The organism is Pseudidiomarina planktonica, from assembly GCF_900177775.1.
Taxonomy (GTDB): Bacteria; Pseudomonadota; Gammaproteobacteria; order Enterobacterales; family Alteromonadaceae; genus Pseudidiomarina; species Pseudidiomarina planktonica.
In genome coordinates this window covers 57672-115342 of sequence record NZ_FXWH01000003.1, presented here as the reverse complement: position 1 = coordinate 115342, position 57671 = coordinate 57672, and the positions used below count along the sequence as shown (strand labels likewise).

The window sequence follows — 57671 nt, the reverse complement described above, 5'->3', positions numbered from 1 at the left end:
AACAATAAATAAAGCAGCAATTAAGGGGCCAATAACAAAGCCATTAATGCCCATTAGCGCCAGGCCACCAATGGTTGAAAACAACACAATATAGTCAGGCAGCTTGGTATCACGACCAACCAACAAAGGCCGCAATATGTTATCGGCCAGGCCAATAATAATGGCGCCGTAAGCAACTAGCACTGTGCCCTCAACCCAGTCACCCAGCGCGTATAAATAAATGGCGACCGGTAACCACACCAGCGCCGCACCTATGGCAGGAATAAGCGACAAGGCCGACATCACCACACCCCATAATAGCGGTGCGGGAATATCCAGAATCCAGAAAATAATACCGCCCAAAGTACCCTGTACTATGGCCACTACCAGATTACCTTTCACCGTAGCCCGAGTTACCTCGGCAAACTTTGAAAACAGTTTACGTTCCCGCTCATCGCCCAATGGTAGAGCTTTCACCATAAGATCAATCAGTCGGTTACCATCGCGCAACAGGAAAAACGTCAGATACAGCATCAGCGACAAGGATATAAAGAAGCTGGCTGTGCCGGTACCAAAGCTAAGAGTTTCGCTGGCCAGATACTTACTTGCCTGGGTAGCGCCCTCATAAATGCGCGTGCGCAAATCACCCACTTCAATACCCATACGTTCCAGCAACGAAATAACCGTCGGAAAGGCTTCCTGCATGCGGGTAATGATTTGCTTCGGGTCAATGTCACCGGAATCAATAGCTTTGTAGAGCTGCACCCCTTCATTCACAAAGGTGGAGGCAATTAACAATACGGGTATTACCACAATAATCATGCACAGCAACAAGGTGATTAATGCGACCCTGTTCGGCTTATCGCCTATTTTTCGGGTTAACCAGCTTTGTACTGGATAAAAAATCACAGCAATAGCACAAGCCCAGAAAATAGCTCCCCAGTAGGGTTCCAGAATCAGCAAGAACAGTATGCTGACAATAATCAGCAACACCATAAAAGCCCGGCGCTCTAGTTGCTCGCGCATCATTTTTTTCCTCAATTGACTGGTGTACGTGCTTTGGTTTTCATATTGACACCGCCGCCACAGCGTAGCAAGCTTGAATAAAGTAACGGTTTGTAAAGAATCGCCAGAACATAAAATGGAAAGCACTATGGCTCACAAAACAATTACCGATCATCTTGCCCAATATGCCGCATATCATCGTAACTTTAAGAATATTTTAACCCACCTGGTGGGTATTCCAATGATAGTGCTGGCTCTTATTACGCTGTTATCACGGCCTGATTTTGTTATTAGCGGACTGAGTATTTCACCAGCGAACATTCTAGTAATTGTGGCTGTTATTTTTTACGTGCGGCTGGATATTCCGCTGGGCTTATTGATGGCGCTGTTATTGTGGATCTGTCTGAACGTAGGCAGTGCAATTGCCCAGCTCAGCACTGGTGAATGGCTCATGTGGGGCATCGGCCTGTTTGTCGTAGGTTGGGTATTCCAATTCATTGGCCACTATTTTGAAGGCCGTAAGCCTGCCTTTGTGGACGATATTATGGGGCTGGCCATTGGGCCCTTATTTGTGGTTGCGGAAGTAGTCTTTATGCTGGGCTTGCGCAAGCCGCTGAAACAAGAAATTGATCGTCGCTGCAGCTAACCGACTAAATAAAAAGGAAAGTGTTCGGAGCACTTTCCTTTGGTTTATCAACTTACAAACCAGCTATGGTTGATTGTTAACACCTTCTTCAATCAACACTCGTTTGCGCGGCTGGTTCACCCAGTATACATCAACCTTATGCACTGAATGGCGTGCCGCTCGTTCTACCTGTTGCACTTCGTCGTGGTCGATAACGTACTTGTACTTTTGCGTTCCCGCATAGTTCGAGCCGTTAGAACATCCAACTAGTACCAGGGTTGCAATACAGACACCTAACAATCGCATGGTAACCTCCTTACGATCTACTTATGCCTAACATTAAGTATAGTTTGGAAGCCCACCAATTGGTTAATTTTTGTACAAATTATTTCTTTTTAGTTTTTAATCAGTTACAAGAAACTGAAGAAATATTTGTTAATCAGCAATGCCGAACACACACTCCAGAGCCCTAAACTAAACAGTGGCAGCGCAATCATTACCCGCACAGTAACCGACTGTTTTACAGTGTTTTGATCCAGATAATGCGGAATCGACGGCATCATGCCGGCAATAGCATCGTCAAAGCGACGCAGGTTCTTTTTGTGATGATTTAAAAAGTTCAAACCTGACTTCAGTTTCAGGCAAAACATAATATTCACCACAAAGCCAAATACCACCAACACGCTCACAATCCAGTTATTGGTGGTGGTTGCATCACGCTCGAGCAAGAACGCAAAGGCAGTAAGAATAGCGGTCATAAAGCTAACCAGCATGCCCAGTTTGGTCCAGTTTAAATTGTCTTCGTGCATGTACAGGCTGGCAGTACCTTGCTCTTTTTCAATTAAATGCTGCACCAGTTCATGACGATTCACTTGCGCCATACGAGTTTGAGGCCGCGTGTCAGTTTTGGAATAGAACCAGATTGAGCGTGCCCGGGTCACTCCGTCGTAATCCGCCGGTGGGTGCAAATCCCACAAATGGGAAAAACCAACTTTACGATGATACTCAATAGACTTGGTATTTAGCGGTTCATTTACCACTGCCGCCAAAGCTAAATCCGTATCCATTTCTTTAAATAACTTCGCGTAAAGTGCGGAGGCCGCACCGCGCACCTCACCACTACCGCAAATTTGCTTAATCAGGGTGAAAGGCTGAACCACGGAATAACGCAGGCAGGAGTTAATCACTTCCTCAGGCTTAATAGATTCGCTCTTGTAAGCCAATAAGAAGCCTCCCAGTTTGCCGTCTTCTTCGGCCACCCAGAAGTACTCTGCCGTATCCACATAGTTCTTGTACATATCAGGCGAAAAGTTGGAGATTAAAAAACCAGTATTTTCCGGATCTTTTAGGTTTTTCAGTAAGAAACGTTCTGCCAGAGCATGCAGCGCTGGCACATCATCATAGGTTGCGCGCCTAATAGTTATCATTGCTTATTAGTCCTCGGGCTTATCAATTTTTTGTTTTTCTTGCTGCAACTCGTCCAAACGTTTTTCCAGATTCTGGACTTTCACATACGCAATCACGCCAAACACACTGAGCACGAAACTAAACAACAGGAATGCAAACATCGTCTTCTCCAGCGAAGTGATAGTTAGAAATACTTTGGGTAAATGCTACCACAGCTTGTGGGCATGACAGAAAATCATGATATATACAGAAGTTGTATAGATTATTCTTGCGCTTTATTGCAGGATACACAGATTCTATTCTTAGCTATCTTTAAATGCAGTAACTGAGCGCACCCATGAAAAAAAACTCTCTTCTAGCGGCAGCTTGTATAGCTACAACACTTAGCGCTTGCACGGTTAATAACACACCAAAGACTACCACCGGGGCACCAATAGAGTACCAATCGGTGGCGGCCCAGGTGCCCTATCAGGCGCTCACTCAGCTGCCGGTAGCGCAGCCCAACCAGCGCATTAACTATGGCACTGAGCCCTCACAATATGCTGAACTGTGGCTGCCTGCAGCGAAAGATGCGCCGGTAGTAGCCTTTATTCATGGCGGCTGCTGGCTTAGCGCTTACGATATAAAGCACAGTCAGGCCTTTGCCACCGCCCTTCGGGATCAGGGTTTTGCGGTGTGGAATATTGAATATCGGCGCGCCGGCGAACCCGGCGGTGGCTGGCCCGGATCATTAAACGACATTCATGCGGCACTTACCGCATTAGGACAACAACAGCTCAACTTAGATCAAGTGACCTTAATGGGACACTCAGCTGGTGGTCACCTTGCGTTGCTTGCCGCGCAGCAGTCGTCGGTGGATATTGATACGGTTATCGGGTTGGCAGCCATCACTGATCTTGCTAGTTACGCTTCCGGCAACTCCGGCTGTGAGCAAGGTGCACAAGCATTTATGGGCGGTACACCAGCGCAGCTAGAAGCCGCATATCAACTGGCAAATCCTGCCAGTCAGCCCGAACCTGACACCGCGACCTTGCTTATTCATGGTACAGACGACACAGTGGTTCCGCTGCAGCAAGCACAACTTCCGGGAGCTACCACACTCGAAATTCGCGAAGCTGGCCATTTTGATATGATTCATCCGGGCGCCCCTGCATGGCGCCACATCATTACAGCGCTGCGGCAGAGCTTACAAAGCTCAGCGCCCAGTCAGGAGAGTGCCAAGTGATAACCAAACAGAACGTGCTCGAGCTTGATAACAACGACCCCATTGGCTTTGCCCGCGATCGCTTTTATATTCCGCCGGGAAAAGTTTATCTGGATGGCAACTCGCTGGGTTTAATGAGCCACGATACCCACGCTCGGGTAGCCGAAGTAACGAACCGCCAATGGGGAAAAGATGCTATTACCAGTTGGAATAAACATAACTGGATTGGTTTACCGCAGCGTGTTGGTGAAAAAATTGCGCCATTAGTTGGTGCCGCACCGGGTCAGGTTATTTGCTGCGACTCTATTTCGGTAAACTTATTCAAGACGTTAGCCGCATCACTTACGCTGGTGCAAACAGAACAGCCACAGAAAAATCAGGTGCTGTCTACACCAGACAACTTTCCAACCGACTTATATATGGTGCAGGGTCTTCAGCAATTGCTAGGACAGCAGCGTTGCGAACTGGTATTGGAGAAAGAACAGCAACTAGCCGATGCAGTTACGGACACAACTGCTGTAGTTCTAGTTACTGAAGTAAACTTTCGCACCGGTCGGCGACTTGATGTTGAAACACTAATAGCCAAAGCGCACGCAGCTGGCGCTATGGTTATTGTTGATTTAGCGCATAGTGCCGGCGTATTGCCCGTTGATTTAGATGCCTGGCAAGCCGACTTTGCGGTGGGCTGCACTTATAAATATTTAAATGGTGGCCCCGGCGCACCTGCCTTTATTTACGCGGCCGAGCGGCACCATGCCAAGCTACAGCAACCGCTAGTAGGTTGGATGGGTCACGCGAATCCATTTGAATTTACCCCTAACTACAGCCCGGCACCGGGTATTAGCCAGTTTTTGGGTGGCACACCGCCAGTGCTTTCGATGAGTGCAGTGGATGCGGCACTGGATGCCTTTAAAGATGTGAATCTAGGGCAACTGAGATTCAAGTCGATGCAGCTAAGCGAACTTTTTCACGACTTAGTAGTGCAGTTTGAACTCACCAGCGAACTAACACTGATAGCTCCAGAAGATCGAAACCAGCGGGGCAGTCAACTCAGTTATGAAAGTGAGCATGCATACGGGATTTGCCAGGCACTTATTGAACGCGACGTGGTGGCAGATTTCCGCTCACCTAATTACCTGCGGGTAGGCTTTGCGCCCTTATACAACAGCTTCCACGATGTGTATCTGGCAGTGCAGGCACTCGCTGATGTGATTGAATCTAAGGCGCATTTGAGTGAACGCTGGCAGCAGCGCAACGCGGTAACTTAAAGAGATTTAGCCGAGGTGCCGGCGTTCATGATCTAACAGCCATTGCTTGCGCTCTAAGCCACCACCGTAGCCGGTCAGGGTGCCGTTTTTACCAATAACCCGATGACATGGAATAACAATAGCCACACGATTACAGCCGTTCGCTGATGCAACGGCCCGTACCGCTTTCGGGTTACCAATAGCTTCAGCCTGTACCTGATAACTCCTGGTTTCGCCGTAGGGTATGTCACCGAGCACCTGCCAAACTTGCTGTTGGAAATCCGTGCCTGGTGTGTGCAATGCCAGCGTGAACTCTTTGCGGGTTCCGGCAAAATACTCGTCCAGTTGTTGCATAGCTTGCTTGGTGTGGTCGTTCTCGCCGGTAATTATTTTGGCTTTTAAACGCCGCTGCAGATCTTTAAATTCGGTTTCCAGCATACGCCGGTCAACAAATTCAAGTAAGCATACGCCCTGCTCGGTAGCACCCACAAACATAGGCCCCAGTGGGGTAGTAAAGCGGTTAATTACAATTACATTTGTTTCCATACCATTGTTCTCCCTGAAGTTAGCGGGTGAGTGCCCCATCACTTTTTTAAAGGTATACCCGAAGCCACTGAGTGACTCATAGCCACTGTCAAAGGCGGTATTGGTTGCGGTTTGCCCATGCGTTAATTCCCGATACGCAATATTAATACGGTACATACGCTGAAACGCCTGAAAGGTCATCCCGTAATTCTGCTTAAACCAACGGCGAATGGGTTCCGGACTCAACCCCTGTTGTTGCAACTGGTAGTCGGAGATTTTTTGCTTAGGATTCTGTCGCACCAGCTCAATTGCCGCCGCAACCGGCTCAGGCGCTTCGTTGGCGTTCTCGGTAGGCCGACAAATTTTACAAGGTCTGAAACCGGCATTCAGCGCATCTTTAAAAGTGCTGTAAAACTCTACGTTTTCTGGCTTCGGCTTACGCGCCCGGCACGATGAGATACAGAACACACCAGTAGTGACTACTCCTACATAAAAAATACCCACATAGGACTGGTCGCGATTAAGCAAAGCCTGATAGTAACTACTCACTTTTTCGGGGTTCTGAATACGCATAACATGATCCGCTGTTGCCTCATAGAAGCAGAGTACGCGTCAAATACTAACCCAGCCAACCGAAAAATCGACGACTATTTTTTTGTACGCATTAACTGATGAGTTCTGCCATAGCAGCGCCTTCATCGGCCAGGCCTTGTTTAACACCAGCGCGGTTACTCTCAGTTTGGTTCTGACTGGCTTTTAATTTGCCGGTCAGTTTTTCAATGGTTATTTCAACACCCACAATTCCTTTAATTAACCGCTCAGTGTAATCAGCGGGAGCATCATCAACCGACCAAGGCTGCTGCCTGCCCGACTCGTGTCGGTCGGTTAGCTGATGCAAATGCTCCTTTAACCAAGTCGCATCCTCAATAAGGTTCGCGTGCCCCTCGGCATGCACCGCCAGATAGTTCCAGGTGGGCACCACCCGGCCGGTTTCAGCTTTCGACGGATACCACGAAGGCGACACGTAGGCGTCAGGACCCTGAAACACCGCCAAAACATTTGCGCCGTTCTGCAGGCGTTTCCATACCGGGTTGCTACGCGCTAAATGGCACTGCAGAACTCCGGGCGAGCCAGAGCCATTGCTACAAAGACAAAACGGCACATGCGTAGCCTCAATCCCTTGCTCATCTGCAACTATAAACAACCCAAAGCTGTAGTCGTTAATGTACTGCTGCAGCTTTTGCGTGTCGTCTTCCCTGAACTGACTCGGAACGTGCATGTTAAGACTCCTCCGGCTCTGACCATACGGCGAATTCGTTGCCATTCGGGTCAGCGAAGTGAAAGCGTCGCCCACCAGGAAACGAGAAAATATTCTGCACTATAATTCCACCAGCGGACTTAACCCGCTCCAGCGTAATTTCCAGCTCGCTACTATAAAGCACTACCAGTACGCTGCCATTACTGGTGGTAGCTACTTGGTCTGACTTGAAGAAACCACCATCAAGACCAGCTTTTTGAATAGCCGCATAATCGGGGCCGTAGTCAATAAATTCCCAACCAAAAGCATCAGTAAAAAAATGCTTGGTTGCATCCATATCCCTTGCGGGTATTTCAACGTAATTAATACTTCCTGTTGCTGGCATAAAACGCTCCTTAACAATTCGCAGGCACTACTCACAGTGCGACCTATGTATTATTGAATCTACACCCAAGTCACCTTCTTCGCCAGAATATGGTTTTGACGGCAGGCATGATTGTGCGAAAATGCCGCGCAATCACCTTCTGGCCTAAAAGCAAAACTGAAGAATAAGATGCGTTTACTTGCTGATTTAATTCATCCCTCGTTAACTGATTTATCAGGCGAGAAGCTTTACCGGCAAGCGGTGCGCGGCATCGTAATGCGTGACGATGAAATACTCCTCCTGTACACCGAGCGCTATGACGATTTTAGCTTTCCGGGTGGCGGTGTCGATGAAGGTGAAAGCCTGATCCCCGCGCTGAAGCGAGAGCTACAGGAAGAAACAGGCGTGTTGGTTGTGGGCGAGCCAAAGCCCTTTGGTATGGTGAGCGAATACCAACCGTATTGGAAACCGCAGTGGCCCATCATGTACCAGAAGTCTTACTGGTATCAATGCGAGGTAGCTCTGGAAACCACAGCAACCAAAATGGAGCACTACGAAATTGCCAATGGCATGCGCCCGCAATGGGTGAAACTAACTGACGCCATAAACCACAACCAACAAGTACTCCAGGCAGCTCCCGCTACTATGGGCTTGTCGATTCACCGCGAAACCCATGTGCTAAAACAATTAGCCCAGAAACTAGCGTTAAAACATAAGTGTTAATACAATCATAGCTCACGTAGTATCCACCTATTCGTTGAAGTAAAAAAACAATAATTCAACAAGGATAACAAAATGAGCCGGCGCCTATTTCAACCCATGTTCGGTGTAGTAAGGCCTACACGAGTCATTAGCACCATAACGCTGATTGTGCTGATGCTGGTGGTGTTCGTCACTGACAGTTTAACGCAGCTAGGCTTCGCCCACGGGTACTTGTACATTCCCATTATTTTATTAGCCAGTGCCATTGCCAGAATGCGCACCGTAATTATTGTCACCTGCTGCGCCCTGGTACTGAATTCGCTTGGCTATCTAATCTCCCCTGAAGTCGATGTCGACTTAGATACCTGGTATGTATTAGCCAACCGCTCACTCACCTTTGTTATCATCGGTGCCACTTATGTGCTGCTACACATTATTAGTAGGGCCGAGAAATCGGCAGCCAAAAATCTACAGGTAATAGCCCAAAAGGAATACTTCAAGGAACTTTCCGACGCCTTGCCCGTAATGGTATGGACCGCTAATCCGGACGGCACCATTGCCTATGTAGGCTCTCAGTTGATCAACATAACCGGCAAAAGCTCCGATTATATTCTGGAGCACTGGAAGAGTATCTTGCACCCTGATGATCTCAAGCGATCACTCGCAATCTGGGATCACTCAGTAGCTACCGGCGAGCACTATTTAGTTGAGTTCCGTATTCGCGATTATCAAGGCAACTACGTATGGATGCTGACGCAGGCTAAACCAAAATATAATACGGAAGGTGAGGTTGAGGCCTGGTATGGTTCCTGCTCAGATATTACCAAGCAACGAGCTGAACAAGAACAGCTCAGACTGCTGCGCACCGCTGTATCGCGCTTAAACGACATAATCATTATTACCGAAGCAGAACCTGTGCAAGAACCTGGCCCACGCGTGGTATTTGTGAATGAGGCCTTTGAACGAAAAACCGGTTACACCGCCGAAGAAATTATAGGGAAAACACCACGCATTCTGCAGGGGCCTGGTACGCAAAGCTCCGAACTCGATAAAATACGTTCAGCGCTGCTGAAATGGAAGTCAGTACGAGCCAAAGTTTTAAATTACACCAAAGACGGCCGCGAAATTTGGTTAGAGCTGGATATAGTTCCGATTGCCGACAAAAATGGCTGGTATACCCATTGGGTAGCAGTGGAACGCGACGTGACCCGTGAACACAATATGGAACAGCAACTTCAGCAAATCCAGCGGCTTGAGTCTATCAGCCATTTGACCGGCGGCATTGCGCACGACTTTAATAACCTGCTAACGGTGGTTATGGGTAACGCCGATATGCTTTGCGAAACGCTCACCGATGACTCTCAGCGCCAGTTGGCAGAAACTATTGTGCAGGCCTCAGAGCGCGGAGCAGCACTGACTAATAGCTTGCTAGCCTTTGCCCGCAGACAAACCCTGAACCCCACTTCGGTAGACATAGAAACCATACTCGATGATCTATCGCCACTATTAAAGACAGCTATTGGCAGAGAAAATGAACTGATCGTGAAGGTAGAACCGCATCTACCAAGTATTTTTATTGATCACGCCCAACTTGAAAATGCGTTACTGAATTTAGCTACGAATTCTAAGCACGCCATGCCCGCCAATGGGGAGTTCACCATTGAAGCATCCGTTTCCGAGCTTGATGCAGGTTATTTAGAGCTACATCCAGAAGTTGAGCCTGGAAGCTACTTACTGTTAAAAGTATCTGACAATGGTCACGGCATACCCAGCGACGATATTGAACGCATATTTGAACCTTTCTTTTCGCGTCGGGAAGACAATTCCGGCACCGGTCTTGGACTAAGTATGGTGTTTGGCTTTATCAAACAGTCGGGCGGACATATTTCGGTATGCTCAGAAACAGCCGCAGATAAAGGCTCAGGCACTACCTTCTGTTTATACTTGCCACTGATTGATTCGGCTTCCACTGATTCACCCTCCGTGAGCTCCGCAGACACTTCAATGCCAGCCCAACTCACAGTTCTGGTTGTTGAAGATGAAGCGCCAATTCGTCAGTTAGCGGTTAATTATTTTGAGTCCGAAGGCTTTCAGGTGTTAGAAGCCGAGAACGCAGAAAAAGCGCTGCAACATATGGAAGCGCAACAGCGAATTGACTTCTTGTTCACTGATGTTGTGATGCCGGGAGAGCTATCAGGAGTTGATGTGGCGAATGTATTTGCGAAGCGCTACCCGTCGGCAAATATTATGTTAACCAGCGGCTTTTCCGACAAGATCGTGGAACGTGAAACCAAAGATACACCGCGTTATCCAATACTGTCGAAGCCGTATCGGAAAGAGCAACTTATGAGTCAGGTTAGTCAGGCACTGAAAACGAAGAGTAAGTAGCGGGTTTTAACGGATGCGGGCCCAGGGAATGTCTTTCTTGGGCAGCGCTTTACTTAGAATTGGCCCCTGCAGTTCGTCAACGCCCAACTGCTTCAGCATTAACAACGCCTCACGGTTCTGCACCCCTTTGGCAATAGTGGTTAAGCCTTTGGAGCGAACCATTTTTATTAAGCTGTATAGCTCGCGTTTTTTGTCGCTGTGATGCCCGGCCTTGTTTATGAGCCCTTTCGTGAACTTAACCGCGTCTACCGGCATCCGGAATAAGGTTTGAATTGTCGCTTTACCCTCGCCAAAGTCTGACGCAATTATACACAACCCCTGATGTTGAATGTGGGTAAGATAGTCCATGCTTTTTTTATCGGCGTTCACTAGAGCAGCTTCTGACACTTCCAAACTAAATAAACCACTTGCCATAGTGTGCGCCCGAACTTCACGTAAAATATACGCCAACACTTTGGCATCAAGCTTATCTGTCAGGGAAATATTCAAGGATATTCGAAATTTGTAGCCCTTCTTGAACCACGCTTCTGCATCATGCAGTGCGTGCCGCACCAGCCACATGGAAAAGTACTGCACCATAGAAGCCTCTTCCAGAATGGGCATTGCCTCGGCAAACGAAATCATACCCCGACGCGGGTGATTCCAAAGCGGTATTACCTCCAGTGAGGTAAAATAACCATTGGCTGTATTCAGTCGGGGTTGGTAGTGCAGAACAAATTCGTTTTTGGCCAGCGCTTCCTGCAACTGCCGTTTCACTGAGAAGGCCCCAATGTCCTCGGCGTCGTCACTATGGCTATCGATCACAGCTGCCAGAGGCTGATCGTTGTCGATGGCACGCTGAGTGGTAGCCGTCAGTTCTTGCATGAGTTGCTCAACCGACTTATTACGTTGGCCGGCCTTACCGATGCCATATAAACCAGCAGCAGCTTCCAGTTTGCGTTCTTTGCCCTGAATAGCCACAGTTTCCAGTAACATTGAATTAATGTCTTTCTGCATTTGCTCAAAGGCATCAGCAGACTCCGAAGCATGAATACCTGTTAATTCATTGCTGGAGGTTTGGGTTACATAAGAGTCGGCACCCAGACGTTTTTGAAACTTATCGGCCAGCATCACTAAAAATTCGTCAGTGGCTTTTCGACCAAGTTCCTGCCGCAGTTTCTCAATATTCTCCAAACGTAAATTAACTAAATTCAGTTGCTTATCAGGAGTACGATCAGATACCTTTATTAACTTATCGATATGTTCCACTGCAGCAGTTAAGTTCGGCAGATTGGTGCCGGTCATACGCCGTTCAGCGGTATGCAGGGCGTCATGCAAGTGCAACACCAAGCGTTTTAAAATTCCGACGCCAAGACCTAACATAGTCAGTACAATTAGGCGTATTGGCCAAAAGTAGTCTTCGCCTCGTATTGCCGTGTTTACTGAGGTGTCTACCACAGGGCTTAACATCATGCCCACAATCAAGCCAGCCAGACCGCCAATCATAGGTCCGTGAATAAAGGCACTAAGCACAATAAGTAAAACGAAGCCGTACTCGAACACATGCGGCACACCGCCGGCGCCAGCAATAAGCTTAAAAGTAATAGCAATTAACGAAGCCGACAATAGCCCAATCAAAAGGTGTACCTCAGAGCTATACTTTTCAGTCGCTCTAAGAAACTTACTAATGTTCTCCAAACTTTCCTTGGAAGGCCACATACACTGAACACTCGATGAGTTTATTGATCTGAGACAAGACTATGGTAATTTGATTGCGTTGTCACTAGTATCACTTTTACGCAACACAATAACGAAACTAACGTTAAAATTATAACAACAAGCAAGGCGATAAAATGAATGCACACAAGCTGTTAATTATTGATGACGATGAGCTGGTCGGCCAGACCCTCAAGAGCATTGCAGAGCAATGTGGCTTTAATGTCATCTTTACCGACACAGCGTTGGCATTTTATGAGCAGCTAACCTTGTTTGAACCTGACTTGATCATGGTTGACCTGATCATGCCCGACACCGATGGCGTAGAATTAATTAAACGCCTTGCGGATATTAACCACAAGGCCAAGCTAATTATTATCAGCGGTGCCGGCAAACGAGTGGTAAATTCATCAGCGTTATCAGCACAAGAGCATGGTTTGGAAATAGCAGGCTTACTCAACAAGCCGTTTCGCGCTGCGGAAGTTCGCCAAATACTCACTGATTTTGTAAAGCGTGACCGGCGCCATAGTTCGCTACCCAAAGAAGAAACACTCCAGGAAAAAAACCAATGGTTCCCTTCGGCGGAGGACTTGCAGCACGCCTTAGATAACGACCTAATTGATGTGCATTTTCAACCCAAAATTAGTTGCGACAGTCATCTGCTGATTGGCTTCGAAGTGCTTGCTCGTTGGCAGGACGAAACCCATGGTGCCGTATTACCTGACTATTTCATTCAGCTAGCCGAGCGTTCTCATCAAATTGATACGCTAACTCACCAAGTTTACGAGCAGGCAATGACCTGGTTTGCCCGCCTTAGTAAGGTGGTGAACCCAAATCAATCTATGACATTGGTTATGGAACCCGAAAATCTGACCATGGCCATTAATATTTCAGTGGTGAATTTACAAAACCGTAATTTACCCGAAGAGCTCACGGAAAGTTGTGTCCAACACGGCATTAAGCCAGAGCAAGTGATTCTTGAAGTGACTGAAACCACCGCCATGGACAACCCAACTGAAATGCTGGACATTCTGACCCGGCTTCGCATTAAAGGCTTTGGGTTGGCTATCGATGACTTTGGCACCGGCTATTCGTCGTTGGCACAATTAGCGCGGCTGCCCTTTTCCGAATTAAAAATAGACCGTTCGTTTGTCATGACTGGCGACAGCTCGTTGGAATCTAAAGCAGTTATAAAAAGCGTGGTCGACCTTGCCAAGAGTTTGGGTTTAACTTCCATAGCCGAAGGCGTTGAAACCGATTCCATGCGCACTTATTTGCATTCTATTGGGTGCGACATTCTACAAGGATTCGCTATTGCCCAGCCGATGACCGGTGAAGACTCGGAAGTCTGGATTCAAAACTATTACCAAAGTATGGAGCAGCAACGCATACAGGCGCTGCAATCGCTGAGCATATTAGATACGCCGGAAGAATATCGATTTGATCGCATTACCCGCCTAGCGAAGCGGTTATTTAACGTACCAATTTCACTTATTTCTTTTGTTGATGTTGAACGCCAGTGGTTTAAATCGCACCCCGACTTTGATGCCCCGGAAACCTCACGTGAAGTATCGTTTTGCGCCCACGCCTTAGGTTATCAGGATGTGTTTGTAGTCAACGATGCGCAAGCGCACCCCAGATTCAAAGACAACGCACTGGTGCTTGATACCGAGAATCCAGTTAATTTTTATGCTGGTTGCCCGCTGCAACTAAAAAGTGGCGACCGTATAGGCACTCTCTGCTTAATTGATCATAAAGCTCGCAACTTCAGCGATCAGGAAAAAGTAGTCTTAAAACAGTTGGCTTTTCTGGTTGAAGAAGAACTACAAGCAGACGAGTATCAGGATATTGACCACCTGACCAGATTATTTAACCGAGCCGCGTTCGAGCATCGCGCACGTAGCATGCTGAAAATTGCCGAACGTAGCCAGCTCGGCATCTATTTGTTGTTAATTGATATTGATGATTTTCGTGAATTTAATGAAGTTTATGGCCACGGCGCAGGTGATAAAGCTCTGGTAACAATTGCCGACGCGCTACGTAACTGCTTCCGTCAGTCAGATATTATCGGTCGCTTTTCAGGCGACGAATTTAGCGTGCTGATGATTAACCGCCACGATGAGCACCCGATTGAGGTGCAACAAATTGTTGAACGGTTCCTGCACGACATTAACCTTGCGATTAATGAATCAATAGCAACCGGCTCTCTGAAGCTTAGTGTGTCTATCGGTATGGCTTCAGCCACTGACGGCCCAACCTTTGGTTACTCAAAACTGTTGTACGACGCCGAGCACGCGTTACATCACCGCGACTAGCAGAGCCTTACGCCGATTATTCGTAATCCAGCACCGACCTTAGTTTGTCCGCTAACTGGTAACGGCGATACGGCTTACTTAATAGGTGTACACCATAATTTAATCGCCCCTGATGCATCAGGGTTTCTTCGGTATAGCCCGAGGTAAATATAACTTTCAGGTTTGGATACATGTTTTGCGCGGCAACAGCCAGCTCCGAGCCATTCAATTTGCCGGGCATCACTATATCGGTAAACAGCAAGTCGACCGAGCTGAATTCAGCTAAACGCTCGAAAGCTTCGTCACCGGAACTTGCCGAGGTAATGCGATACCCCAGGCTTTCCAGTAATTTCACTACATGGTCACGAACGAGCGGATCGTCTTCAACCACCAGAATATGTTCTTTACCATGCTGTGGCTGGGCTAATTGAACCGGCTCAGATGACGCTTCTTGTATTTCTAGCAATGGCGGCAAGTACAACTTCACGCAGGTTCCGTGATTGGGCTCCGAATAAATGCGCATGTGTCCGCCCGACTGCTTAATAAAGCCATACACCATGCTTAAGCCTAACCCGCTTCCCTTCCCCACTTCTTTGGTGGTAAAGAAAGGTTCGTATGCTTGCGCCAGCGTTTCAGCATTCATGCCAGAACCATTATCGCAAATGGCAATCATCACATAATCGCCGGCCTTCACGTCGGGAAACATCTCAACATATACATCGTCTAGCGTGGTGTTGCAGGTTTCAATAGACAGACGCCCACCGTTAGGCATGGCATCATGCGCGTTAATAACCAGATTCAATAGCGCGGATTCAAGTTGTACCTGATCGGCTTCAATGCTGGAAACACCAGGTTGATGCGTTATTTCAACGCTTACATTTTCGGTTAAGGTGCGCTGCAGCAACACCTTTAAATCACTAAATAGCTCAGGTAAGTCAATTGCCTTTGGACTAAGCGGTTGCTTGCGGGCGAATGCTAGTAAACGGTTGGTTAGCTCAGAGCCGCGCTCTGCGGCAGATATAATCATATTGCCGTAATCACGCAAATGAGACTGCTGGCCAAGCTGCTCAGTAATTAACTCCGCATTGCCTAAAATAACCGTTAGTAAGTTATTAAAATCATGCGCAATACCACCCGTTAAATGCCCTACCGCCTCTAATTTTTGTGCCTGGCGTAACTTCGCATCCATGATTCGCCGTTCAGTTACATCAAGCATACTACCAATCATTCGCAGCGCTTTGCCGTGCTCGTCTCGCAACACATAGCCACGGTCAATAACAGTGGCATAGTCACCCGATTGGTATCTAAACCTATACTCTAGTTCCCAATTAGACTGAGTACTGTCGAGTACGCTATGAATATCTTCTGATACAACCTCAAGATCGTCTGGATGTATGCGGTTAAGCCAGGATTTTGAATCTTTCTCAACGTCTTTAGGGTGGTAGCCGTAAATTTCTTTTAAACTATCGTTCCACCACACCTCATCAGTAACTATGTCCCAGTCCCAAATAACATCATGCGAAGCCTTGGTCACTAAATCGAAACGCTCTTTGTTTAGCTTTAAGGCATCCTGGTTTTTACGCTCATCGGTCACATCACGAAAATAGACAGCTAAGCCATCTGAAACCGGGTACGCACTCACCTGAAGCCACTTGTCCAACGGCTCATAATACTCCACAAAGCGCACCGTTTTCTGAGTGTCCACCGCTTTGTTGTACTGAATATAGAAGTCACTTTCTTTGGCTTCTGGAAACTCGTCCCAAATATACTTACCGACCAGATCAGCAGCTTTACGGTCCAGCAGCTTCTCAGCGCGCTGATTCAGAAACATAGCTTTCCACTCGGTGTCTATCAGGAAGAACGCATCGTTGATGTTCTCTATGGTAGAACGCAAACGAGCATTCAAATCCTCAGAGTTCTTCAGCGCAGTAATGTCATTAACATGATTGTTAATAACCATTAGATTACCGGCAGCATCAAAAACCGGCACATTGGTAATGTCCCACCAGCGCTCTTCAAAGCCCCCACCAGCTGATTCTGGTCGCTGAATCGGATAACGCAGAGCCGGCATGGAGTGCGGTTGCTTGGTCATTTCAACGGTTTCTAACGAGTGCCGTATGGCTTTGGTAACATCAGCGCGGGGGTCGCTGTCGTCGTCGGGGAAAATGTCGAACACTAATTCGCCCATGATTTGCTCGCGGGTGGTCATAGTTGCCTCTAAATAGGCATCACTAACCCCCACAATCCGGTATTCACCAGGTGAAAGTACCAGATTTTTGCCGGATCCTTGCTCAAATATCCGTACATAGTCAAATTGTGACATAGGCTCCAAAGAAGCAGGTTCTTTATGATTACTCATAGTAACGTAAAGCTAGGAGATAAAGGCGGTTATGTAAAAGTTTTATGGTTCTGAAGACGTTGCATACAACAGGATGTTATTTAATTGTCTATATGAAGACTTTGGAATCAACTCTATAGTATCTTGTCATAAACCAGTATTGTTCTATTGGTAACTAATTTTGTAATAACCAGATATGAAGGAGAACACCATGAAGTGTCCTATCTGTACTGAAGAAAACTTAGTGATGACCGACCGTCAGGGAATCGAAATAGACTATTGCCCGAAGTGCCGCGGAGTATGGTTGGACCGTGGCGAGCTGGACAAAATAATTGAACGCAGCGCTACCCCACCGCAGCCGCAAGCTCAAGTGCGCAGTGAATACCGCGAGCCTCAACGGCATTCAAGTGACCACGGCTACCACAAAAAGAAAAAAGGCGGATTACTGGGCGACCTGTTTGATTTTTAATTGCTGGCAAGGTTATTAATCAATTAACAAATAACACCAAGACGCAGGCGGTAAAAATCGGGATAATAGCGGCCTTAAATTCAATTGCAGAATCGGTAGCGTGCCCATGGAAATCAAAGTTAACTTTCTTGAGAATCTCAGACTAGAAGCAAAGTTTGACGACTTCACGGTGGTTACCGATCAGCCAATTCGCTACAAGGGCGACGGCTCTGCGCCCAGCCCGTTCGATTATTTCTTAGCGTCGTCAGCGCTTTGCGCCGCCTACTTTGTGCGTGTTTATTGTTTGTCGCGGGATATTTCCACCGACAATATTCGGCTATCGCAAAACAATATTGTTGATCCTGAAAACCGCTACAACCAGATTTTCAAAATTCAGGTAGAACTTCCCGAAGATATTTCGGAGAAAGACCGCGAAGGCATTTTGCGTTCAATTGAACGCTGCACTGTGAAAAAAGTGGTGCAAACCGGACCGGAATTCCAAATTGAAACCGTCGAGAACATAGACGAAGACGCCCAGGCATTACTTATGGGTAATCCAGATGCGGGCTCGCGTACCTTTATTGAAGGCAAAGATCTGCCTTTAGAAGAAACCATCGCCAATATGTCGGGCATGCTGGCCGCGCTGGGCATGAAAATCGAAATCGCCTCGTGGCGTAACATAGTGCCGCACGTGTGGTCACTACATATTCGCGATGCCGCCTCGCCCATGTGTTTTACCAACGGCAAAGGCGCTACCAAAGAAAGCGCGCTGGCTTCAGCACTGGGCGAATTTATTGAACGCTTAAGCTGTAACTTCTTTTATAACGACCAGTTCTTCGGTGAAGAAATTGCCAACAGCGAATTCGTGCACTATCCGAATGAAAAATGGTTTGCACTTACCGAAGACGACAGCTTGCCGGAAGGCCTGTTGGATGAGCACTGCACCGCCATTTACGACCCTGAAGGTGAACTCTGTGGCTCGCATTTAATAGACACTAATTCCGGGCGGGTTGATCGTGGTATTTGTGCTCTGCCTTTCGCCCGCCAGAGTGACGGCGAGACCGTATACTTCCCGTCGAACCTGATTGAAAATTTGTACTTAAGCAATGGTATGAGTGCAGGTAACACCCTGGCAGAAGCTCAGGTGCAGTGCTTGTCTGAAATTTTCGAGCGCGCAGTAAAGCGCGAAATACTGGAAGGCGAAATTACGTTACCCGACGTACCCGCTGAAGTTCTGGCGAAGTACCCTGGTCTGGTGGAAGGCATTGAGGCACTTGAAGCCCAGGGCTTCCCAGTGCTGGTTAAAGACGCCTCGCTGGGTGGACAGTTTCCGGTTGCCTGCGTAACCTTAATGAACCCGAAAACCGGTGGCGTGTTCGCTTCCTTTGGCGCACACCCAAGTTTTGAAATTGCGCTTGAGCGCAGCTTAACAGAGCTACTGCAAGGTCGCAGCTTTGAAGGCTTAAACGACTTTCAGCCACCAACCTTTAACTCTATGGCCGTAACCGAGCCGAATAACTTCGTTGAGCACTTTATTGATTCTTCGGGCTTGGTGTCGTGGCGCTTTTTCAGTTCGCGCAGCGATTATGAATTCAATGAGTGGGACTTTACCAACAAGGGTAACCATACCAATGCCGAAGAAGCTGCCAGCTTGTTCGCTATTCTTGCCGATATGGGCAAAGAAGTTTATATGGCCGTGCATCAGGATCTTGGCGCGCCTGTGTGCCGCATTCTGGTACCTGGCTATTCCGAGATATATCCGGTGGAAGATCTGGTGTGGGACAACACCAACCAGGCCCTTGATTACCGTGAAGACATATTGAACCTGCACAGCTTAAGTGATGAGCAACTGGCCGATTTAGTTGAGCGCTTAGAAGACAGCCAGCTAGATAATTACACCGACATTATTACCCTGATTGGCATTGAGTTCGACGAGAATACCGCATGGGGACAGCTCACTATTTTAGAGCTGAAGATTTTGATTTATTTAGCCCTGCAACAACATGAAGAAGCCTTTGAGCTGGTAGAAGCTTTCCTGCAGTACAACGACAACACCGTTGAACGCGGCTTGTTCTACCGCGCCGTAAGCGCTGTATTAGAGATTACGTTAGACGACGAGCTGGAACTGGAAGACTACCTACCTAACTTCCAGCGCATGTTTGGTGCTGACACCATGTTGGCTGTGGTTGGCTCCGTGAACGGCACCATGCGCTTTTACGGCCTAACCCCAACCAACATGCAACTGGAAGGCTTAGACAAGCACCTGCGCTTAATTGAGAGCTATAAAAAGCTGCACGCTGCGCGGGCGGGTCTTAAATAAAACAGGCCATTACTCTGCCGGGTGGTCAGGTATTTCAGGTTCCACTAAGTACGCCAGCTGAGCTAACGACTCTTGCCAGCCGGCGTAACAAAACTCAACCGGAATTTCGGCGGGAATTCCGTCCTGCACAATGGTCAATTCCGTACCGCACGCGACCTTTTTGAACTCAGCCGTCACCGTCATAACGTCGTTAGTTGGTCCATGATCAAAAGTATCGGTTTCCCGAATACGCTCATTGGGCTTCAGTTCTACATACTTGACGGTAAACGCGTGGCTGGTGCCAGTAGAAAAGTTAGTAAACGACATGTTGTAACCACCACCCTCGCGTACATCCATATTCGTGATGCTGCCGGTAAAACCGTAAGGTGGTGACCAGTATTCCAGTGCACTTTTATCCACAAATGCTTTATAAACACGCTCAACCGGTGCTTTTATAATTCGGTGCAAGCGTGCAGTACCTTTTCCTTTTGCCATGGTGCTTCTCCATTTTTATAGCTTCAGTTTAGTAATCGAACGGCAAAAGAAGAAATCGACACTCAGCACTGAACAGAACGTGACTCGTTTACTGCCCAACATCCAGGGCTTCGGCCAATTTTTCGCTGTCTACGTGTTTTTGGAGGCCTGAGAGAGCTTGGGCAACATTTGGGTTTGCGAATAGCTCCTGACCGGCAACCTGACCGAAAATCTGGAACCCTTGCTGAATGGCAACAGGCCCTTCATATTTAATCGCTTTTTGGGATTGTTCCAGACATGTCACACTCATAAGTTCAACAAACATGTCGGCAGCAGCTTTGTTTGCTTCTTCGCGTTGTTCATCTGTCACGGCAGACATAGCCGACACATCAGGGTGCAGCGCCATTGAGGTAAACATCCACTTTACCAGGGCAGCTTTGTTAGCCGGGGTTGCGGATTCCACCAGACACCGGGATAAGTCGTCTGAATAAACACCGGCATTGCACACCAGTGGTAAACACAAAGCCGTAGCCGTAGCAATAGACCGAATAAAATTCATTATTTCCATTCTCCGTGGTATGAGGTTTGTAGCTAGTTGGGCTACTTATCTTGTTGAAGTTACAAGAGTTAACTTAACTGGGCAAGAATAAAAGCACATCGACAAAGCATTCAGAAATTTGCCCGCATTCCTTGTCGCAATAAAACACTGGCTTGCAGCAGGACCCATGAAGAACTAACGTCTACTAACCATTACCATAAACGCATTACTCAGTAACGTGTTAAAATAGCTCATAAACTGAACGCTCAATGCTAATAAGCAAGCGAACCTTGGTATCAAAATTATGCGAACCTTTTCATGTCAGTGCGGTAATACTCTGCATTTCTCGAACACGCGTTGCGTCAGTTGTGGGCTCATGCTGGGTTTTATGCCGGATGAAAAAAAGCTGAGTGCTTTTACCAAGCATGAAAAAGGCATTTGGCGATCGGCCGCCAATGGCAAACTTTATCGCCAGTGTAAAAACTACTCGGTGCAGGACGTATGCAACTGGATGATTCCGGCTGAGCAGCAGGGCGAGCTATGTGCTTCCTGTGAGTTAACCCGAACTATTCCCAATCTGGACCAACCCGAAAACAGGCTACTTTGGTTTCGCATGGAGCAAGCCAAACGGCGTTTGCTTTATACCCTTTATAAACTTGAGTTGCCGGTAGTCTCGCGGTATCAAGATCCTCAACATGGGCTTGGTTTCGAGTTTTTGGAAGATCAAGTTGAAGACGATTTTGGCAATGAACTCACGGTTAAAAACTTCGTTTCTACCGGTCACAGTGCGGGCATTATTACGCTGAACCTGAAAGAAGCTGAGCATAGCTCGCGGGTGAAAATGCGTGAGGAAATGAACGAGCAGTATCGTACGCTGCTGGGCCATTTTCGGCATGAGTCCGGTCACTACTATTGGGACCGGCTGGTACGCAATAGCCCTTGGCTGGAAGAGTTCCGCGAACTTTTTGGCGACGAGCGGCTGGACTATACCTATGCCCTGCAAAATTATTACGACCATGGCCCGGCGCCCGAGTGGCATAAAGTGTGGGTAAGTGCTTATGCCAGCATGCACCCGTGGGAAGACTGGGCTGAAACCTGGGCGCACTATTTGCACATGGTAGATACGCTGGAAACCGCAAGTAACTTTGACTTCAGCGTGTCGTCATATCAGGTGGTAAACCCATTGCACCAATTACCACAAAGTGACGAAGCTAAAAGTGAAGCTCATTTTAACCAGCTGTATAACGACTGGTGCCGGCTAACGGCGGTGTTAAACGCGCTTAATCGCAGCATGGGCCTGGACGATGCTTACCCATTTGTTATTTCCAATATTGCCACGAATAAGCTGCGCTTTATTCACAAGGTTATCTGCGCAGCTTATAAAAGTTAGATTTAACTCTCTTTTTCCCAGTCAAATCTTGGTAGGCCTGAAAAGGCCTGCCGCAGTCCTTCGTTCCATTGTTTCTGCATCGACTTATACATGGGGCTGAAAGCACTATATTTGTTGTGCCAGGGCTCTTCCATGCTGTCTTCAGTGTAAATAGCCAGTTCAATGGGTAAGCCCACACTGATATTACTTCGCACAGTAGAATCAAGCGATACCATGGCACAACGCGCGGCGTCTTCCAGCGACGTATTGGCCATAATAATACGGTCTAAAATAGGCTTACCGTATTTGTTTTCACCTATTTGCAAGTAAGGCGTGTCTTCCGACGCGCTAATGTAATTGCCCTGCGGATAAATCATATAAATCTCACAGGTTTTACCGGCAATTTGGCCACCAAGAATAAAGGTGGCTTCAGCACTGGATTTACTTTTCTCCAATGCGGGCGCGTGCTGTTGCTGCTCTTTTTGACTCAAACTACCAATGTAACTGGCTACATCGTAAAGGTGTTTACCCTTGCGCAGATTAAATGGTGCATCGGGATCTTCCAGATCGGAGTTGATGGCGTTCACTACCGCCTGTGAGGTAGCCAGGCTGCCTGCGGACAGCAACACCAGGGAACGCTCACCCGGCCAGGCAAACCTATACATCTTGCTGTACGTGGCCACATAATCTACCCCGGCGTTAGTGCGCGAATCAGACGCAAACACCAAGCCCTTGTTAACACGAATTGCCAAACAATAGGTCACAAAACACTCCACAACGATGAGCTGAAGCTCAGCTTAAATTCATCGTATTCTCTATGTAACTAAGCGTAAAAAGCAAACAATTTTGCATTTTTGCCGAAACTACCACTATGTTTATAACAGGGATAAAACAAAAGTGAGGACTGGCATGACCATTCGTTGGGGAAGCTATAAAGTCACCAATTTGTACGATGAATTATTACGAGCGTCAGGCAAACCGCGCGCCGCCGCCGAAATTATATGCGGCTATTTGCGCAGCCTGAGCAATGAAGACATTGAAGAATTTAAGGTTGCCGCGGACTCTGCCATTCATGTAATGGGCATTAGCTTCCGGGTTTACCACGAAGACGAAGGGTCTATTGATAGAGCGTGGCCCTTTGACATTATCCCCCGAATTATCGACAAACAAGAATGGGTAAAAATAGAAGAAGGGCTGAAACAACGCGTTAAAGCTCTGAATATGTTTATTGATGATCTATACAACGATCAAAAAATCATTAAAGACGGCGTATTTCCCGCTGACCTGCTGAAAAAATCCAAGAATTTTTTAGCTGAATGCAAAGGCGTGCGTCCACCGCTGGGAATATGGGCGCATATTTGCGGGTCGGATTTAGTCCGCGACAACGACGGCACTGTTTACGTACTTGAAGACAACCTGCGGGTTCCTTCCGGCGTGTCTTACATGCTGGAAAACCGCAAGGTCATGAAACGCGTATTCCCGGAAATGTTTGAGCAATACAGCATTTTACCGATCGACGATTACCCTTCCCAACTGTATGACATGTTATGTCAGCTATCGCCACGCGACATTGAGCAGCCGGAAATCGTACTACTAACCCCGGGTATTTATAATTCAGCCTACTTCGAGCATGCGTATCTGGCTCAGCAAATGGGCGCCGAGGTGGTTGAAGGTCGTGATTTGTTTGTAGATGACGACGACGTTGTGTATATGCGTACGATTGAGGGCCCGGCGCGGGTGGATGTCGTTTATCGCCGCGTTGATGATCACTTTATTGACCCTGAGGTATTCAACCCCGAATCAATGCTTGGGGTGCCTGGTTTAATGCGTGCATGGAAAGCTGGCAATGTAGCGCTGGCGAATGCCCCTGGTTCAGGCGTTGCAGACGATAAGGTTGTGTACGCCTTTGTACCAGACATTATTAAGTATTATCTGAACGAAGAAGCCATTATTCCAAACGTTCCTACTTATAAGTGCATTAATAAGGAAGAACGCGACTATGTGATTGAGAACATACATAACATGGTGGTGAAACCAGCCAATGAATCCGGCGGCGCCGGTATGCTTATTGGCCCCCATGCCACCAAAGCGGAATGTGAGAAGTTTAAGCGCCTGGTTCGCCGGGACCCCCGCAACTATGTAGCGCAGCCAATGCTGATGTTGTCGACCGCGCCAACCCTGATTGAGAACAAAGCAGAACCCCGACACCTGGATTTACGCCCCTTTGTATTAAGCGGCAAAGAAATCAAGGTTACTACGGGCGGGCTAACTCGAGTCGCCTTGCGCAAAGGGTCTATTGTGGTTAACTCGTCTCAGGGTGGCGGTAGTAAGGACACCTGGATTGTGGATATGGAGGCTTAATCATGTTGTCACGGGTAGCAAGTAATATGTTCTGGATGGCCAGATACCTGGAGCGGGCCGAAAACACAGCCAGAGTAATTAACGTAAACTCGCACCTGCTAATGGATTTACCGAAAACGGTAAAGCTAGGCTGGGAGCCCATTATAGATATTCTGTCGGTACGCGACGATTTCTATGAGAACTACGAGCAGGCGGACGAGCACAGTGTGGTCAAATATATGGTCACCGATAAAAACAACCCTAGCTCGATTATCAATTCGCTTACCCAGGCCAGAGAAAACGCCCGTACCATTCGGGAGATTCTTCCTACCGAGTGCTGGGAGCAAATTAATACCTTATATCTGTCGGCCATGCAGAATCGCCAGTCGATGCTGGGGCGTCGTCATCGCTACGAAGCCCTGAATGGTGTTATCCACTTCAATCAGACTATTACCGGCATGTTGTCGGGCACTATGACCCATGATGAAGGCTATGCTTTCCTGCGCTTGGGCCGCAATATTGAGCGTGGTGATATGACCACCCGGATTATTGATGTGCGCTCGGCCACGCTACTACCCGAACTTGATCATGAGCAATCAGCTTTTGAAAATATTCAGTGGATGGGCGTACTTAAATCTATGTCGGCGTATCAAATGTATCGGCGGGAAATGCGCCTGCGTATTAACCGACCCGATGTACTTAAGTTCCTGTTGCTGGAATCTCGCTTTCCGCGCTCATTGCTGCACACGCTGGAGGAAGCTAAGGCAGTTTTACAAGAACTGCCACGCCACGATAAAGCTATTGTGCCCATCGATAAGCTGCAAACCAAGCTATTGAAAGCCAAGCCGCAATCTTTGAAGCAGGAAAGCCTGCACGAGTTTATTGATGAAATGCAGATGGGGTTGATTACTATTGCCGAAGAAGTCAGCGAGACGTACTTTTAAGGGGCCTTCGGCATTTCACCATGCCAACACTCGAGTGTGATGGTCATTTGTTCAGTGTCATCGCTGATGTACAGTTGACCGTCGCTGATCATGACGCCCCAATGGGTTGAGCGATTCAGTTTTGCAGCAATTTCAGCTAATTCGTCTTGCGGTAACACAAAAACATTCACATTGGTTAAATGAGCAAACTGCGGTAGCACTTTTTCTCGCCACAACCGCGCATTGCCATACACAACTACGGACATGCGCGGTGCACGTCGACTGGCTTTGATAACCCGTGCCGCATCGGGCAAGCCAACATCAATCCAATGCTGAATTTCACCCGTGAGATCCATTTCCCACAGTGCCGCCTCGTCGGTATCAGATAACCCGCGACCGAAAGCTAATTGCGGATGATAAAACATCGCATAAGCCAATACGCGTGAGGCTAAACGCAACTCAGTTTCGGACGGATGCCGTGCCACGGTAAATTTCACACTCTCGTAAACGCCGCGATCAGTATCCGAAATATCCAGAGAGATTTTATAAGGGGTTGCTTGCAATGCCATTTCGTTACCTAAGTGAGGGTGCGCAAGGCTCACAGGAGCCCCGCGCTATCGGGATGGTTAATCGGTTTTACCCGTTTGCGTTTGAATAAACTGGCGGGTGTCTTCAAGTAAGGCTTTTCGTGCTGGTTCATGCACATACATCATGTGGCCGCCGTGATAGTAGTGGTAAATGATGTCTTCACTCGCAATACCATGCCGGTTGAGTGTGTACTCAGCATCAAAAAACGGCGTAACCAGGTCGTAATAACCAGAGCTCACCATTACTTTCAACGTAGGATTACTGCGCAGTACCGAGGCCAAATCCGGCGCTGTATTCACGTACTTAGGTTCCCAGGTGCGCCCCTCTGGCAGAGGGTTCCAACGCCAGTTACCCGAAAGCTCAGGGTCAGCAGGATTGAAGTAGCTGCGATCCCAGTCAATGCCTAGGTCGTTACGCATATAATGCATCAGTGATGCTTTGTAAGCTGGCGAAATAGCACGTGCAGCATCTGCGCGAGGGCTTGCTGCAACATCATCGCGTTCATCTTCGGTGTAACGGCTATCCAGCAGACCTACAGCAATGCCGTCGTCGCGCCGCAATTCTTTCGCGAAACGGAAAGCATTAATACGCAAGTCAACGCGCTCAATATACTCTTTGCTTAAGCCAGTAAAACGTTGCAGCTCGCTAACCAATTCGGCGCGTTTTTCATCTCCTAACAAGTTACCCTCAAACAAGGCAGGCAGCAGTTCTTGTGTTGCGAACTCACGGCTTTCTTGGATGAACGCTTCAAAGTCACCTGAGTTATCTACTTTACCGTGATACCAGGCTGTGGCAGCCATGGTAGGAATGTACGTAACGTAGGAAATGATGTTGTCATCAACGTACGGGCTGGAGCCTTGGTAATCCAGCGCCTGCGACACAAACACAATCCCGTTCACGTTAATCACGTAATCGTCGAGCAGTATCTTAGCAACGGCCGCAGCGCGGGTGGTGCCGAAGCTTTCACCCAACAAGAACACCGGCGAGTTCCAGCGGTTATTCTCGGTTAGCCACTTGGCAATGAAGGCAGCCATAGCATTGGCGTCGCCAGTAAGCCCCCAAAAGTCTTTCTTTTCACCCTTACCAATAGCGCGTGAAAAACCCGTACCAACAGGATCTACAAACACCATGTCGGTTACATCAAGAATGGTTTCAGGTGCATCTTTAATGGTGTACGGCGCAGCGCCTGGATGCTCTGCGTCGCTGGGCACCACAATACGCTTGGGGCCATAACCGCCCATATGCAACCAGTTTGAAGACGAACCCGGCCCGCCGTTCCAGATAAAGGTAACGGGACGACCCTGTTCCTTGTCCACTACATAATCGAACGAGAAAATTGCAGCAGTAGGGTCACCTTCAGTATTACCAATATAGGTTTCGCCAGCGTCTACTTTGTAGCTTAGCCGCGTACCATTAAACACACCTTTGTGCTGCGAGCTAAAGCGCGTTGGTTCGGGAACCGGTTGTTCTTTGTCTGACGCAGTGACGTCATCTTGTGCCAAAACGCTGGTGGGTAGTGACACCAGCACAACCAGAGATAAAAAAGCTAAATAGTTGGTCAATGATTTCACAGTTCTATTTCCTATTAGGGCGATTTCTTGAGGTTACCACAAATAGAAAAAACAAAGCCACGCATTGGTTTACCAGAGACTTTAGTTCAACTGAATTAAGTCCCATTTCGTCCCATAAAGGTCTTTAAATACAACCACGGTGCCATATTCTTCCACGCGCGGTTCTTCCGTAAATTCTACGCCCTGGCTTTTCATAAATTCATAGTCACGCCACAGGTCATTGGTTTGCAGAAACAGGAACACCCGACCACCAGCTTGATTGCCTACCGACTTGCGTTGCTCATCATTGCTCGCTTTCGCTAACAATAAATTAGTGCCCGTTGAATTTGGAGGCGACACCACTACCCAGCGCTTACCACCGCCCATGTCGGTATCTTCTAACAATTCAAATCTTAGTTTTTCGGTGTAGAAAGCAATTGCATCATCGTAGTCTTCAACAACTAGCGCGACCGTTCCTATTTTTTGTTCTATTTTCATAAATAATGTTCAAGTCCGAAAGTTATAATCTCAATGCCTAGACACGGTAAGTAACAACTCTTTCATAACCCCGATATTGTGGAGACGAACTATGGTTTGAGCTCTAAATAGTTGTGGAATCTCCAAAAGAAATATTAGTGCGACTAATACCCAACCGCCCCCCAAGAAAAAAAAGGTTCCGATAGAAAACAGCCAAAATATTTTTTGTTCGATAACTTGAAACGCCAATTGCCAACCATCGGCTGCTTCACGGTTTAATGCCTACTCTACTTTCTTCAGGGGTACGCCACTGGACCCCAATAGGATAGTGCCGCAACCTCCTTCGGCAACATGAACAACTTTATACTCCTTAAATATTGGCATTTTACCTATCCTTGTTATCTCTCTGTTGAGTTTCTAATTTAGCCACAGCCAAGCTAGTAATTCTATTTATTTAATATGTAGTAGTTTTTAGCACCCGAATTCTAATAGGATAGAGATAGTAGTCAGTTTATTTGACAGGGAAATCAGGGTTAGTGCGCGCAAAAATTAAAATTTTCATCATGGAGGCGGCAACGAAGTTTGCCGAAGCAATTTGAAGACCAAATTAGCTTTTATTCTAACTATTATCTTGGTTGCCGGTTGGATTTTTTTCTCTCAAGAAGGGAACCAGATATTGCCCACTGACAAGGAAACATTCACCTCCTTGTCTCCAAGTCAGCATATTGTCTTAAGTAAACAATCAGCCAGCATGACTCCGGAGCCGCCAGAAACAAACCAAATAGAACACTACTCGCCTAACATGACTAACCATGCACAAAAAGAGATGCTGGACAAACTGAGAGCCGCTAAGCGGAGTATATCAATTCAAGATGAAAGCTATGATGAGCTTGTCGAACTGGCTCAAAATTATATGCCCGAAGATGAAGATATAGGTTATTTTGACTGGAATGGTTATTCAGTAACGGCCTTTCTTCAAGAAAACGGTGCCTATACATTTGAATTGTTGGTATCCGATTTTTTTGACCGTTTTCATAGTGGCGAAAGCCTGGTTACGGCAAATGTTGAACACCTAGATAGTGATGAAAGCTCCGGTAGGTGGGATTCGGTTCGCGAATTTGAGCTCCGACAATCCTTATCAAATCAACTAACCCCTGGCTCTTATAATATTAATTATGTCTCATGCCGTCAGCGGCGTTGTGTGGCAGAAGTGGTTATTTCCGGAAACTTCGATTTTAGCAAGGCTCAAATGCACTCCTTAGCCGCCATGTTCCGACGAGAGGGGCATCAGCCACAAATACTCTATTACCATCCAATCTGGTCTTTTGATATTTATTACAGCGAATAGTCGGACCGAAATTTTTTGAAAATCAGCGCAAACCGTAATATCCATATTAATAGCCGATTTATTCCGAGGCGTGCGAGTGTCAATGATACTGGCGCATTTCATATCGATTATCTCCAAGCTGGCTTCATCTTCGGTCCTGACTATCTGTTAAACCGCGATACGCTGGTCAAAAAAACGTCAGCTAAAAGACTTAACAACCAATTGCTTAGCTGTCAGCTTTCTAGCGCCAGCGGAAAAATCCATCCGGGGCAGCGCTGTTGTTAATCGACTTAGATCCAAACATCGTTTTCAGCAGTTTGCGTACTAGCCTCGTCCCCTGTATTCACGACACCCCGCGGCTCGATAAGTAAAACTTTCGCTTCATTCTCAGCATATGGCTTGTGTTCAATGCCCTTTGGAACAATAAACATTTCGCCCTCCGACAAACTTACATACCCGTCCCTGAAGTCAATCCTAAGGCTCCCCTCAAGCACGATGAACGTTTCATCCGTGTCTTTGTGGTCGTGCCAAACGAATTCACCTTGAATTTTAACTATCTTGAACTGATAGTTATTCATCTCGGCAATTACCTTTGGCGACCACTGATCAGTAAAGAGACCGAGTTTATTTTTAAAATTTATCGCCTGATAGTTCACCTAAACTCCTTATTGGTTGCAGTTAACGCAAAAGTAAAAAGGCGCCAAAGGCGCCTTTTTTAGAACTGTTAAACACAGCACGAATTCAGTGCATTGCGCAGCAGTTATTTCACTTCAGAGGTGATGTCCGTAGTGATGGTAAATGGCGTAGCAACACTAATATACCCCGTAACACGTAAAGTATAGGTTCCTGCCATATCCGTCCAGAACTGTATCACTTCCGGGTTGTCCAGTGAGGCACTAGATGCTACTTCCACACCCTCTGGATTTACTAGGTAAAAGTCCAGATCCGCCACACCAGTCCAGTCCAATGTTGAAGTCACATTCACATCATTCGGATTAATTTCCAAAGGAAACTCTTGTACTTCCAGGTTTTCAGCCGAAACACCCATGGTACCAGAATCAATCTGTTGGCTGTTTGTGAAGCTGACATCTGGAGCTAATAGAGCACCGTCTACATCCATACGATCAAACTTCACTTTCTTATTCAGAATGCGAACTTCCAAATCATGGATACCTTCACCCAAGTTATCAAAAGCAACCGCAACATCCTTCGGTGCCGCTTCAGACGCACCAGCAGCGTATACTGTTTGAGTACCCATAGAGCGTCCATCAGCAATAAGTTCAACTGATGCTGGCTCGTCACTAGTGGCTAAAAAGTGAAAACGTACTCGCTCACCGCGTATTTTTGCGAAAATTGATGAGTGACTATTTTTTGCCGTAGTAACCGTTTGTTCAAATGCAGAATCATCGTGTTTACTTTGCCAGTTACCCACAAAAACGAATTGTTCAGCACTGTCATCAGCTTGGTTCCAATTCCCCTGACTAGACCACAAGGTATCGCCATTTAAAAAGGCAACGCGCTCGCCGGTGGTTACTTTTGCTAGATCAACAGCAGCTTTGACATCTATATAGCCGGCACCAACTTCGTGTGGAGCGTAATCCATAGGCTCTGCTGTATCTTTCAAGATTTGCTCGATTTGATCCGGCGACAGGTCTGGGTTCACTTCCAGCAACAATGCAGCCACGCCGGCTACAAATGGAGTGGCCATAGAAGTACCGCTGATCGTATGGTAATACGCCAAATATTCAGGGTGCGCTGCGTCAACTACCGGTCCCATTGCTCCAATAGCTGTATTAGGAGCACGAGTAGAAGTAATACCTTGTCCAGGCGCAGTGATATCCGGCAACTTGAATGGGTGACCAGCTACGCCGCGACTTGAAAAATCGGCGAGCTGTTTTTCACTGGTGCCAGCCGCAACGTTAATGACCCAAGGTGCCACCGCATATTGATTAAGAGTATCTTCAGCAGGACCCGAGTTAGAGGCAGCAAAGCTTACGACCATACCTTTGCTATACGCCTCGAAAGAGGCTTTGTTGATCGGATTATTTGGATCAAATTCGGCACCATCACCACCGCCCCAGCTGTTGGTAATAATATCAATGTCCAGGCGTTCTTTATTCGCAATCGCATAATCGAATCCTAACAACGCATATAAGATAGAAATACCTTCCCCAGCGCCTAGGCCAACAAGATTTGCTCCTGGGGCAATGCCATCATGGTAGTACGCTCTTCGCTCATCGTTAACAGACACCATACCCGTTCCTGCAACAGTACCTGCAACGTGAGTACCATGACCTGAAGAGGTGTCGCTGTTTGGCACTCCTTCGATAAACGCGTTACGTCCTCCAAGCAAATCGAGATCGCCTACAATCTTAACGTTCTCAACTGTTTTCGTCTGAAACTCTAGATCAGGGTGCGTCGCATCCACTCCAGAATCCAGAACCGCGATAGTGACTCCATTGCCAACTACGCCATAATAATCGTGAACATAATGTCCACCGGTAATTTCACCTGACGTGTAATTACTGTATCCCAATGGAGCATTCGCGTAGACACTGCTGACCGCCGAATTTTCCATCAGTGATTGCAACTGCAGCTTGGTAACCGTAGCGCCAGCCATAGGCATGGTTTTCAATGCAAGGTAAGGAGCCCCAAGGTTTTGCAAAACTCGATCGATATTGCTGTGCTCGTCAAACGAAACAATAACATCGTACGGCCCGGTAAGGTTCTGTATATCTTCCGCCAGTTTCGATCCTAACAGTGCATCAGCCTGAACTGATGACGCGCCGAGCAGGCCTGAAGCCAAAATACTTAAAGATAGAAGAGTTCTTTTCATTATTATTCTCCAAAAATATCATGGTTGACCTTCACAGAGTTACATCTAATGTAGCAATTCGATATAAGGGATCTCCCCTATATTTTGATATGAAAAGACACTGGCACTTGCGCTCGATAGAAATAATGCGAGATGGTGGCCCCTCCCAGATTTGAACTGGGGACCAACCGATTATGAGTCGGGTGCTCTAACCACTGAGCTAAGGGGCCATTAGGAAGGATGTTTGCTGGAAAAGCAAAGCGGGCGAGAGTATATAAAATCTCTGCCCGCTTGTCATGACTTGAAAGTCAGGTTTTTTAAAGTTTTATGCCGTAAAACTTGGCGGCATTGCTGGCGAACACGCGCTCGATGGCTTGTTCGTCAGGTAGTGCCTTGCACACTACTTCAATATCTTTCACGTTGAACGGTCGCTCAGCTCGTGTAGACGGTAAATCGGTGCCGAACATCAGGCATTCCGGATTAATGTCGTACAAAATGCTAACTGCTTCGGCAACGTCGACTTCGGTGCGGCCAAAGCCACTGGCTTTAATGTGAATACCAGCTTCAGCCAGGCGTTTGATTTGCGATAAGCCTGAGCGAGCCATACCTAAATGATCCACGCTAGCTTTTGGCAGACGCACCAGCTTAGGTACAATTTCGTCCAGCTCGCGGCTGTCTACGTACATTTCTAAATGCCAGCCGGCTAAATCCCATACCCGACGACCAAAGTCGACCAGATTATCTAAGCCGCTTACCACGCCACGCTTCAGGTTCACCCGAACGCCAACCACACCCATGTCTTTCAATTCCATGATGCGGTTGTCTGACACGCTGCTAGGCAAGTTAGTTACGCCAACGTAGCCTTCGCCCATTTGCTCCAGGGTGGCCTTCAGGTACTTTTGATCAAAGCCCTGAAACGAGCCTGACACTACAGCACCACCAACAATAGGTAAGTCCGCAGTGCGCGCCTGGTAATCTTCAACTGAAAACGGTGGCGGTAAAAAACCGTGGTTCTCAATCATGGGATAACGGTCATTATATATATGAAAATGCGCGTCGATAATCTTCTTTGGCATCGTTTGTGACATAAGCACCTTTTATATCAAACTATTCGTCAAGAAATGACTTCAGCTGCTCCGAACGGCTCGGGTGACGCAGCTTACGTAAAGCTTTGGCTTCAATTTGACGAATCCGTTCACGGGTTACATCAAACTGCTTGCCCACTTCTTCAAGCGTGTGGTCGGTATTCATATCAATACCAAAACGCATGCGTAACACTTTGGCTTCGCGGGCGGTTAATCCACCTAACACGTCGCGTACGGCATTACGTAAACTTTCTGCGGTGGCCGAATCCACTGGTAAATCCAGCGTGGTATCTTCAATAAAATCACCCAGGTGCGAATCTTCATCGTCGCCAATTGGGGTTTCCATTGAAATAGGCTCTTTCGCAATTTTCAGTACTTTGCGAATTTTGTCTTCCGGCATCACCATGCGTTCTGCCAGTTCTTCCGGCAGCGGCTCACGACCCATTTCTTGCAGCATTTGCCGTGAAATACGGTTCAGCTTGTTAATGGTTTCAATCATATGCACCGGAATACGAATAGTACGGGCCTGATCTGCAATTGAGCGGGTAATGGCCTGACGTATCCACCAAGTAGCATAAGTTGAGAATTTATAACCACGGCGATATTCGAACTTATCTACCGCTTTCATCAAACCTATGTTGCCTTCCTGAATTAAGTCCAGGAACTGCAAACCACGGTTGGTATATTTTTTCGCAATAGAGATAACCAAACGCAGGTTGGCTTCTACCATTTCTTTCTTCGCACGTCGTGCTTTGGCTTCGCCAATCGACATGCGACGGTTAATGTCTTTAACTTTAGCAATGGTTAGGCCGGTTTCAACTTCCACTTCCGCCAGCTTATGAATGCTGCGCTCAATTTCAGTTTGCAGGGCTTTCAAATCAGCTGCGTAGCTTTCGCCGCTGGCCATTTGCTCTTCTAACCATTTGGTGGTGTTTTCGTTGCCGGCAAAGGCACGCATAAAGTTGCGCTTTGGCATGCCAGCTTGTTCAACACACACTTTCAGAATCAGGCGTTCTTGCACGCGCACACGATGCATCATGTCGCGCATGTCTTTTACCAGCCGGTCGAACTGCTTTGGAACCAGGCGGAACTGTTTGAACAGTTCGCTTAGTTCTTCAATTTCAACGCGTGCTTTTTTATGGTCACGGCCGTGCTTGCTAATAACTTTACGGGTGGTTTCGTATTGCTTGCGCAGCGCACCGAATTTTTCACGGGCTAACTCAGGATCAATACCGCCGTCGTTGGCGTCTTCTTCGTCGTCATCATCAGCGTCGTCGTCTTCGTCTTCCAACTCTTCTTTTGGCAGCTCAGAACCAACGTGGGTAGCGGCAACTGGTGCGGTATCCACTTCGTTCGGGTCAATAAAGCCAGAAATAATGTCGGTTAAGCGCATTTCTTCGGCTTCGTATGAATCCCACTGATCCAATAAGAAGTTAATAGCTTCCGGGTATTCTGCAACCGAGCACTGAACCTGGTTAATACCTTCTTCAATGCGCTTGGCGATAACAATTTCGCCTTCGCGGGTCAGCAGCTCTACCGTACCCATTTCACGCATATACATGCGCACTGGGTCGGTGGTGCGACCTAATTCACCGTCAACGGTGGCTAACGCTTGCGCGGCAGCTTCGGCAGCGTCTTCGTCAGCGGTGTCTTCGCTCATCATTAACTCATCGGCATCGGGCGCATTTTCAAAAACCTGGATACCCATGTCATTGATCATGCGAATGATGTCTTCGATTTGATCGGAATCAACGATTTCCTGAGGAAGGTGATCGTTCACCTCTGAAAAAGTCAGGTAACCCTGTTCCTTTCCTTTCGCGACGAGAATTTTGAGCTGCGATTGACGACTCTGCTGCATACAGATATACCACCTGTGAATAACTAAAAATTAAATTTGAGCTTGAACTTAGATACATTAGCGTATGTATCTGAAAAACAAGACCGGAAATTATAGCAGCTAGGGCCATTTCCGACCAGTAATTAATCAGCTCTTTATCGGCCCTTCGGCTTATCGGACAAATGCTTCATGAGCACTAAATATTCTTGTTTCTCTTGCTTAGTTAATGGGGCCGTTTTTTCTTTTTGCAAGAGCTCGCTGGCTCGCTGCTCAACAAAGCGGTCTATCAGAAACACATATATATCGGCAAATTCCTGCGCAATAAGTTCCGGATCCATATTATGTTCCCAGCGCGCTAACTGGCGTAAAGCCTTTTCGTGCTGGTGCCCACGCCAGTGTTCCAGCAACTGCGCAGTGGTTAATTTAGTATTAGCCGTGTATTCGTGTAATGCCAATAATAAATCGACGCCTGCAATGTCTAGTGCGGCGAGTTCCTGATGCACCGGCAGCTCCTGACCCAGTTCCGGGTACTGCACTAACATGGCAATAGCGCGTCGCATCGGGGTCATTTTCATGCCCTCGGGCACGTATTTGCTCTGCTGCGGCTTATTGAAATGCGAGTCCAACTGCGACCGCTCGCGGCGTAACAACTGCGCCAACCTGTCCAGCATAGTGTCGCGGTAAAACTGGCTAGCTACCCGCTCAATCAGGGGCTTGGCTTGTTTTAGCAAAGCCGACTTGCCGGTGTCAGAGGAAATATTCACACCTTCCTGCAAGTGCGCAAAAAAGTAATCGGTAAAGCTCTGGGAGCTTTGCAGGCGCTCACGAAAAGCGTCGGCACCTTCGTCACGTACCACTGTGTCCGGATCCTCGCCGTCAGGCAGGAATAAAAACGACAGCTCTACGCCGTCGGTTAACAGTGGCAAAGCATTTTCCAGTGCGCGCCAGGCGGCTTCGCGGCCAGCTCTGTCGCCGTCGTAGCAGCAAATAACCTTGCTGGTAGCCCGGAACAGCATTTGTAACTGGTCGGTAGTAGTCGCCGTACCCAGCGAGGCAACGGCTTCTTTAATACCTGCCTGCGCCAGCGCCACCACGTCCATGTAACCTTCTACTATGACTACGTAAGGAAGCGTTCTATGGGCTTGTTTGGCTTCGTAAAAACCGTAAAGCTCACGGCCTTTATGAAACACCCGGGTTTCGGGTGAGTTCAGGTACTTAGGGCCTTGATCGTCTTTGTCCTGACCGAAAATACGGCCACCAAAACCAACCACACGACCACGGCGATCCCGTATGGGGAACATCACGCGATCCCGGAAAAAGTCATAATGACGACCGTTGTCGTTTTTATTAACTAATTTCAGATCCACCAGTTGCTGCCGGGTTTTACTGTCTTTTCCCAGCGCATTCAGCACGCCATCCCATTCCGGTGGTGCATAGCCAATTTGGAAGTCTTTGACTACTTCGCCGCTTAAGCCACGGTTCTTTAAGTAAGTAATTACTTCGCCCGAATTCTTGTGCTTACGCAGTTGATGCGCAAAAAACTTCGCGGCGTTTTGCATCACTTCAAAGTCGTCTTGGGCCTGCGCATACTGGCGGGCATCGGCCTGGGGATTCTTGCTTTCTTCACGCGGTACCTGCAGGCCCATTAAGCTGGCCAGCTCTTCCACCGCGTCAGGAAACTCCAGACCGTCGTAGTTCATGATGAAATCAAGTGCGTTGCCGTGCTCACCACAGCCAAAGCAGTGATAAAACTGTTTGTCGGGGGCTACGGTAAAACTGGGGGTTTTTTCGTTGTGAAACGGGCAGCAGGCCTGGTAATTACGGCCGGCTTTTTTCAATGGCACACGCGAATCCACCACTTCGACAATGTCGGCGCGGTCAATTAAATCGTGAATAAAGGACTTCGGAATCAGGCCTGCCATGGCGCTCCACTACTTATTATTAGTATGTTGGCAACGAACAAGGAATTGTAGCATGCACAAAAAAAACCGCACTGCCGTTGTCAGTGCGGTTTTTCAGTTCGTTTCACTAAACAGGTAACTTTCCAGCTAGCTGATCAGAAAAATGAGAGTAGTGCTTAGTATAAACGTGTGCGACGTGCATTCTCACGCGACAATTTCTTCGCGTGACGTTTTACTGCAGCAGCTTTCTTACGCTTGCGTTCAGCGGTAGGTTTTTCAAAAAATTCGCGACGACGAACTTCAGATAATACACCAGCTTTCTCGCAAGAACGCTTGAAACGACGTAGTGCTACATCAAACGGCTCGTTTTCTTTCACTTTTACTATTGGCATTAAACTCTCACCTCGAATGAATCTGTTAACGGTTAAAAAATAACCAGAATGAATAAATTTGGTGCTGAATTGTAGCGAGAACAAATGCTGCTGTAAACCTTAATTTGATCCTTTCCTTAAGGCTTATAGGCGTGCTGTCGCAAGCTGCTGATTTCGGCTACTATATCGTCATTCAATCGCAGAACCTTAGCACAGGGACTTGTCGACTATGTTAGAAACCTTTTTGTTTCAGTTCACGTCGTTATTCACCATGATCAACCCGATCGCCGCGGTGCCTATTTATATTGCGCTAACCGAGGCCATGAGCCCCAAAGCGGCGCGCTGGGTCGCCATGCGTGCTTCGGTTACGGCGTTAATAGCTTTGTGCGTGTTTGCCCTGATCGGCGAAGCGATCTTTAGCTTCTTCTCTATTTCGGTAAATGGCCTACGCGTAGCCGGCGGTATTTTATTCTTTGTTATGGGCTTCGAAATGCTGCGCGGTCGCACTGTGCCCAAGCGCATTGACGGTGAATCGGAAAGTGATTTCGGTTCCGACGTAGCCGTTACACCCATAGGTATCCCCATGGTGGCCGGCCCTGGCGCCATTACCATGGTGATTATATTTATTCAGGACAGCACCGCAGTAAGCAACAGTATTAGCCTGTTTGGCGCTATTATTGCGGTGTGTGCACTTACTGCTGTGATCCTTGCCAGTGGTCGCCAACTGCTGGCTAAACTGGGCCGTAGCGGCAGTAAAATACTGATGCGCTTAATGGGCCTGATCGTGATGCTCATTGCCGTCGAGTTCTTCTTCGCCGGCATTAAGCCTTACATTGTCGACATTGCCCGGGCGGTTTAGTCTTCCAGGGCAGGTACCGGCAGATCGCGTTTGGCGTAAAACTCCGCCACGTGATCCTGCAAGCGCCCGGCTTCAATCGCATCACGTAAGTCCTGCATGACTTTCTGGTAGTAGTGCAGGTTGTGAATGGTATTCAAGCGGCCACCCAACATTTCGTTGGAACGATCCAAGTGGTGCAAATAAGCCCGCGAGTAGTTTTTGCAGGTGTAGCAATCACAGTCCGGATCCAAAGGCCCGGTGTCGGTGCGATGCACCGCATTACGAATTTTCACCACGCCGGTGCTGATAAACAAGTGACCGTTACGCGCATTCCGGGTTGGCATCACGCAGTCGAACATATCAATACCGCGGCGTACGGCTTCCACTAAGTCTTCCGGTTTACCCACGCCCATTAAGTAGCGGGGTTTATCAATTGGCATTTGCGGAGCGGTGTGGCTAAGAATACGCATCATGTCTTCTTTAGGCTCGCCTACCGACAAGCCACCAATGGCATAACCGTCAAAGCCTATATCCGTTAGCCCCTGCAGTGAAATATCCCGCAGTTCTTCGTACATACCGCCCTGCACAATACCGAACAGAGCCGAAGGATTACCTTCGTGAGCGTCTTTCGAACGCTGCGCCCAACGCAGTGACAGCTCCATGGAGCTACGCGCTTCAGCCTGGGTAGCCGGATGCGGCGTACACTCGTCAAAAATCATGACAATGTCGGCACCCAAGTCACGCTGCACTTCCATGGACTTTTCCGGCGTCAGAAGGATTTTTTCACCGTTAATAGGCGAGCGGAAAGTAGCGCCTTCTTCAGTGATTTTGCGCAGTTCGCCCAGGCTGAAAACCTGGAATCCGCCCGAGTCAGTCAGAATGGGTTTGTCCCAGTTCATGAAGTCGTGCAGGTCACCATGTTGTTTGATAATAGAGGTACCGGGGCGCAGCATCAGGTGAAAGGTATTCCCCAGGCAAATTTCGGCGCCTGTGGCTTTCACTTCTTCGGGGCTCATGCCTTTTACCGTGCCGGCAGTGCCTACCGGCATAAAGGCCGGAGTTTCTACCGTACCGCGCGCAAAGGTCATGCGACCACGACGTGCCCGGCCATCTGTAGCTAACAATTCAAACTTCATAGTGACTCACTTTACGTAAACTCGGAAAAATCATCCGTACGCGGCAATTATACCGCTTTGGTAATAAACATGGCATCGCCGTAGCTAAAAAAGCGATATTCCTGTTGCACGGCATGGTCATAAGCTGCCATCACATGTTGCTTACCGGCAAAAGCCGACACCAGCATGATCAGGGTTGATTCAGGTAAATGGAAATTGGTGATCATGGCGTCTACCACCTGGAACTCATAACCCGGATAAATGAAAATATCGGTTTCGGCGGTATAAGCCGTAAGCTCAGTATTAGCTTTCCGTGCGGCCTGCGCGGCCGACTCAAGTGAACGTACCGAGGTAGTTCCCACAGCTACCACCCGACCGCCGCGAGCGCGCGTTTGCTCAATAGCCGCTACGGTTTCAGCGGGCACTACCGCGTATTCGCTATGCATCACGTGCTCTTCAATACGATCCACCCGCACTGGCTGGAAAGTACCAGCACCTACATGCAGGGTTACATAGGCAAATTCCACGCCCTTTTGCTGCAACTGGCTAAGCACTCCTTCATCAAAATGAAGGCCGGCAGTTGGTGCTGCCACGGCACCCGGGTTCTTGTTGTAAACGGTTTGATAGCGCTCTTTATCGCTGCTCTCGTCTGGCCGGTCAATATAAGGCGGTAACGGCATATGGCCGTATTGCTCAAGCAATTCCAGTACCGGTTGGTCATGCAAAAATTTCAGTTCGAACAGAGCGTCATGGCGGCCCAGCATTTCCACATCTAAAGCCTGCTCTAGCTTCAACAACTGGCCGGTTTTCGGGGAACGGCTGCTGCGCACATGCGCCAACACCCGGTGTTCATCCAGAACGCGTTCCACCAGTACTTCCACTTTGCCACCCGAGGCTTTTTCACCCAACAGGCGCGCGGGAATGACGCGGGTATCGTTAAATACCAGTAAATCACCCTGATTAAGTTCACCCACAATGTCGGTAAAGTGCTTGTCGCGCAGTTCACCACTAGTGCCAGTTAGGCACAGTAAACGGCTGGCACTGCGTTGCTGCTGCGGGTAGCGCGCAATAAGTGCGTCGGGCAACTGAAAGTCAAAGTCACTTAGCTTCATATTGGTGGTTATGTCGTACTGGAAAATTGGGTCGCTACTTTACCTGTTTTCGGGAATGAACAAAAGCATCGCCCGCATGAACACTGAAATATGCACAAAAAAAAGCGCGCTCAAACAGAGCGCGCAAACATAGGATGTAATAACTACTGTGACAACCATTCGAGGCCTCCAGGGTAGCCTCAAAAAGCATGGTTAAAAGTAATACGACAAAGACTGTGAAATTAGTTCACTGCTGTCGCCATTTTTTGCACAGGCAGTCACAGCTTTTTTCTCGAACACGTAAATACGGTCTTTCTGGTTGCGTTGATTTGGCTCACCAATACCTTCTAACACCACAGTAATATGCTCGTCTGAAGGCAGTGAACGCAGAGTGTTGCCGTAATTACAAAGCACGTTAGCCAAGGTGGTTTCAAAACTAGTCAGTAGTTGCTGTTGCTGCTGGGCCCGCTGTTGTTGCTGCTTAGCCACTTGTTCAGCGCGTTCCGCGCTAATTCTATCAACCTGGCTTTGAATGCTTTCCTGGCGTTGCTGCAACGACTGCCGATTGTTTTCCAACCCGGCCAGTTCTTGCTGTAATTCGTCCTGCTCGTCGGCCGCAGCATTGCGAAGCTCAAAATTCATGTCGCGAATATCACGATCCAGCTCACGCAGTTCCCAGGACACATCACGTAATTCCCGAGTTAAATCCCGCAGCTCTTCGGCTTGTGCCCGGAACTCTTCATTGGCATACCCACCATCGTGACGGTCCATAAACATACCGCTTTTTTGCAGGTTCATAATCACTTCGTGTGCCGCCCGCATGCCTTCTTCAGCCGCAGCTTGTACATCTATGCCTGCTACTTCCGGCATGTCTGGCACCGGCGGCATTGGCGGCATTTCCATATCACCCTCATAAGAGATGAACTGACGCACCAGATTACGGAATCCAGGCGCTTTGTACACCACCCCCTGACCTTCCAGGTAGCTATACTTCATGTTGCCAATGCGCTGCATATGCTTGTTGCCACCATGCTGTTGTTCCAGCGAGGTATTTAAAATACTGGTCATAATTTCCAGCTCGTTACGCAGTTGATCGCGATCGGCGGCTAAAGCAACTGAACTTGCGGTACCTGTAGCTAACAAGGTGGCTACCGCCATAGTTAACATAGACTTTTTCATCGGTTATTCCTCCAGCGCCTGAGCGCGATAAAACGGATACTCTGTTACGGGTTCGCCAACTGCTTCTTGCAACTGACGGAATTGGTTTACATAAAACACCTGATCGTCCTGACGCTGTTCGTTCACGTAACGAATTAAATCGGCAAAATCTTCGCGGCGTTCGTCGCGGCTGGTCGCCAGCACATAACTCACTAATTGCGTATTAGCCTGATTCAAGTCTTCACGAAAATCGTTGCGCATGGTCGTGGCATAGGTTTTCAATTCCTGGGTTTGCTTGGCGGTGAACTCATCCAACCGGGCATCTACCATGCTGGCCAGTTGTTCATCGTTCACCTGGCCACCAAAGGCGATTCGCAGCTGTGAGTCACTCACCACCACATCAACTTGCAGTACCACCAGAGCCACCGCCAGCAACGAACAAGCAAACGAGGTAACTGGTAACCATGGGCGTTGCCACCAGGAATCGGTGCTTCCCGAGCGCAGTGCTGGCTGCCAGGTCGCCTCACGATTCCACTCAGGCACCGGAGTATCTACCCAGGCACTGGCGTCACGCTGAAATTCCTGCATGGCTGCCATTTGCTCAGCTAGCTCAGGTGCATGCGCACACAACTGTTGATACAACTCCTGCGCCTGCTGCTCGCTCAATTCATTGTTCAACCAGCGTTCAAATTCTTGTTGCCACTGATTCATGCTGATACCTCCAGCTTTTGCTTTAACTTGTCCACGGCTGCATATAGGCGTGATTTTATGGTGTTCGTTGACACGCCTAATTGCTGTCCAATCGCATCCAATGTCAGGTGCTGATAAAACTTCAGTTCCACCACTAGCCGTTGCTCCTCTGGCAATTCCTGCATAGCTGCAACCAAGTGGCGACCCTGCTGATGTAATTGGTACACATTGTCCGGATGATCGCCGGCACTGCTTTCCACGCTTTCCAGTTCGTCACTGCTGCCCCAGTCTTTGCGACGGCGGTAAAACTCAATGCAGCGCCGGTTGGCAATAATCATCAGCCAGGTTTTAAAGCTGGCGTCGCCGCGCCAACTGGCTAAGCCACGAAATACCGACACAAATACGTCCTGCATTAAGTCCCGTGCATCTTCCGGGTGCGACACCATGCGCAAAGCGTAGTTGTACACCAGCCCTTCATAGCGCTTTACCAATTTGAGCCAGGCGGTTTTATTATTTTTTAGCGCTTTTGCTACCAGCGCTTTATCTGTTGTTGCCAGCACGACTTTGTTCCCTTACTGAGTTGTCATTACTGTCGCGGCTGCTTTGAAAAAAGTTTGGAATGAATACAAAGTTTTTCTCACGACCATAAAAAAAGCGGCCTGATGGCCGCCTTTTAATGTAAAACATTTTCGTTCAGTACATCCTAAAAATTATACGCCGAAAATCGTTTTTAAAGTGTAGTAGAAGATAATCGACATAATGGCACCTGCTGGCAGCGTTACTACCCAGGACACCACAATGTTGCGCACTACGCTTAAGTTAAGCGCCGCAATACCGCGCGCCATACCAACACCCAGCACCGCACCAACTAAGGTTTGGGTGGTTGAAATTGGCAGGCCGGTTCCCGATGCCAGTACCACTGTGGTAGCTGCCGACAGCTCGGCAGCGAAACCACGGCTTGGGGTTAAGTGAGTAATACCGTTACCAATAGTGGCGATAACGCGTTTACCCAACATCGCCAAACCGGCAACAATACCAATAGCGCCAACAGGTAATACCCACCAGGCCAGTTTGGCAGTGCTGGCGATTTCACCGCCGCTGGACACAATGCTAACTACTGCGGCTAGCGGACCAATGGCATTGGCAACATCGTTAGAACCGTGGGCGAAAGCCATGGCACAGGCTGTTACCACCATCAGCACGGCAAATACCCGCTCAACGTTGGTGTAATGCATGTCTTTGTCGGCAGCAGGGTCAAACTTAATGCGTTGAATCACCACTTTACCAATGATACCAACCACAATACCCACGGCTAAGGCTAGGATAAAACCTTCCATAGTAGTGAAGTTAATACCAACGTGTTTCAGGCCTTTGGTAATAGTTACCAGCGAAATCATAAAGCCGGTAAGCACCATGTATAAAGGCACGTAGCGCTTGGCCATTTCCAACGGATTGGAGCGGTCAAAAATAAGCCGCTGGGCGCTTAAGAATATAAAGTAGGCGATTAAGCCGGCTATCATTGGCGTGATAACCCAACTACCAACAATCCCCCCTACTTTTGACCAACTAACCGTTTCAACGCCTACACCTACAGCTGCGAAACCAACTATAGCGCCGATAATGGAGTGTGTAGTAGAAACTGGCCAGCCCAGATAGGACGCGATAAGCAGCCAGGTTCCGGCCGCCAGCAGCGAGGCAATCATCCCGAATACTAGTAGCTCAGGCGTATCAACAAAGTAACCCGAATCAATAATACCTTTACGTATGGTTGAGGTTACTTCACCACCGGCTAAATACGCACCGGCAAATTCAAATATCATCGCCACAATAATGGCTTGTTTAATGGTTAACGCTTTCGAGCCAACCGAGGTACCCATGGCATTGGCAACGTCATTTGCACCAATACCCCAGGCCATAAAGAAGCCAAAACCGGCCGCTAACAGAACTAATAGTGTTCCGTAAGAAGTTATAATATCCATGACTATCTCCGGCCTAAACGCGGGCCAACATGAGTTCGAAGCGAGCGCCTACGCGCTCAGATAAGTCAGCTAAATCGCCGACCCAGTCGAGAATGCGGTATAAGAACATCGCATCCAGAGGATTCATATCTAATTCCAGCTCGCGCAGTTGGCGACGCAATTTAATCTGCAGCTGGTCGGTATCATGCTCAATCGCATCTAATTCCGAAATCAGCTTATCAACCAGATTACGCTCACGACCACGGAAACCAGCTTCCAGCAAGTCGTCAAACTCGCCGATAGTTTCTTTGGCTTTATCTGCAGCGTCCAGACAACGGTTTAAGTAGGCATCAAAGCCTTCCACCATGGATTCTGGAATATGTAGTTCACGACCGGTAATTAAGCCGGAAATGTCTTTGGCTTTATTGGCAATACGGTCTTGTTGTGAAACCAACTCGAGCAAGTCAGTGCGCTCCACCGGCATAAACAAACCGCCAGGTAGATTTAAGCGGATATCACGCTTGATGGCATCCGCTGCTTTTTCTTTCTGCACGATGTCGTTACGAGCTTGTTCAACCGCTTTCCAGTCGTTTTTATAAACTGCCTGAAAGAAAGGTTTTAACGCCATCGCACAATCACAAACCTGTTCGATGTGCTCGATCATTGGTTTTATTGGGGATTTTGCAAAAACACCTAAAAACGAGTTTGCAGACATTGGTAGTCTCTCTTTGCGTCGAAATTAACTGGTGCGAATGGTAGCGAAAAGCCGCAGCAGATGGAACCTATAAATGCCGTGCTTTCGCAGCTATAAAAAAACCATAGCAGAGGCTATGGTTTTTTGTAATTCAGTATGAAACTCGTGTGTTCAACTATTAAAAAGTATAAACCAGAGTTACTGCTGTCTCGGTATCCAGGTTCTCAAGTGTTTCGTCTTGAAGGTCGGAGTTATGCGTGGCGCCAATGGAGAACTTCATCGCCAGAGAACCATTGATATTAGAGGATACACTAACTTCACCGCGGGTTTTGGTGTTGTCTTCACCCACTTCAGAAGCCAGCAGTGCATTAAATTTAGATTTGTCAGTAATGTCCCAGCTCAAACTACCAGCCAGACGCAAAATTGCACTACCTTCTGAATCTTGCGGTATTCCATCTAAAATAGGTTTGTTAGTGGTGTAACCCGGACCAATTTCATAGTCTGCGTAAATCTTTTCGCTGTAGCGATAGCGGGCACCATAACCAACAGCCACGGTACCTTGGTACTCGAAACCACTGAATGGGTCTTCTTCATAAGAACCAAACAGGAACATAGAAGAACGGCTATCAGGGTCAAACTTATAGTTAGTTTGCGCTGACACGAAAAACTTATCTGCAGTAAGCTCTTTCTCCCCAGTGCTTTGATCTACTTGTTCGGCGCGATAATAGTCAACCACACCTTTGTGCCGCCAGTTTTGCACGTCACGCGAAATATTCAGTTTCGCTTTATATGATTCTGTCTCGGTATTACCCGAAGTAAACAACAAGCCGAGTTCGGCACTAGCTTCCCAGCCTTGCACTTCTTCTGTATCTAAGTCATTCGCATCGTCGAACATTAACGCAGTAGCCTGAGCCGCTGCCTGATTAGAGAAGAAAAAAGCCGATGAAACCGCTACTGCCAGAAAATAATGTCGCACGTACACCTCAAAAACGATTAAAAACCATGATGTTTAAAACTTTTAAGCATAACTAGGATAAAAAATGTTCATGGTGGAGTCAAAAAAACTCCACCAATGCACATTTTATAGAGTTAGTTAACTTTGGCGCGCAATTCACCGTTCTCATAACGCTGGAACATGTCTTCCAGTGAAATAACTTTGATTTTGCTTGCCTGACCAGCACAGTTGAAGGCTTCATAACGAGCCTTACAAATTTCGTACATAGCTGTGGTAGCGGCGTTTAAGAATTTACGCGGGTCAAAGTTGTTCGGGTTCTGGGCTAAATGGCGACGTACCGCACCAGTTGATGCCAAGCGTAAGTCAGTATCAATGTTTACTTTACGCACGCCGTATTTAATACCTTCCACAATTTGATCTACCGGCACACCATAAGTTTCCGGCATTTCACCACCAAACTCATTAATCACTTTCAGCCACTCTTGTGGTACTGAAGACGATCCATGCATAACCAGGTGAGTGCTTGGAATGCGTTTGTGAATGTCGCGAATACGGTCAATCGCCAGAATATCACCTGTTGGTGGACGGCTAAATTTATAAGCACCGTGCGAGGTTCCGCAGGCAATAGCCAGCGCATCAACGTCGGTCGCTTTTACGAATTCAGCAGCTTCTTCCGGATCGGTCAGCATTTGCTCGTGCGACAATTTACCTTCAGCGCCAATACCGTCTTCTTCGCCGGCCTCGCCAGTTTCCAGTGACCCTAAGCAGCCTAACTCGCCTTCTACGGAAACGCCGCAGGCGTGAGCCATAGCCACAGTGTCCTGGGTAACTTTCACGTTGTAGTCGTAGTCAGCCGGGGTTTTGCCGTCTTCTTTCAACGAGCCGTCCATCATGACCGAGCTAAAGCCCAACTGAATAGAACGCTGGCATACTGCTGGTGAAGTACCGTGATCCTGGTGCATAACCACCGGAATATGCGGCCACTCTTCAATTGCAGCTAAAATAAGGTGGCGTAAGAAAGGTGCACCTGCGTAGGTGCGGGCGCCAGCTGAAGCCTGCACAATAACAGGGCTATCGGTTTCGTCAGCAGCCTGCATAATGGCGCGCATTTGCTCAAGATTATTGACGTTAAACGCCGGAACACCGTAGTCGTTTTCGGCTGCATGGTCTAACAGCTGACGTAGTGAAATAAGTGCCATGTTGAACTCTCCTAAATTCGTTTAATAACGGCTTAGCCGTTTAATGCGCGTTCTTCCAAAATTGCGACTGCCGGTAAGGTTTTACCTTCCAAAAATTCAAGGAAAGCGCCGCCACCGGTCGAGATGTAACTGATTTTATCAGCGATGTCATACTTATCAATGGCTGCCAGCGTATCACCACCGCCCGCAATTGAGAATGCATCACTAGCGGCAATAGCCTCAGCTAAGGCTTTGGTGCCTGCCCCAAATTGATCAAATTCGAATACGCCCACCGGGCCGTTCCATACGATAGTGCCGGCGCTTTTCAGTAATTCAGCAAACTGTTCTGCTGTTTGCGGGCCCACATCAAAAATCATGTCGTCGTCGTTTACCGCATCTACAGCTTTCAGTTGTGCGGTAGCTGTAGCACTAAATTCCTTGCCGGTGATAACGTCGGTTGGCAATGGAATATCAGCACCCTTGGCTTTTGCTGCTTTCATTAACCGCGACGCTTCGTCGGTTAAATCGGCTTCATACAACGATTTACCCACTTCATGGCCAGCGGCAGCAATAAAGGTATTGGCAATGCCACCACCCACAATCAGCTGATCAACCTTGGTTGACAACGACTCTAAAACAGTAAGCTTGGTAGACACTTTCGAGCCACCCACAATAGCTACCAGCGGGCGCGCCGGTTCTTTTAGAGCTTTACCCAGTGCATCTAGTTCCGCCGCCAGCAAAGGTCCGGCACAAGCTACCGGTGCGTATTTGGCCACACCATGGGTAGAGGCCTGCGCACGGTGCGCGGTACCAAAGGCATCCATGACGAACACGTCACACAGCGCTGCTAATTTTTGCGCCAGCGCATCGTCGTTTTTCTTCTCGCCTAAGTTAAAACGCACGTTTTCGAAAACCACGACTTCGTTGGTGGTTAGCTCAACGCCGTCCAGATAGTCTTTCACTAAGCGCACCGGTACATCCAACGCGTCGTTTAAATAATCTACCACTGGCTGTAGCGAAGCTTCGGCATCGTATTCGCCTTCGGTAGGACGCCCTAAGTGCGACATCACCATAACTTTGGCGCCCGCAGCAACCGCTTCACGAATAGTCGGCAACGCCGCTCGTAAACGTGCGTCTGAAGTTACTTTACCGTTCTCTACCGGTACGTTTAAATCTTCACGAATAAGTACTCGTGAGCCTTCAATATCTAAATCATCAAGTGTAATGACGTCCATTCGTTTTACCCTTTGTTCAATTTAGTTCGCCTGCGCCCGGTCAAGCATAACCTGCGCAGTATCTAATAAACGATTCGCAAATCCCCATTCATTGTCACACCAGCACAGCACTTTCACTAAGCGGCGATGACTCACCCGGGTTTGGGTGCCATCAACAATGCTGGAACGGGGATCATGGTTGAAATCAATCGACACCAGGGGTTCGTCGCAATAACCGACCACGCCCTGCATGCTGTTATTGGCTGCGTCGCGCAGCACCTGATTTACTTTATCTAAAGTTACATCTGAGTTGAGCGTAACACTCAAGTCCATGGCGGTAACATTGGTAGTTGGTACCCGCACCGCTATGGCTTCCATGCGTCCGGCCAAATGCGGCAGAATGCGCTCAATACCACGCGCCAGGCGAGTGTCCACCGGAATAATGGAACGGCTGGCAGCACGGCTTAAGCGTAAGTCATTCGAATACGCGTCAATAACCTGCTGATCATGCATGGCCGAGTGAATCGTAGTAATAGCGCCACTATCAATGCCAAAGGCCTGATCCAGCACCTGAATAACCGGCACTATGCAGTTGGTAGTACAAGAGCCGTTCGACACTATTTGCTCGGCACTGGTCATGGCGTCGGTGTTCACCCCATAAATGGCGGTGAAATCTACGTCGGCCTTGCCCGGATGTGAAAACAGTACTCGCGGTATGCCTTGCTGCTGATAGCTCTGGCCGTCGGTTTTACTGCCATACACGCCGGTGCAGTCAATGACTAAATCGACACCCAGTTCACGCCAGTTCAAATTACTGAGCTCACGCTCACAGCTGAGCTCAATGTTCTGACCAGCAACTTCAAGCTGGTTGTTGTGCACCTGCACCGGGAAGCTGAAACGGCCATGGCTGGAGTCATACTTCAGCAAATGCGCCATGTCGGCTGCGGCGGCCAGCTCATTAATAGCCACAATTTGAAAACGCTGTTGCCAGTCGTTTTCAAAATAGGCGCGCAACACGCTGCGGCCGATACGGCCGAATCCATTAATGGCTACCCGCGGCAAGTTCTGGCTCATGCGCTTAGCAGTTCCTGTGCAACCTTCACCACGTTGTCAGTGGTAAAGCCAAAGTGTTTAAACAAATCACCGGCTGGCGCTGATTCACCAAAAGTGGTCATGCCCACAATGCGACCATTTAAGCCCACATATTTGTACCAGTAGTCAGCCATAGCCGCTTCCACAGCGACGCGTTTGGTTACTGCTGCCGGCAACACTTGCTCACGGTAGTCGGCGCTTTGTGCGTCAAATACGTCAGTAGCAGGCATGGAAACCACACGAACTTGCTTACCTTGTTCGCTCAGTTGCTGCGCTGCTTGCATGGCCAGGTTAACTTCAGAACCTGTCGCAATAAGAATTAGCTCCGGTGTACCTTCGCTGTCGCGCAGGATATAACCACCACGAGCGACGTTACGCAGTTGTTCCGGCGTGCGTTGCTGCTGCGGTAAACCCTGACGGCTAAAGATAAGTGCTGTTGGGCCATCCTTGCGTTCCAGTGCCGCTTTCCAGGCCACCGCGCTTTCCACTTGGTCACACGGGCGCCAGGTGCTCATGTTTGGCGTTAAGCGCAGGCTTGATAATTGCTCAACCGGCTGATGCGTCGGGCCGTCTTCGCCCAACCCAATAGAGTCGTGGGTGTATACGAAAATGCTGCGCTGTTTCATCAGCGCCGCCATGCGCACTGCGTTGCGGGCATATTCCATAAACATTAAGAAGGTAGCGCCGTATGGCACAAAACCGCCGTGCAAAGCCACACCATTCATAATGGCCGACATACCAAATTCGCGTACGCCATAGTATACGTAGTTACCAGCGGCGTCGTCTGCGGTAATAGCTTTGGCGTTGTCCCACAAAGTGAGGTTAGAGCCAGCTAAGTCGGCAGAACCACCTAACAGCTCAGGTAATTTCGGACCATAGGCATTCAGAGCGTTTTGTGATGCTTTGCGGCTGGCAATATCAGCCGGCTTGTCTTGCAACTGATCAATATAGTTTTGTGCGTGTGTACCGAAATCAGCTGGCAAGTCACCATTGATGCGGCGGTTGTATTCAGCGGCCAGCTCAGGATGCGCCTGTTCGTAGGCTTGCCATTGCTGCTGCCACTGCTGTTCACGCTTATCGCCAGCCGGGCGGGCATCCCAACCTTCGTACACATCATCAGGAATAGTGAACGCCGGATATTCCCAGCCTAACTGGGTGCGGGCGGCGGCAATTTCATCAACGCCCAGCGGAGCGCCGTGACAGCTTTCGCTACCTTGCTTGTTCGGTGCACCAAAACCAATAATGGTTTTGCAAATAATAAGGGTTGGCTTGTTAGTTTCGCCTTGAGCGGTTTCAATAGCTTTGCGAATGGCAGCAGCGTCGTGGCCATCAACGGCTGAAATCACCTGCCAGCCATAACTTTCAAAGCGCTTAGCTGTATCGTCGGTAAACCAACCTTCCACTTCACCGTCAATGGAGATGCCATTGTCGTCGTAAAACGCAATGAGCTTACCAAGGCCCAGCGTACCGGCCAGCGAACAGGCTTCGTGGGAAATACCTTCCATTAAGCAGCCATCGCCTAAAAATACGTAGGTGTTGTGGTCAACAATGTTGTGTTCAGGGCGGTTAAACTGGGCAGCTAAGGTTTTTTCAGCCAGTGCCATGCCTACTGCGTTGGCCAAACCCTGACCTAGTGGGCCGGTAGTGGTTTCAATACCTGGCGCGTAGCCGTACTCAGGGTGACCCGGGGTTTTTGAATGCAATTGACGGAAGTTTTTCAACTCTTCCAGTGGTAGATCATAACCACTTAAGTGCAGCAGGGAATAAATGAGCATGGAGCCGTGACCGTTGGAAAGCACAAAGCGGTCGCGGTTAGACCAATTGGGGTTATTCGGGTTGTGCTTTAAAAAGTCGCGCCATAGTACTTCGGCAATATCGGCCATGCCCATAGGTGCACCAGGGTGCCCGGAATTGGCTTGTTGCACCGCATCCATGCTGAGCGCACGAATTGCATTGGCTAAATGTTTACGATCTTTTTGTATAGCTGTCATGTTTAAACCCCGAATTGCTGCCCACAAAATGTGCGCGTATTGTCCACAATTCGGGGCTTACAAGCAAATTAGATATCAGCTTTCAAGGCTTCAGCCTTGTCCGTTTTTTCCCATGGGAACTGCTCACGACCAAAGTGGCCATAGGCTGCAGTCTCACCATATATAGGGCGTTCTAAGTCCAACATCTTAATTAAACCATAAGGGCGCAAATCGAAATGGCGACGCACCAGCGCAATTAACGCCACTTCATCGTGTTTGCTGGTACCGAAAGTTTCAATGCTGATAGAGGTTGGCTCAGCCACACCAATGGCATAGGAAATCTGAATTTCGCAACGCTCAGCCAAACCGGCAGCAACCAGATTTTTCGCCACATAACGTGCCGCATAAGCCGCGCTACGGTCAACTTTTGACGGATCTTTACCGGAAAAAGCACCGCCACCATGACGAGCCATACCACCGTAGGTATCCACGATAATTTTACGACCGGTTAAGCCGCAATCACCCATAGGTCCGCCGATAACAAAGCGTCCGGTTGGGTTAATATGAAAACGAGTTTCCGGGGTTACCCAATCTGCTGGTAACACTGGCTTTACGATTTCTTCCATCACGGCTTCTTTCAACTGAGCCAGGCTAATGTCTTCGCGATGCTGAGTCGACAACACCACGGTATCAATACCCACCGGCTTGCCGTTTTCATACACAAAGGTTAACTGGCTTTTGGCGTCAGGACGCAGCCATTCCAGTAAACCGTTTTTACGAACTTCAGCCTGACGCTGCACTAACCGGTGCGCATAAGTAACAGGTGCCGGCATTAATACGCTGGTTTCGTTGGAAGCATAACCAAACATTAAGCCCTGATCGCCAGCGCCCTGTTCTTCCGGACTTTCACGGTCAACACCTTGGTTTATATCAGGCGACTGCTTACCAATAGCATTTAAAATGGCGCAAGAATCAGCATCAAAACCCATATCAGAATGGGTGTAACCAATTTCGCGAACGGTTTTACGGGTAATATCTTCAATGTCTACCCAGGCGGTAGTAGATACTTCACCACCAACCAACACCATGCCGGTTTTTACGTAAGTTTCACAGGCAACACGCGCTTTCGGATCCACCTGCAGAATCGCATCTAAAACCGCATCTGAGATTTGGTCTGCTATTTTGTCCGGATGCCCTTCAGACACCGATTCAGAAGTAAATAAATGACGTGACATAGTTATCCTATAGTTTTTTATGGTGCTGACTGCCAGGCATACAGCTCGGAACAGCGCTCAGCAACATTTCACATAAAAAAGCCAGCAAAAAGTCGGCGCATTCTACCGAAGCCTCGCTGGCTTTTCCAGTTTTAGACGTCTATAAGTCTAGCTTTCTAGTTATAAGGTATAACTAATCAACTAGGCTGCGTCCTTACCTTTCTTCAGTGAAGCCATATCAATAACAAAGCGATATTTCACATCGCTTTTTAACATGCGTTCATAGGCTTCGTTAATATAGTCCATATCAATCATTTCAACATCCGAAGTAATGTTGTGCTTGGCACAGAAGTCCAACATTTCCTGAGTTTCCGCAATGCCACCAATGAGTGAGCCGGCCAAACTACGACGTTTGAAAATCAGATTCATAATTTGCGGCGACGGATGCGGCTCGGCTGGCACACCAACCAAAGTCATAGAGCCGTCGCGCTTCAGCAAAGTCATGTACGCATCGAGATCGTGCGGCGCCGCTACGGTGTTCAGAATAAAATCAAAGCTGTTGGTGTGAGCTTTCATTTCGTCTTCGTTTTTAGAAATCACCACTTCGTCGGCACCTAAGCGCTTGGCGTCTTCAACTTTGCCCGGTGAAGTCGTAAACAGCACTACTTTGGCACCCATAGCGCTGGCGAGTTTTACGCCCATGTGGCCAAGTCCGCCTAAGCCCACAATACCAACTTTATGGCCTTCACCAACGCCCCAGTGGCGCAATGGCGAATAGGTAGTAATACCGGCACATAACAGCGGTGCCACACCAGCTAAATCTAGTTTGTCTGATACTTTTAAAACGAAATCTTCGTGCACCACTATGTTGTCGGAATAGCCGCCATAGGTAACACCGTCTATATGTTTTTCTTCGCCGTTATAGGTAGGCACAAAGCCGTTCTCACAGTATTGCTCTAAACCTTCTTCACAGCTTGAACAGGTGCGGCAGGAATCAACCATGCAACCCACACCTACGGTTTGACCAACCTTGTACTTGCTAACTTTGTCGCCAACTTTAGTTACTTTGCCAACAATTTCATGGCCAGGAACAATTGGAAAAATCGTGTTGTGCCACTCGTCGCGAGCTTGATGCAAATCCGAGTGGCAAACACCGCAGTAAAGAATTTCGATTTGCACATCGTTTGGGGTTACCTCACGACGTTCAAACTGAAAAGTGTCCAATGGCTTGTCAGCAGCCTTAGCTGCATATCCTACTGATTTCAACATGTAAAATTCCTTCTGCTTGCGTTGAACCGCTAACCTGCCAGTGTCCGTGGGCAGCTGTTTAGTCCAGCTGCAAAATTTGTTCGGTCTGGCTTTGTGTCAGCGGATGATATCCTGCACGGGCTTCAGCAAATACTTCCCGCGCCCATTTCAAACCCGTTTCGGTTTTTGCTAACTCACGGTACAAGGGTCCTACTAATTTATTGCGACCAATGCTTAGCAGGTAATTACGCAACCTTTTCCGCGCTGGTTCATAATTCTTCTGAATAGCTAACTTTAGCCATGCATGAGCAATTTCGCTATTTTGACTTTGCGTTAAGTCAAACTCTCTATCCAGCCGTGCCATGTTTGCGGTGGAAATATCCAGCGGCAGGCCATTAATAAAGTGCAGCCATTCATGCGTCGTCCACTCGGCAGTATTAAGTTGGCCGCCCTTCAGCCAGCGCTTTTGCTGCATTTCCACCTGGGCGAAAGCGTCGGATTCCGGCTGCGGAGCATCTTCTGGTAAGCCAGGCTCATGTATCCATTCATTCAACTTAGCCATGCTGACTACATCAGGGTACTGCTCCAGCAGTTCGCGCTGTATGTAGCTTTTCAGCATGGCGGTATCTATGCTTTTAAACGCAAAGTCGCGGAAGTAATTACGCAAAAACTCATCAAACAATTCACGCCCAAACTTTTTCTCTAAATAAACCAGTAACAGTTGCCCTTTCACATAAGGTACCTGCGAAAATACATCGTCGGGATCGCGCTGGCCCAGTTCAATATTCAGTACTGTGTCAGCCGCCGAAAGGTCGTTCATGTCTGCCATCAAATCTTGATAACCAAGTGCCAACTCCATGTTTGCGCGACGTTCACCGAACAGTGCTTCCATAATCCGATTTTCCACGTAGCTGGTGAAGCCTTCGTTAATCCACAAGTCGCGCCAGCTGGCATTGGTAACCAAATTACCCGACCAAGAGTGCGCCAGCTCATGTGCAATTAAATTAATCAGCGTGCGATCACCAGAAATGATTGTTGGCGTAATGAACGACAAGCGCGGATTTTCCATGCCACCGAATGGGAAGCTTGGTGGTAGCACTAATAAATCATAACGCTCCCAGCGGTAAGGGCCATACATAGCTTCGGTAGTTTCAATCATTGCCGGCGTATCACTAAATTCATTGGCCGCACGCTCGACAATGTAAGACTCAGCAAACACAGCTACCTGGTCGGAAATACTCTTGCTTTGCAAATCACCCACGGCAATTGCAATTAAATACGGTGGAATGGGCTGTGGCATGGAAAACTTAAACTCGCCGTTACGCTCTGGCTCAAGTTCGTTATTCGCACTCATTACCGCAATAACTTCTTTGGGGGTACGTACTGTGGCGTCATAAGTTAAACGCACCGCGGGCGTGTCCTGAATAGGAATCCAACTACGTGCGTGAATAGCTTGCGACTGGCTGAACATAAAGGGCTGCTGTTTACCTGCGGTTTGCTGCGGCGTTAGCCATTGCAAGCCAGTAGCAGTAGGTGCAGAGTGGTAGTGAACCCTTACTTTCGTTGCAGTTTCAGGCACTTCAATGCGCAATTCACGGCCTAAAACCTGGTGCGGTAAACCCAGCTTGTGGGGGGTAACCTGCCAACGTTCATCAACCAAAGCCTCGGCTCTTAAGATGGTTAATTCACGCGTATCCAGATAAACCGCCTCAGCCTCACCATTGCGAACCAGAGTATAAGTGGCATGCCCCTGCACCTGCTTTTTCGCAAAATCAACGGTGACATTTAAATCCAAATGGCTGGTCGAAATTTCCTGTAAGCGCGCATAGCTGTGCACATCTGGCTCGCGCTGCATGTCTAATTCAGGAACTTCGGCAGAAGTCGTTGGTACTGCGGCAAAATAGCCAAGCAGAAGTGTTGTTGCGGCAATTAAGTAACCCTTCATGATACGAATTATCCTCAGACTTTGGTGGTGCTGGCTGCGACTCTGGTAATGAATCAACTGGTATTCTATAGCGGCAGCCTGATTACGCAACTTATCATCTATTGTGTTACCGCCCTACTTGCCTTTCTGCTAGGATAATTGAGTTCATCATGCCACGTTAACCGGAGTAGTTGGCACTTACTATGCGTATACCCCGTATTTACCAAACCCAGCCATTGGCAGCCGACAGCCTGATCATGCTTAGCGACGATGCGGTGCAACATGTTGCGCGGGTGCTGCGCATGCAACCCGGTCAACAACTTGAGTTATTTAATGGCGACGGCCATTTTTACAGCGCTGAAATTGTTAGCGCCGACAAACGTCAGGTGCAGGTGCAGGTACAACAGGCTCGGGCAGTGAACAATGAGTCACCGCTAGCCATTCATTTGGGGCAAGGCATATCCCGTGGCGACCGCATGGATTTCGTGTTGCAAAAATCAGTTGAGCTTGGCGTAGCTAGCATCACTCCCTTATTTACCGAACGTTGTGGCGTAAAGCTAAGCGGCGACCGGCTCGAGAAAAAGCAGCAGCAATGGCAAAAAATAGTGATTGCCGCCTGCGAACAAAGTGGTCGTGCGGTAGTGCCTGAAGTGCACCCTGCGGTGTCAATAAACCAGTGGTTTGAACAGGCATCGGCAGCGGTTCGGCTAACGCTGGACCCATACGCGCCAAAAGCGCTACGGGAACTGCCCCTTGAAGCCGGCGCTGAGCGCACCAATATACAATTATTAATAGGCCCGGAAGGCGGACTCACCGACGCCGAAGTTGAGCAGGCAAAGCACAGTGGTTTCCTGCCCGTTCGCTTAGGACCGCGGGTGCTGCGCACTGAAACAGCCGCGTTAACCGCTCTATCTATTCTACAATATGAATTTGGCGACTTAGCCTAGCTAACGGCTTACAGCAAGGAGTAATTGCATGAAATTAGCCATGATTATGGATCCTATTGCCACGGTAAAAACGTGGAAAGACACCAGCTTCCGGCTACTTCTGGAAGCTCAGCAACGTGGCTATGAATTGTATTACTTAGAAATGTCAGATTTGTCTGTGGTTATGGGCGAGCCAATGGCCAGCGCCCGCAGTGTTCAGGTAACCGATCAGAAAACTGATTTTTATAAGCTTGGTGAATCGCAAACCATGCCGCTTGGCGATTTTGATGTGATAATGATGCGCAAAGATCCGCCGTTCGACATGGAGTTTGTGTACGCTACTTACATGCTGGAATTGGCCGAGCAACGCGGCGCGGTAGTGGTGAATAGACCAGACAGCCTGCGCGATTGTAACGAGAAGCTATTTACCGCCTGGTTCCCGGACCACATTCCCGAAACCATAGTTACCCGCAACGCAGGGCAAATTCGCGAGTTTCATCAGCAGCATAAAGACATTATTTTAAAACCACTCGATGGTATGGGCGGTGCGTCTATATTCCGCGTTGGTGAAGCCGGCGCAAACTTAGGGGTGATTATTGAAACCCTGACCGAGCATGGTAACCGCTACGCCATGGTGCAACGTTACCTGCCTGCCATTAAAGACGGCGACAAACGTATTATCTTGATTAACGGCGAAGCTATGCCTTATTCGCTGGCCCGTATTCCGTCGGCCGGCGAAACTCGCGGTAATTTAGCCGCCGGTGGCAGCGGTCGCCCGCAGCCGTTGTCTGACAGCGACTGGGAACTGGCCAAAGCGGTTGGCCCGGAACTGAAAAAGCGCGGCTTATTGCTGGTTGGTTTAGATGTGATTGGCGATCGCATTACCGAAATCAACGTAACCAGCCCTACCTGTATGCGTGAAATAGAAGCCGCCTACGACATTAACATTGCCGCCAAGTTGTTTGACGCTGTGGAAGCAGTACACGAGGAACGTCATGGAACAGCTAAGTAGTCTGCAGAATCATTTTTTAAT

At 48.3% G+C, this 57671-nt stretch carries 52 protein-coding genes and 1 tRNA gene (2 of these 53 cut by a window edge); 16 read left to right on the top strand and 37 right to left on the bottom strand.

Annotation, left to right across the window (positions count from 1 at the left end; genetic code table 11):
* Positions 1 to 1008 carry the 5' portion of an AI-2E family transporter gene (locus CCE91_RS10710; protein ID WP_234996326.1) on the bottom strand. The gene continues 75 nt to the left of window position 1, outside the view, so the window shows 1008 of its 1083 coding nt (coding positions 1–1008); its start codon is at positions 1006 to 1008; the stop codon falls past the left edge of the window.
* A gap of 124 nt (positions 1009 to 1132) precedes the next feature.
* On the opposite strand from CCE91_RS10710, the gene CCE91_RS10705 reads away from it, so the two are divergent.
* On the top strand, positions 1133 to 1630 hold the full coding sequence (locus tag CCE91_RS10705; protein WP_086435290.1) for an Mpo1 family 2-hydroxy fatty acid dioxygenase: 498 nt from the start codon (positions 1133 to 1135) through the stop codon (positions 1628 to 1630).
* 63 nt (positions 1631 to 1693) lie between these two features.
* On the opposite strand, the gene CCE91_RS10700 is transcribed toward CCE91_RS10705, so the two are convergent.
* From CCE91_RS10700 to CCE91_RS12360, 3 genes are all read right to left on the bottom strand, one after another.
* Complete coding sequence (locus CCE91_RS10700; RefSeq protein WP_086435289.1) at positions 1694 to 1915, bottom strand: hypothetical protein; 222 nt, start codon at positions 1913 to 1915, stop codon at positions 1694 to 1696.
* 104 nt (positions 1916 to 2019) lie between these two features.
* Complete coding sequence (locus tag CCE91_RS10695) at positions 2020 to 3036, bottom strand: GNAT family N-acetyltransferase (RefSeq protein ID WP_086435288.1); 1017 nt, start codon at positions 3034 to 3036, stop codon at positions 2020 to 2022.
* A 6-nt stretch (positions 3037 to 3042) separates the two neighbouring features.
* Positions 3043 to 3177, bottom strand: coding sequence for a hypothetical protein (locus CCE91_RS12360; RefSeq protein WP_268802172.1), 135 nt, complete (start codon positions 3175 to 3177; stop codon positions 3043 to 3045).
* Between the two features lie 287 nt (positions 3178 to 3464).
* Between CCE91_RS12360 and CCE91_RS10690 the strand changes: the two genes are divergently transcribed.
* Together CCE91_RS10690 and kynU are read left to right on the top strand one after the other, a co-directional pair.
* The gene (locus CCE91_RS10690) at positions 3465 to 4241 is read left to right on the top strand and encodes an alpha/beta hydrolase (RefSeq protein WP_157984168.1); all 777 of its coding nucleotides are present in this window, start codon (positions 3465 to 3467) and stop codon (positions 4239 to 4241) included.
* A complete protein-coding gene (gene kynU / locus CCE91_RS10685) occupies positions 4241 to 5488 on the top strand; it encodes a kynureninase (RefSeq protein ID WP_086435462.1) in 1248 nt (415 codons plus the stop codon). Before CCE91_RS10690 ends, kynU begins: the two co-directional genes overlap by 1 nt.
* Before the next feature lie 6 nt (positions 5489 to 5494).
* On the opposite strand, the gene CCE91_RS10680 is transcribed toward kynU, so the two are convergent.
* The 3 genes from CCE91_RS10680 to CCE91_RS10670 form a co-directional block, all read right to left on the bottom strand.
* Entirely contained in the window at positions 5495 to 6565 is a 1071-nt protein-coding gene (locus tag CCE91_RS10680; RefSeq protein WP_086435286.1) for a bifunctional transcriptional activator/DNA repair enzyme AdaA, read from the bottom strand.
* Between the two features lie 91 nt (positions 6566 to 6656).
* Entirely contained in the window at positions 6657 to 7271 is a 615-nt protein-coding gene (locus tag CCE91_RS10675) for an FMN-binding negative transcriptional regulator (RefSeq protein ID WP_086435285.1), read from the bottom strand.
* 1 nt (position 7272) lies between these two features.
* A complete protein-coding gene (locus CCE91_RS10670; RefSeq protein ID WP_086435284.1) occupies positions 7273 to 7635 on the bottom strand; it encodes a VOC family protein in 363 nt (120 codons plus the stop codon).
* A 168-nt stretch (positions 7636 to 7803) separates the two neighbouring features.
* On the opposite strand from CCE91_RS10670, the gene CCE91_RS10665 reads away from it, so the two are divergent.
* Positions 7804 to 8337, top strand: coding sequence for an NUDIX domain-containing protein (locus CCE91_RS10665; protein ID WP_086435283.1), 534 nt, complete (start codon positions 7804 to 7806; stop codon positions 8335 to 8337).
* A gap of 72 nt (positions 8338 to 8409) precedes the next feature.
* Positions 8410 to 10704, top strand: coding sequence for a hybrid sensor histidine kinase/response regulator (locus tag CCE91_RS10660; RefSeq protein WP_086435282.1), 2295 nt, complete (start codon positions 8410 to 8412; stop codon positions 10702 to 10704).
* Between the two features lie 6 nt (positions 10705 to 10710).
* Here the strand turns inward: CCE91_RS10660 and CCE91_RS10655 are convergent, their stop codons facing one another.
* Positions 10711 to 12321, bottom strand: coding sequence for an EAL domain-containing protein (locus tag CCE91_RS10655; RefSeq protein ID WP_159454942.1), 1611 nt, complete (start codon positions 12319 to 12321; stop codon positions 10711 to 10713).
* 215 nt (positions 12322 to 12536) lie between these two features.
* Between CCE91_RS10655 and CCE91_RS10650 the strand changes: the two genes are divergently transcribed.
* Entirely contained in the window at positions 12537 to 14714 is a 2178-nt protein-coding gene (locus CCE91_RS10650) for an EAL domain-containing protein (protein ID WP_086435280.1), read from the top strand.
* Between the two features lie 16 nt (positions 14715 to 14730).
* Here the strand turns inward: CCE91_RS10650 and CCE91_RS10645 are convergent, their stop codons facing one another.
* Complete coding sequence (locus CCE91_RS10645) at positions 14731 to 17016, bottom strand: hybrid sensor histidine kinase/response regulator (RefSeq protein WP_159454941.1); 2286 nt, start codon at positions 17014 to 17016, stop codon at positions 14731 to 14733.
* 226 nt (positions 17017 to 17242) lie between these two features.
* On the opposite strand from CCE91_RS10645, the gene CCE91_RS10640 reads away from it, so the two are divergent.
* Both CCE91_RS10640 and CCE91_RS10635 read left to right on the top strand, forming a co-directional pair.
* Positions 17243 to 17500 (top strand): TFIIB-type zinc ribbon-containing protein, encoded by a 258-nt coding sequence (locus tag CCE91_RS10640; RefSeq protein WP_086435278.1) that lies wholly within the window; start codon positions 17243 to 17245, stop codon positions 17498 to 17500.
* Between the two features lie 106 nt (positions 17501 to 17606).
* On the top strand, positions 17607 to 19799 hold the full coding sequence (locus CCE91_RS10635) for an OsmC domain/YcaO domain-containing protein (protein WP_086435277.1): 2193 nt from the start codon (positions 17607 to 17609) through the stop codon (positions 19797 to 19799).
* A 9-nt stretch (positions 19800 to 19808) separates the two neighbouring features.
* Here CCE91_RS10635 and CCE91_RS10630 read toward each other — a convergent pair whose 3' ends face one another.
* Together CCE91_RS10630 and CCE91_RS10625 are read right to left on the bottom strand one after the other, a co-directional pair.
* Complete coding sequence (locus CCE91_RS10630) at positions 19809 to 20273, bottom strand: SRPBCC family protein (protein ID WP_086435276.1); 465 nt, start codon at positions 20271 to 20273, stop codon at positions 19809 to 19811.
* A gap of 88 nt (positions 20274 to 20361) precedes the next feature.
* Positions 20362 to 20811 (bottom strand): hypothetical protein, encoded by a 450-nt coding sequence (locus tag CCE91_RS10625; RefSeq protein WP_086435275.1) that lies wholly within the window; start codon positions 20809 to 20811, stop codon positions 20362 to 20364.
* Positions 20812 to 21094: 283 nt separating this feature from the next.
* Here CCE91_RS10625 and CCE91_RS10620 point away from each other — a divergent pair, with 283 nt between their 5' ends.
* Entirely contained in the window at positions 21095 to 22180 is a 1086-nt protein-coding gene (locus CCE91_RS10620) for a zinc-binding metallopeptidase family protein (RefSeq protein WP_086435274.1), read from the top strand.
* Positions 22181 to 22182: 2 nt separating this feature from the next.
* Here the strand turns inward: CCE91_RS10620 and CCE91_RS10615 are convergent, their stop codons facing one another.
* Positions 22183 to 22923: a peptidase gene (locus CCE91_RS10615; protein WP_086435273.1), complete on the bottom strand. Its 741-nt coding sequence runs from the start codon at positions 22921 to 22923 to the stop codon at positions 22183 to 22185.
* 145 nt (positions 22924 to 23068) lie between these two features.
* Between CCE91_RS10615 and CCE91_RS10610 the strand changes: the two genes are divergently transcribed.
* Entirely contained in the window at positions 23069 to 24520 is a 1452-nt protein-coding gene (locus CCE91_RS10610; protein ID WP_086435272.1) for a circularly permuted type 2 ATP-grasp protein, read from the top strand.
* Positions 24521 to 24522: 2 nt separating this feature from the next.
* Positions 24523 to 25443, top strand: a complete 921-nt coding sequence (locus tag CCE91_RS10605) for an alpha-E domain-containing protein (RefSeq protein ID WP_086435271.1) — start codon at positions 24523 to 24525, stop codon at positions 25441 to 25443.
* Here CCE91_RS10605 and CCE91_RS10600 read toward each other — a convergent pair.
* The 3 genes from CCE91_RS10600 to CCE91_RS10590 form a co-directional block, all read right to left on the bottom strand.
* A complete protein-coding gene (locus tag CCE91_RS10600) occupies positions 25440 to 25991 on the bottom strand; it encodes a YaeQ family protein (protein WP_086435270.1) in 552 nt (183 codons plus the stop codon). The two genes, CCE91_RS10605 and CCE91_RS10600, sit on opposite strands and share 4 nt — an antisense overlap.
* 57 nt (positions 25992 to 26048) lie before the next feature.
* Positions 26049 to 27581 (bottom strand): S10 family peptidase, encoded by a 1533-nt coding sequence (locus CCE91_RS10595; protein WP_086435269.1) that lies wholly within the window; start codon positions 27579 to 27581, stop codon positions 26049 to 26051.
* A gap of 81 nt (positions 27582 to 27662) precedes the next feature.
* Positions 27663 to 28058, bottom strand: coding sequence for a VOC family protein (locus tag CCE91_RS10590; RefSeq protein WP_086435268.1), 396 nt, complete (start codon positions 28056 to 28058; stop codon positions 27663 to 27665).
* A 574-nt stretch (positions 28059 to 28632) separates the two neighbouring features.
* Between CCE91_RS10590 and CCE91_RS10580 the strand changes: the two genes are divergently transcribed.
* Positions 28633 to 29385, top strand: a complete 753-nt coding sequence (locus tag CCE91_RS10580) for a hypothetical protein (RefSeq protein WP_126797223.1) — start codon at positions 28633 to 28635, stop codon at positions 29383 to 29385.
* A 269-nt stretch (positions 29386 to 29654) separates the two neighbouring features.
* Here CCE91_RS10580 and CCE91_RS10575 read toward each other — a convergent pair whose 3' ends face one another.
* The 7 genes from CCE91_RS10575 to rpsU form a co-directional block, all read right to left on the bottom strand.
* A complete protein-coding gene (locus CCE91_RS10575; RefSeq protein ID WP_086435266.1) occupies positions 29655 to 30020 on the bottom strand; it encodes a cupin domain-containing protein in 366 nt (121 codons plus the stop codon).
* A 104-nt stretch (positions 30021 to 30124) separates the two neighbouring features.
* Entirely contained in the window at positions 30125 to 32200 is a 2076-nt protein-coding gene (locus CCE91_RS10570) for a S8 family peptidase (RefSeq protein ID WP_086435265.1), read from the bottom strand.
* A gap of 133 nt (positions 32201 to 32333) precedes the next feature.
* Positions 32334 to 32409, bottom strand: a tRNA-Ile gene (locus CCE91_RS10565).
* Between the two features lie 87 nt (positions 32410 to 32496).
* Complete coding sequence (locus CCE91_RS10560; protein WP_086435264.1) at positions 32497 to 33267, bottom strand: amidohydrolase family protein; 771 nt, start codon at positions 33265 to 33267, stop codon at positions 32497 to 32499.
* A gap of 19 nt (positions 33268 to 33286) precedes the next feature.
* Positions 33287 to 35122, bottom strand: coding sequence for an RNA polymerase sigma factor RpoD (gene rpoD / locus CCE91_RS10555; protein ID WP_086435263.1), 1836 nt, complete (start codon positions 35120 to 35122; stop codon positions 33287 to 33289).
* Between the two features lie 134 nt (positions 35123 to 35256).
* Positions 35257 to 37023 (bottom strand): DNA primase, encoded by a 1767-nt coding sequence (gene dnaG, locus CCE91_RS10550; RefSeq protein WP_086435262.1) that lies wholly within the window; start codon positions 37021 to 37023, stop codon positions 35257 to 35259.
* Between the two features lie 155 nt (positions 37024 to 37178).
* Positions 37179 to 37394 carry a 30S ribosomal protein S21 gene (rpsU, locus tag CCE91_RS10545; RefSeq protein WP_086435461.1) on the bottom strand — a complete coding sequence of 72 codons (216 nt, stop codon included), beginning with the start codon at positions 37392 to 37394 and terminating at the stop codon, positions 37179 to 37181.
* Positions 37395 to 37602: 208 nt separating this feature from the next.
* Here rpsU and CCE91_RS10540 point away from each other — a divergent pair, with 208 nt between their 5' ends.
* A complete protein-coding gene (locus CCE91_RS10540; RefSeq protein WP_086435261.1) occupies positions 37603 to 38232 on the top strand; it encodes a MarC family protein in 630 nt (209 codons plus the stop codon).
* Here CCE91_RS10540 and tgt read toward each other — a convergent pair.
* The 15 genes from tgt to CCE91_RS10465 form a co-directional block, all read right to left on the bottom strand.
* On the bottom strand, positions 38229 to 39347 hold the full coding sequence (tgt, locus tag CCE91_RS10535) for a tRNA guanosine(34) transglycosylase Tgt (RefSeq protein WP_086435260.1): 1119 nt from the start codon (positions 39345 to 39347) through the stop codon (positions 38229 to 38231). The two genes, CCE91_RS10540 and tgt, sit on opposite strands and share 4 nt — an antisense overlap.
* Positions 39348 to 39394: 47 nt before the next feature.
* The gene (queA, locus tag CCE91_RS10530; RefSeq protein WP_086435259.1) at positions 39395 to 40438 is read right to left on the bottom strand and encodes a tRNA preQ1(34) S-adenosylmethionine ribosyltransferase-isomerase QueA; all 1044 of its coding nucleotides are present in this window, start codon (positions 40436 to 40438) and stop codon (positions 39395 to 39397) included.
* A gap of 192 nt (positions 40439 to 40630) precedes the next feature.
* Positions 40631 to 41596, bottom strand: a complete 966-nt coding sequence (locus CCE91_RS10525) for a hypothetical protein (RefSeq protein ID WP_086435258.1) — start codon at positions 41594 to 41596, stop codon at positions 40631 to 40633.
* A 3-nt stretch (positions 41597 to 41599) separates the two neighbouring features.
* Positions 41600 to 42286, bottom strand: coding sequence for a hypothetical protein (locus tag CCE91_RS10520; RefSeq protein ID WP_086435257.1), 687 nt, complete (start codon positions 42284 to 42286; stop codon positions 41600 to 41602).
* Positions 42283 to 42825 carry an RNA polymerase sigma factor gene (locus tag CCE91_RS10515; RefSeq protein ID WP_086435256.1) on the bottom strand — a complete coding sequence of 181 codons (543 nt, stop codon included), beginning with the start codon at positions 42823 to 42825 and terminating at the stop codon, positions 42283 to 42285. Before CCE91_RS10515 ends, CCE91_RS10520 begins: the two co-directional genes overlap by 4 nt.
* Before the next feature lie 150 nt (positions 42826 to 42975).
* The gene (locus tag CCE91_RS10510) at positions 42976 to 44244 is read right to left on the bottom strand and encodes an inorganic phosphate transporter (RefSeq protein WP_086435255.1); all 1269 of its coding nucleotides are present in this window, start codon (positions 44242 to 44244) and stop codon (positions 42976 to 42978) included.
* 13 nt (positions 44245 to 44257) lie between these two features.
* Entirely contained in the window at positions 44258 to 44938 is a 681-nt protein-coding gene (locus CCE91_RS10505; RefSeq protein WP_086435254.1) for a TIGR00153 family protein, read from the bottom strand.
* Positions 44939 to 45095: 157 nt separating this feature from the next.
* Positions 45096 to 45893, bottom strand: coding sequence for a DUF481 domain-containing protein (locus CCE91_RS10500; RefSeq protein ID WP_234996325.1), 798 nt, complete (start codon positions 45891 to 45893; stop codon positions 45096 to 45098).
* 113 nt (positions 45894 to 46006) lie between these two features.
* Positions 46007 to 47071, bottom strand: coding sequence for a class II fructose-bisphosphate aldolase (gene fba / locus CCE91_RS10495; RefSeq protein ID WP_086435253.1), 1065 nt, complete (start codon positions 47069 to 47071; stop codon positions 46007 to 46009).
* Positions 47072 to 47103: 32 nt separating this feature from the next.
* Positions 47104 to 48285, bottom strand: coding sequence for a phosphoglycerate kinase (locus CCE91_RS10490; protein WP_086435252.1), 1182 nt, complete (start codon positions 48283 to 48285; stop codon positions 47104 to 47106).
* 21 nt (positions 48286 to 48306) lie between these two features.
* Entirely contained in the window at positions 48307 to 49338 is a 1032-nt protein-coding gene (gene epd, locus CCE91_RS10485; protein ID WP_086435251.1) for an erythrose-4-phosphate dehydrogenase, read from the bottom strand.
* Positions 49335 to 51347 carry a transketolase gene (gene tkt / locus CCE91_RS10480; protein WP_086435250.1) on the bottom strand — a complete coding sequence of 671 codons (2013 nt, stop codon included), beginning with the start codon at positions 51345 to 51347 and terminating at the stop codon, positions 49335 to 49337. The genes epd and tkt overlap by 4 nt, the downstream gene beginning before the upstream one ends.
* A gap of 68 nt (positions 51348 to 51415) precedes the next feature.
* The gene (gene metK, locus CCE91_RS10475; RefSeq protein WP_086435249.1) at positions 51416 to 52561 is read right to left on the bottom strand and encodes a methionine adenosyltransferase; all 1146 of its coding nucleotides are present in this window, start codon (positions 52559 to 52561) and stop codon (positions 51416 to 51418) included.
* Positions 52562 to 52741: 180 nt separating this feature from the next.
* A complete protein-coding gene (locus CCE91_RS10470; RefSeq protein WP_407681286.1) occupies positions 52742 to 53806 on the bottom strand; it encodes an NAD(P)-dependent alcohol dehydrogenase in 1065 nt (354 codons plus the stop codon).
* A gap of 61 nt (positions 53807 to 53867) precedes the next feature.
* On the bottom strand, positions 53868 to 55733 hold the full coding sequence (locus CCE91_RS10465; protein ID WP_086435247.1) for a M1 family metallopeptidase: 1866 nt from the start codon (positions 55731 to 55733) through the stop codon (positions 53868 to 53870).
* A gap of 182 nt (positions 55734 to 55915) precedes the next feature.
* Between CCE91_RS10465 and rsmE the strand changes: the two genes are divergently transcribed.
* The 3 genes in view from rsmE to CCE91_RS10450 are tightly spaced (at most 28 nt apart) and all read left to right on the top strand, a layout consistent with a single transcriptional unit that may run on beyond the window.
* Positions 55916 to 56659: a 16S rRNA (uracil(1498)-N(3))-methyltransferase gene (rsmE, locus tag CCE91_RS10460; RefSeq protein WP_086435246.1), complete on the top strand. Its 744-nt coding sequence runs from the start codon at positions 55916 to 55918 to the stop codon at positions 56657 to 56659.
* Between the two features lie 28 nt (positions 56660 to 56687).
* A complete protein-coding gene (gene gshB, locus CCE91_RS10455) occupies positions 56688 to 57650 on the top strand; it encodes a glutathione synthase (RefSeq protein ID WP_086435245.1) in 963 nt (320 codons plus the stop codon).
* Positions 57634 to 57671: the start of a YqgE/AlgH family protein gene (locus tag CCE91_RS10450; RefSeq protein ID WP_086435244.1), read on the top strand. Its footprint extends 541 nt past the window's final position; only the first 38 of its 579 coding nucleotides appear in the window; it begins with the start codon at positions 57634 to 57636; its stop codon lies off the right edge, out of view. Before gshB ends, CCE91_RS10450 begins: the two co-directional genes overlap by 17 nt.

Excerpts from the sequence above, each read along its gene's own strand:
- epd (WP_086435251.1), bottom strand. The coding sequence starts at position 49,338 with ATGAGCCAGAACTTGCCGCGGGTAGCCATTAATGGATTCGGCCGTATC.
- CCE91_RS10705 (WP_086435290.1), top strand. The coding sequence starts at position 1,133 with ATGGCTCACAAAACAATTACCGATCATCTTGCCCAATATGCCGCATAT.
- rsmE (WP_086435246.1), top strand. The coding sequence starts at position 55,916 with ATGCGTATACCCCGTATTTACCAAACCCAGCCATTGGCAGCCGACAGC.
- dnaG (WP_086435262.1), bottom strand. The coding sequence starts at position 37,023 with ATGGCAGGCCTGATTCCGAAGTCCTTTATTCACGATTTAATTGACCGC.
- CCE91_RS10680 (WP_086435286.1), bottom strand. The coding sequence starts at position 6,565 with ATGCGTATTCAGAACCCCGAAAAAGTGAGTAGTTACTATCAGGCTTTG.
- CCE91_RS10660 (WP_086435282.1), top strand. The coding sequence starts at position 8,410 with ATGAGCCGGCGCCTATTTCAACCCATGTTCGGTGTAGTAAGGCCTACA.
- CCE91_RS10670 (WP_086435284.1), bottom strand. The coding sequence starts at position 7,635 with ATGCCAGCAACAGGAAGTATTAATTACGTTGAAATACCCGCAAGGGAT.
- tkt (WP_086435250.1), bottom strand. The coding sequence starts at position 51,347 with ATGACAGCTATACAAAAAGATCGTAAACATTTAGCCAATGCAATTCGT.
- CCE91_RS10620 (WP_086435274.1), top strand. The coding sequence starts at position 21,095 with ATGCGAACCTTTTCATGTCAGTGCGGTAATACTCTGCATTTCTCGAAC.
- CCE91_RS10635 (WP_086435277.1), top strand. The coding sequence starts at position 17,607 with ATGGAAATCAAAGTTAACTTTCTTGAGAATCTCAGACTAGAAGCAAAG.
- CCE91_RS10610 (WP_086435272.1), top strand. The coding sequence starts at position 23,069 with ATGACCATTCGTTGGGGAAGCTATAAAGTCACCAATTTGTACGATGAA.
- CCE91_RS10540 (WP_086435261.1), top strand. The coding sequence starts at position 37,603 with ATGTTAGAAACCTTTTTGTTTCAGTTCACGTCGTTATTCACCATGATC.
- CCE91_RS10605 (WP_086435271.1), top strand. The coding sequence starts at position 24,523 with ATGTTGTCACGGGTAGCAAGTAATATGTTCTGGATGGCCAGATACCTG.
- metK (WP_086435249.1), bottom strand. The coding sequence starts at position 52,561 with ATGTCACGTCATTTATTTACTTCTGAATCGGTGTCTGAAGGGCATCCG.
- CCE91_RS10560 (WP_086435264.1), bottom strand. The coding sequence starts at position 33,267 with ATGTCACAAACGATGCCAAAGAAGATTATCGACGCGCATTTTCATATA.
- CCE91_RS10490 (WP_086435252.1), bottom strand. The coding sequence starts at position 48,285 with ATGGACGTCATTACACTTGATGATTTAGATATTGAAGGCTCACGAGTA.
- CCE91_RS10600 (WP_086435270.1), bottom strand. The coding sequence starts at position 25,991 with ATGGCATTGCAAGCAACCCCTTATAAAATCTCTCTGGATATTTCGGAT.
- CCE91_RS10505 (WP_086435254.1), bottom strand. The coding sequence starts at position 44,938 with ATGTCTGCAAACTCGTTTTTAGGTGTTTTTGCAAAATCCCCAATAAAA.
- CCE91_RS10700 (WP_086435289.1), bottom strand. The coding sequence starts at position 1,915 with ATGCGATTGTTAGGTGTCTGTATTGCAACCCTGGTACTAGTTGGATGT.
- tgt (WP_086435260.1), bottom strand. The coding sequence starts at position 39,347 with ATGAAGTTTGAATTGTTAGCTACAGATGGCCGGGCACGTCGTGGTCGC.
- gshB (WP_086435245.1), top strand. The coding sequence starts at position 56,688 with ATGAAATTAGCCATGATTATGGATCCTATTGCCACGGTAAAAACGTGG.
- CCE91_RS10465 (WP_086435247.1), bottom strand. The coding sequence starts at position 55,733 with ATGAAGGGTTACTTAATTGCCGCAACAACACTTCTGCTTGGCTATTTT.
- CCE91_RS10625 (WP_086435275.1), bottom strand. The coding sequence starts at position 20,811 with ATGAATTTTATTCGGTCTATTGCTACGGCTACGGCTTTGTGTTTACCA.
- CCE91_RS10570 (WP_086435265.1), bottom strand. The coding sequence starts at position 32,200 with ATGAAAAGAACTCTTCTATCTTTAAGTATTTTGGCTTCAGGCCTGCTC.
- CCE91_RS12360 (WP_268802172.1), bottom strand. The coding sequence starts at position 3,177 with ATGTTTGCATTCCTGTTGTTTAGTTTCGTGCTCAGTGTGTTTGGCGTG.
- rpsU (WP_086435461.1), bottom strand. The coding sequence starts at position 37,394 with ATGCCAATAGTAAAAGTGAAAGAAAACGAGCCGTTTGATGTAGCACTA.
- CCE91_RS10630 (WP_086435276.1), bottom strand. The coding sequence starts at position 20,273 with ATGGCAAAAGGAAAAGGTACTGCACGCTTGCACCGAATTATAAAAGCA.
- CCE91_RS10645 (WP_159454941.1), bottom strand. The coding sequence starts at position 17,016 with ATGTCACAATTTGACTATGTACGGATATTTGAGCAAGGATCCGGCAAA.
- queA (WP_086435259.1), bottom strand. The coding sequence starts at position 40,438 with ATGAAGCTAAGTGACTTTGACTTTCAGTTGCCCGACGCACTTATTGCG.
- CCE91_RS10650 (WP_086435280.1), top strand. The coding sequence starts at position 12,537 with ATGAATGCACACAAGCTGTTAATTATTGATGACGATGAGCTGGTCGGC.
- CCE91_RS10525 (WP_086435258.1), bottom strand. The coding sequence starts at position 41,596 with ATGAAAAAGTCTATGTTAACTATGGCGGTAGCCACCTTGTTAGCTACA.
- CCE91_RS10520 (WP_086435257.1), bottom strand. The coding sequence starts at position 42,286 with ATGAATCAGTGGCAACAAGAATTTGAACGCTGGTTGAACAATGAATTG.
- rpoD (WP_086435263.1), bottom strand. The coding sequence starts at position 35,122 with ATGCAGCAGAGTCGTCAATCGCAGCTCAAAATTCTCGTCGCGAAAGGA.
- CCE91_RS10665 (WP_086435283.1), top strand. The coding sequence starts at position 7,804 with ATGCGTTTACTTGCTGATTTAATTCATCCCTCGTTAACTGATTTATCA.
- CCE91_RS10695 (WP_086435288.1), bottom strand. The coding sequence starts at position 3,036 with ATGATAACTATTAGGCGCGCAACCTATGATGATGTGCCAGCGCTGCAT.
- CCE91_RS10590 (WP_086435268.1), bottom strand. The coding sequence starts at position 28,058 with ATGAAAATAGAACAAAAAATAGGAACGGTCGCGCTAGTTGTTGAAGAC.
- fba (WP_086435253.1), bottom strand. The coding sequence starts at position 47,071 with ATGGCACTTATTTCACTACGTCAGCTGTTAGACCATGCAGCCGAAAAC.
- CCE91_RS10510 (WP_086435255.1), bottom strand. The coding sequence starts at position 44,244 with ATGGATATTATAACTTCTTACGGAACACTATTAGTTCTGTTAGCGGCC.
- CCE91_RS10675 (WP_086435285.1), bottom strand. The coding sequence starts at position 7,271 with ATGCACGTTCCGAGTCAGTTCAGGGAAGACGACACGCAAAAGCTGCAG.
- CCE91_RS10640 (WP_086435278.1), top strand. The coding sequence starts at position 17,243 with ATGAAGTGTCCTATCTGTACTGAAGAAAACTTAGTGATGACCGACCGT.